This window comes from Pseudomonas sp. CFII68 (assembly GCF_000416195.1).
GTDB lineage: Bacteria > Pseudomonadota > Gammaproteobacteria > Pseudomonadales > Pseudomonadaceae > Aquipseudomonas > Aquipseudomonas kilonensis.
Genome location: NZ_ATLN01000082.1, coordinates 1 through 55,441 on the forward strand (window position 1 = coordinate 1; position 55,441 = coordinate 55,441).

The following is a 55,441-nucleotide window of genomic DNA, read 5'->3' on the forward strand; positions in this document are numbered from 1 at the left end:
AGAAACTGGCCGTCCTGGCGCACGGTGCGCGGGTGCATGTCTTCGATCTTCGCCAGCGCGCCGAGGTTATCCGGCTGGGTGCGGGCCAGGGGCCACAGCGAATGCTCGCGGATGATGCGATTGCGCGGCAGGTCACGGGCCCGCGCCTCGTGTTCGCGCCAGGCGCACAGCTCGCGCAGCACGGCCAATTGGGCGCGGGACAGTTTCCAGGCGAGCTTGGCCTCGCGATAGACCTCGTACGGGTCGACTTCGCGACGCAGGTTGGCCACCAGTTCGGCGCCGTCCTCCAGGACCCAGCGGTATTTTTCATCGGAAAGCTTCGGGCGCAGCAGTACGAAAACTTCTGCCAGGTGCACGGCATCCTCTGCCGCGTAGCTGATCTGTGTCTCGGACAGGGGCCGTTGCAGCCAGTCGGAACGAGTCTCGCCCTTGGGCAACTCGATACCCAGCACTTCCTGCACCAGCCGCGAATAGCCCATGGAGAAACCCAGGTTCAGGTAGGCGGCGGCCAGTTGAGTATCGAACAGCGGCGCAGGCAGGCTGCCAGTCAGGCGCAACAGCACTTCAAGGTCTTCGCTGCAGGCGTGCAACACCTTGAGCACCGCCGGGTTTTCCAGCAGTGCGGCCAAGGGTTGCCAATTGTCGATGGTCAAGGGGTCGATCAGGTAGGCACGCTTGCCGTCGCCGATCTGCAATAAACCAGCAATAGGGTAAAAGGTGTCGACCCGCATGAATTCGGTGTCGAGGGCGACGAATGGCAACTGCTGCCACTCGGCGCAAAACTGACCGAGGCTATCGTTGTCGCGAATCCAGTGAATATCGATGGCCACACGGCTCTCCCTTGAAGAATGGCGCGCAGTATATATCGCCGCCGGCGATTGCGAGCATCCATAGAGCAGTAGCCTAAGAGAAATCGCCCACGAAAAAGCAAGAATAGTCCTACATCAGGACTTAACCGGTCTTACGTAATACATAAACACGCGTCAGCGCAAAACCGGGCAGGAAATCCTGATACCACAGCATGCTGAAACCGGCCTGGCGAAACTCGGCTTCGACATCGGCCTTGTCGGCCAGGCTTCGTTGCGGCGCCTGGCCGATCTTGAGGCGTCCTTCGATTTGCACCGAAACGATCACCGTGTCGCGACTGACCCGATGGAACTCACGCAACAACGCCAGGCGATGCTCGCTGGCGCTGACGTGGCGAAACAGTTGCAAACAGAAAATACAATCCACCGCGTTCGCCGACAGCCCAATCGTGAACGCCGAACTCGGGAAAGTCTTGACCCGTTGGAGCCACGCGCCGCCATGGTGGGTGAGCGCATGTTCGAGCATGTCCGGCGACGGGTCCGCCGCCAGGATCACCCGGTTCGCATGCTCGGCCAGCACCGGCCAGAACCGCCCCGCCCCACAGGCCACATCCAGCACCAACCCGGGCTCACCCGCCACCTTCAGGGCGTGGCGCACCATTTGCTCGTCGCGCCAGAACGCCAGGCGCAAGCGTCGAGGCGCCGGCCGGCAGCAGACCTGCGCATGTTCCTGATCATGCTGCCTGGCGAACTCAAGCTCGACGGCGGATGGGGGTAGCCCGGACATACCAACGGCTCTTGGTAAAGATGGGATGACAGGTTAACCAACCTCGCGTGAAAAAAAGGTCCACGCCATCACTCCCGCGCCAGGACACCGTCAATCACCGCGCCGCGACAGTTGGCGAACAAGTCCAGGTCCCGGTTGTAGACGTGGCTGTTGACTTCCAGCAGCCCGAGCATCGAGTGAAACAGGTTGTCCTGGCTCAAGGGCTTTTCCCGGCTCAGTTGCAGGCAATGGGTGTCAACCGAGAAAGACTTCTGATAGCTGTCGGAAAACCAGGCCAGCATCGCCACGTGTTTCTGTTGCTCCGGGGCGAGCATGTAGGGCGTGCCATGGAGAAACAGGTTGTATTCGCCCAGGGACTCGCCATGGTCCGACAGATACAGCATGGCCGTGTCGACCTTGTCCTGGTTGGCCCGCAGCAGATCGATCAGGGTCGACAGCACATGATCGGTGTACACCAGCGTGTTGTCGTAGCCGTTGACGATGCTCTCGCGGCTGCAATTGTTCAACGCGTTGCTTTCGCACACCGGGGTGAAATGCTCGTATTCCTTGGGATAGCGCTTGAAGTATTCCGGCCCGTGGCTGCCCATCTGGTGCAGCACCAGCACGGTGTCCTTGTCGAGCGTGTCGATGAAATGCTGCAGCCCCTGGAGCAGGATCTCGTCGCGGCACTCACTGTTGGCACACAGGGCCGGATCCTTGAGATTGCTGACATCCTGCAGCGTGACCCGATCACAGGTGCCCTTGCAGCCGGACTGGTTGTCCCGCCAGATCACCTCCAGCCCGGCGCGCTTGAGCACATCCAGCAAACCCTCTTCATTCCTGGCCATGCTGGCGTCGTAGTTCTTGCGCCCCATGTTGGAAAACATGCAGGGCACCGACACGGCGGTTTCAGTGCCGCAGGAATGCACGTCGGTGAAGGCGATCAGGCCGGCCTCTTTGTCCAGTGTCGGCGTGGTATCGCGGTTATAGCCGAGGATGCCGAAGTTCTCGGCCCGGGCACTCTCGCCCACCACCAGCACGGTCAGGGATTTGCGGCCGTGGGTTTGCCAGGCGGGGTTGCGACTCGCGTCCTCGCCCAGAGTGATAAACGGCTGCTTGGCCGACGCGACCTGCTCACGCAAGTAGCCGAGCGACGCACCGATGTAGTTGCTCGGCACGACCATCAAGCGCAACTCGTGGTGGTTGCGAAACAATGAAGACAGGCCTTGGTAGTTGGCCAAGGCGGCCATGCCAATCACTGCCGCCGAGGCCACGCCGACCAGCAACTTACTTAATAATTCTTTGGGCCAGCGACGGTAGTTGATCGGTGTCTTGAACAATAACCAGCAAGGCAAGACACCCAACAACCCAATATAAACAAATAACTTCAGCGACAACAGATCACGAACTTCCGTGGCATTGGTTTCAGCAAAGTTGCGCAACATGCCAGCGTCGATCAATACGCCGTATTGAGCCATGAAATACGCCACGCCAGCGCTGATCAGGAACAACAGCATCAGCACAGGCTTGAGCAGCGAACGGAAAGCCACGAGCGTCAACACCAGGTTGAACGCGCAGAAGATCATCAGGCCAAACACCACGCACATCAGTAGACCCTGAGCGTCAGCCGTGGTGATCGCCAGCAAGTGTTGCCAGAGCACGATGTTGAAGCCCACTAATAAAAAGGCACTGGCGGCCAGCGTCACCCACTCGGGGCGCACGGCTTTAATAGTCAGCATGATGATTGACGGTTTCCTGAAAGTTGCTTTTTAAAAAAGAAGGGCCGCAGGAAACGTGTGAAAAAATCGTTCCCTACGGCAACACAAACTTTAGGTAGCCCACCATCAATTTTTCGTGAAAAAGTTGCCACTAAATAATTATTTAAAAAACCCGCCGCCAGCCGGTTTCAAGCTTGATTCAGATACCAGCGCCAATCCTGCTCCCCGACTTCCCCCATGAATTGACGGTACTCGGCGCGCTTGACCGCCAGATAAACGCCAAGAAACTCATCGCCAAACGCTTCTCGCGCCCAGGCCGATGCCTCAAGGGCACGCAGGGTGGTGAGCCAGTCAGTGGGCAGCAACTCGGTCGCCTGGGCGTAGCCGTTGCCTTCGACAGGTTTCCCGGGATTGCACTGTTCACGGATACCGCGATGAATGCCGGCCAATATCGCCGCCGCCGCCAGGTAAGGGTTGGCATCAGCGCCGCAGATACGATGCTCGATGTGGCGCGAGAACGCCGGACCGCCGGGCACCCTCAGGCTCACGGTACGGTTGTCCACGCCCCAGGTCGCCGCCAGCGGTGCGTAGCTGTTGCTTTGGAATCGCCGGTAGGAGTTGGCGTTCGGACAAAACATCAACAGCGAATCGAGCAAGGTGTCGAGCATCCCACCCACTGCCTGGCGCAACAGCGGCGTGCCGTCGGCGGCTTCACTGGCAAACAGGTTGTGGCCATCGCGGTCCGCCAGGCTGACATGCATGTGCATGCCAGAGCCCGCCAAGTGATCGAACGGCTTGGCCATGAAGCACGCCTGCATGCCGTGCTTGTGGGCCACACCCTTGACCAGGCGCTTGTAGCGCACCGCTTCATCCATGGCTTGCAAGGCATCGCTGCGGTGTTCAAGGGTGATCTCCACTTGCCCCGGTGCGTATTCGGAAATGGCGGTCCGGGCCGGAATGCCTTGCAGCTTGCACGCAGCGTACAAGTCGGCCAGGAACGGCTCGATCTGCTCCAGCTCGCGCAAACCGTAGACCTGGGTGGCACGCGGTCTCCCACCGTCGGCGTCCCGCGCCGGCTGTGGCCGGCCATGGCTGTCGCGTTGCGCGTCCAGCAGATAGAACTCCAGCTCCGCCGCCATCACCGGGTAATAACCGTCGGCCTGCAAGGCCTCGATCACCTGGCTGAGCAGATAACGTGGATCGGCGATGGTCGCCGGCATGCCCTCCTGGGGATGCATGCTGACCTGCACGGCGGCCGTGGGCATCAATCGCCACGGCATGCGCTGCAAGCTGCCGCTGAGGGGATAGGCACGGCAATCGATGTCACCGACGTCCCACACCAGTCCGGAATTTTCCACATCATCGCCATTGACGGTCAGCCCGAGAATTGTACTGGGCAGTGGCCGACCACTTTCGAAGACCGCCAGCAGCTCGTCCCGATGCAACAACTTGCCCCGGGGCACACCGTTATTGTCGAGGATGAACAGTTCGAACAGTTCGATATCGGGGTTCTGGGCAAGGAACGCCTCGGCGTGTTGCACGGGTGCGAAAGAAATCTTGGCAAGGTTCATGAGAAGGCTCGTATTTCCATGTCGGACGGGCGACAAGGCGCCGTCAGTCTGTGCTCGCCATTGCGCGAGCACCGTGAGTGATCAACAGGTAATACGAATATCTGGAGGACGGGCGTGACGGCAATGCCAGAGCGCCCAGAAGGCCAGCTCGGAGGGCAACGCACTGAGGGTTGGGGCCATGGCAGGCGTGAACCTGCCGACCGGATCGACCGCGGCAGATGAAGGGTATTGGAATGCCAGGGGCCAACCGTCCATGAGCGCATCACAGGAAACACATCGGGCAAGCGTCCCACGACCCCCTGGGAGGTTAAACCTGGATTTGATGGAGCTTGGATCGCAGCGAACTAAACATAGATAAACCAAACAGTCGTTGATCGACACGTCGTGTTCCCTACATTATCTGTCCCGTTCCCGACCACGAAAGCGCCTGCCTGGCATTCTCTTGGCACGTTCGTTCCGTTAGGATCGTCAGCCTGGTTTGCGCAAAATCCGCGCAAGGAGCACAGCGAGAGACAGAACGGATGCTGAACAGTAACTCCCTCAGAAAGCTCGACATGCAAGACCTCATGGTGTTTAGCGCCGTGTACGAGCAAAGCAGTGTCACCGGCGTGTCCGAGGCATTGTGCGTCAGTCAGTCAACCGTCAGTTATTGCCTCAAGAAACTGCGAACCTGTTTCGAAGACGAGCTATTCATCAACACCCGCACCGGCATGCGCCCCACCTATAAGGCCGAGGGCATGTACGATCACGTGCGCGCCATTTTACAAAGCATCAACCTGTGCCATGCCGGAACACCAACTTTTGATCCGACGCGGCAAGCCATTACCTTCAATATTTGCGCACCGGAATATTTCGAACAACTGATCCTGCCACAACTGCTGCGAGGCTTCGATTATGCCAATCTGCCGGTGGCGGTGAACGTGCACAAGCTCGAAGCCGACATTCCCGCCGAAGAATTACGCGACGGCAGCCTCGACCTGGTGATCTGCTTCGGCCCGAACTTCCACAGCAACCATGCCGATTTCAAATCCCGGCAGTTGCTGGAGGAGGACCTGGTTTGTGTCGTGGATAAACGGGCAACGCCACTTGAGCCGCAACTGAGCCTTCAGTCTTTCGTACGGCGCCGACACGTGTTTCCGACGCCTTGGACGTCAGCGACCAACATGGTGGACGGTTGGCTGTCGCAGCAGGCGCATCAACGCCAGATTGCCGCTCGCGCCAATAGCTACGGCGCCGCACTGAAGATGATCACCGGCACCGACTTCATCCTCACCCTGCCCCGCCGCATCCAGAAACTGCTGGCCAACGAGGCGATTTTCAATCACCACGAAGTGCCCCAGGGCCTGCCGGGGTTTACCTTGAACATGCAGTGGAGCCTGGCCGTCGATCAGGACAGTGCCAACGCCTGGCTGCGCGAACAGATCATCAAGGCCTGCACCGTCCGCGACACCTGATCGTCATTGACCGATCAAGGCCTTGGCATACGGGCCTCGATCGATGTCGAGGATTTCCACGCACAGTTGCACGCTAACGTCGGCCGGCCATGGCCCCAGTTCCTGGATCACGGCCAGCAGGTTATCGGCCAGTTGTTTCTTGATTTCCGGCGAGCGGCCGCTCAGCAAGGCCAGCTTCACGTGCACGAAGCCCCGTTCGCCCAGCCCCGTGCCCACCCGGAAAGTCTCGAGCTTCACGGCACGGCTCTTGATGTCCAGCTCGGCGGCGAATTGACCGGAGGCCACCAGCGCATTGTTCAGGCGCAACAGTGCGACATCGGCCTTCAGCTCGGGCAGGTTGGCGGTGTACTCCATGTGCAGGTGAGGCATGTGTTCGACTCCGATTCGAAAATATGACGAGGTGGTTTCAGCCGCCACAACCTTACCTCGACTTTATTCTTTGGGGCAGGTTTTGTTTCGTCGTTTCACGGGCTCAAGGTTGCGCCGAGACAACGTGCTCGCCCATGAACGCCTCCAGCCGCGATCGCAACCAGCGTTCGGCCGGGTCACTGTCGACATGGCTCAGCCAGACCATGGACAAATCCAGGGTCGGGGTCTTGAAAGGAAAGGGTTCGTTGAACAGTTGGCCCGAGGCGGCCATGGCGACGGCAGTATAGTCTGGCAGGCTGGCGATCAGGTCAGTGCCGGCCAGCAACGCCGGCAATGCGCTGTATTGCGGCACCGACAGCACGACCTGGCGCGTGCGTCCGATCTCGGCCAGCCATTCATCGGCAAACCCGGCGACGTTCGCGGTATGGGATACCAGCACATGAGGCCGGGCGCAGTACTCGTCCAGGGTCAGTGGTGTGTCCGATGCATCGGCGCGCAACACGCGGGGCTGGATGTGTCGCAACAATTTGCGCTTGGCGTTGGCCGGCAGACCGCGCGTCTGGCTGATGCCCACGGTGATGTCGCCCGATGCCAGCAGATCGGGGATGCGCCAGTAATCGACGTGCTGGACCACGAACACGATGTGCGGCGCCTCTTGCCGCAGGCTGCTCAACAGGGGCGGCAGCAGGCCGAACTCGACGTCGTCCGACAGGCCGATACGAAACGTCATGGTACTGCTGGTGGGGTCGAAATCGTGGGTCAGGCTCAAAGCCACCGACAGCGAATCGAGCGCCGGTGATAGGTGCCGGATGATTTCCTCGGCCCGGGCCGTCGGCTCCATGCGGTGGCCGACGCGAATGAACAGCGGGTCGTTGAACATCTTGCGCAAACGATTGAGAGCCGAGCTGATGGTCGGCTGGCCCAAGAACAGTTTTTCCGCCACCCGTGTCACGTTACGCTCAAGCATCAGCGTTTCGAAAACCACCATCAGGTTGATGTCGGCCTTGCGCAATTCGTTGCGGTTCATTCACTGCCCTCGATCCCTTGATTGGCTGCAGTGTAGAAACGCCAAGGGTTGCGCGTCTATGCGCAAAAAGGCTCACTTCCCGATCGCGTGTTCTCATGCCAGCAATATTCGATAACCATTGGAAACGAATTTCCCGTAGCCAAAACCTCCCACTTGGCTAGGCTGGCAGCCACATGTCCAACGCATGTCTTGACTGAATGAATCGCAGGGAGCGAACCGATGTATTTTGAAATCTATCGACAGACCCGAGGCACCCCGAGCACCGGAAAAGGCCAATGGCGCTGGCGCTTGAGAGCCGGCAACCACGAAACGATCGCCAGCGGCGAATCCTATGTGAACAAGAGTGACTGCCTTCACGTCATCGGGCTGATCAAGAATGTCCAGGGCGAAACGCCGGTAAAGGAGATCTAACAGCGCCGCGTAGGCTCTGTAGGAGCTGGCGAAGCCTGCGATCTCTTGATCTTGATCTTTCGCCTGAGATTCAAGTGTCTGGGAAAAGATCGCAGCCTCGTTGCACTCGACAGCTCCTACACAGCGTCTATGGGCGCAGCCTTGCGGGAGCAATCTCCAGCACAGGTTCAGCTTTTTTGCTGTGACGAAGGTCATCCGGCAGGTAGGGTATGCGGACAAAAGCAGGAGGCTGGTGCAATGACTCGATCAATCCATAATCGCGACTGGCTGGTACGGGCGCCCGAATCGAGGAAAATGGAACGCATCGAGGCCTATTTCAGCGGGCATGGCTACACCACCCATCGCCACGACACCTACGCCATCGGAATCACACTTTCCGGCGTGCAGAGCTTCAACTATCGCCACAGCAAACGCCACAGCCAGCCCGGCGGCACCGTCGTCCTGCACCCGGACGAGGTGCACGACGGCGAAGCCGGGACGAGCGAGGGTTTTCGCTACCGGATGCTCTACATAGAACCGTCGTTGATCCAGCAAGTGCTGGGCGGCAAGCCATTGCCCTTCATCGAAGGAGGATTATCCAGCGACCCGCGCCTCAACATCGCCACCCGTCGGCTCCTGAAAGGCCTGGATCATCCCCTCGATCCGCTGGAGGAAGAGGACGCCATCTACGATGTGGCCCAGGCACTCGACATCGCGGCCGGCAGCCGGCGTGGACGGCGGCTGATCGACTACCCGGCGGCGGAGCGTGCCCGCCTGTTCATCCATGATGCCCTCCACAAGGCGATCACACTGGACGACCTGGTGCAGGCCAGCGGCAGGGACCGATGGAGCCTGTCCCGGGATTTCCGGGCACTTTACGGCACCAGCCCCTATCGCTACATCACCCAGCGCCGCTTGAACGAAGCCCGGTGCCTGGTATTGCATGGCATGCCGTTGAGCGAAGTAGCCCTGGCCTGTGGTTTTTTCGATCAGAGCCACATGACCCGACTGCACACCCAGGCCTTCGGTATTTCACCGGCACGCTGGCTGAAAATGCTGCGCTGAAGGCAGAGGCTGCGCACGGCAAAAAGCTGCACGATCATCCAATACGCACCCAGACTCCGACAGTAAGGTACAGCTCACCACCCACCTGAGGAGCATGCCTCGATGACCCACTACGCCCCCATCAACTTCGCTCAGAAATACGCACTGTTCCACGAACAATGGGCACCGAAAGTCGTGGCCGAAATGAATGACTACCAATTCAAGATCGTCCGACTCGAAGGAGACTTTGTCTGGCACACCCACGCCGACACCGATGAAACCTTCATCGTGCTGGAGGGCGAGTTGCGTATCGACCTTCGCGACGGTGCGGTGACCATAGGGCCGGGCGAAATGTACGTGGTCAAAAAAGGTGTCGAGCACAAGCCCTGCGCCGCACACGAAGTGAAACTGCTGCTGATCGAACCACGTGGCGTCCTCAATACCGGCGAGCAAACCAATGAGCGAACAGCGGTGAATGATGTGTGGATCTGACTGAGCCAGGCTCAATCGTATTCAGCCTCCTGGTGATCGCCCAACAACCGCCGCTGACGAGGTGTTGCGGCCGCCAGGACAGCAGGGTTGAACTGCCAGTGCAGATAGGGTGAGAACTTCTGCGCGACCATCCGCCGACCGTAGTGCACCTGGAGCATGTACCGCGTACGGTCGACGGTGCGGTTGTCGTTGCCGGCGTGCCATAACTCACTGCGCAAGATCAGCACATCGCCGGCCTGGCACAGCACCGGCTGCGCGGGGCGCCCTTGCCATTGTGTTTCGCCCTTCACTGGCGCGCGGCCGGCCTTGTGGCTGCCAGGAATCACCTGCGTCGGGCTCAAGTCGGCGTCGATGTCATCCAGGTAGAACTGCGCGGTAAACACCTGCATGGGCAGGTCGAAAGCCGGGTCGTCCAACAGCGTTGGCGGCAACGCCATCGCCAGGTAGTCCAGGTGCAACGGTGCCCCTGCGAAACCGGGATGGCAGCGCCAGGCCGTTTGGCCAATGACATGGCAATCATCGCCCAGGGCCGCCTCGGCCAGATCGATCACCCCGGCCACCTCCAGGAACGGCAGCCAGAATGGATCGCGATTGAACACACATTTGTAATGATCGATGACGCCACTGTAGTCCCAATGCCGGGGCTTCAACTGGTCGATGGCATGGCGTAGGTCGGCGATCTGCCGGGCATCCAACACATCGGGCATCAGGACGAAACCGTCCTGATGCAGGGCTCGCAAATGGTCGTCAGTAGACACGACACCACCTGCTTCAGGTGCGGAAGCGGCCGGTCAGTTCTGCCAGGTTTCTCGACAGGCTGGAAAGCTGTTGGCTGGCCTGCATGCTCTGGGCAGAATTGGATGCCGCCTCGTTGGACAGATCACGGATGTCAGAAATATTGCGGGCTATTTCCTCAGTGACGCTGCTCTGTTCCTCACATGCACTGGCGATTTGCGCGGCCATGTCGTTGATCCGCTGGATCGAACCGCCGGTACCGCTGAGCACCTGATCGACGCCCGCGGCTCGTTCGACACTGTCCCGGGCCTTGCTGCTGCCCACATGCATGGCTTGTACAGCCTTGGCGACACCGCTCTGCAACCGCTCGATGCGAACCTGAATGTCCTTGGTCGAGTCCTGGGTACGGGCCGCGAGCGCCCTCACCTCATCGGCCACCACGGCAAAACCACGGCCCTGCTCACCGGCCCGCGCGGCTTCGATGGCAGCGTTCAGCGCCAACAGGTTGGTCTGTTCGGCAATGCCACGGATCACCTCGAGCACTGCGCCAATACTGGAAGTTTCCTGGGCCAATGCCTCGATCGTGCCCGAGGCGCTTTCCACTTCCTGGGCCAACTGGCGAATCGACTCGATGGTGCTGCTGACCACCTCGGCGCCGTCACGAGACTGACTGCTCGCCTGTTGCGCGGCACCCGAGGCGTTCGCCGCGTTATGCGCCACTTCATGCACCGCTGCACTCATCTGGGTGGCGGCGGTACTGACCTGATCGAGCGCCGCATGTTCGCTGCTGATCAACCGGTCATTCGTCGCGGCCATATCGGCCATGGCACGCGCTGCGGAATCGACCTCCCCGGTCACTCGTCCAACTTCGGCGATCAGGGGCTGCAACTTGTCGAGGAAACGGTTGAAAGCACTGCCGAGCTGGCCCAGCTCATCGGCCGAGCGAACCTCGAGACGGCCTTTCAGATCGCCGCCGCCCTCGGCAATTTGCTCGACGCGGTGCAGCAAACGACGCATAGGGCTCAACACCACAAGCGGCAGAGCAACAAGCACAAGGATGCAACCGAGCAAGCCGATCAGCAGAATCGCGCCCTGGTGCACGCCGACTGCCTCGCCGTTTTCAATCGCGGCGTCGCCTTCGCGATGCGACGCTGCGTCTTCCAGCTCACCCAGCTTGTCGATAGAGTCGCGCATGGTTTCGAACAGGCGCTCACTGTCACCAAAACTCAGGGCGCTAGCGCCCTGCGGATCGCCTACAGACAGCTCGAGGACCCGCCGCGACACCTGCATCCATTTCCCGAAGCTGTCATTGAACTGACTGACCAACGCCTGCGCCTCGGCACCGGGCTGCATCGCGGCATATTTCTGCACGCGGTCATAAGCCTGCTTCGCATTCTCACCATGACTGGTGCTCAGCGCTTTCAAATGCTCGTTTGCATGACCATCCAGCAGGCTGCGCTCGGCAACGAAAGCCTGATAAAGATCACGGTCGGCGTTGAGCAACAGGCTGATCGCTGGCAGGTAACGTTTGGTCAGTTGCGTGCTCGATTCAGTCACCTGACCGATACCGCGCATACCCGCCCACCCCATCAGCCCCAGCAACACAGCCAGGAATGCGATCGGAAGGGTGATTTTCCAGCGAAAGCCCAGATCGGCAAAAAACCGCAGCATGGGGTGTCACTCCTTTCATTGGGATTAACTGACCTATCGGCAGCCATGCCTTGAGCTATAGACCATTAGTCTAATTGTTACAAAGCTTTGGGTCTGGCAGGCACCGGGGTTATGCAGGTCGCGGAGTGGGTTGGGCGGGATAAAAAAGGCGGGGGGAGGCAATAGCTGCGGGGAATTTTCTGACATTTCCCGCCCACATAATTTAGAGAATTTTCTGACTCATCATCTGATTGATGATTTCTCCAGCGAGGCCCTATAGTCCAAACGTCGTTCGTAAGAGCGGCTTGGGTTTGGCGACTCGATGACAAATGGTAAGAAGGTCCTCAATCAAATGGAGTTTGGAATGAATAGATACATGGCTCTTACCAGCAATGCCGACGATCAACCCCTCTTTGTCGATACCTCAGCGCCTTTGCACACCCTGCTCGACACGGCAGGCTATAGAATTCGCGCGGTTACCCAGCTTTTAGAGAACCTCGCCATGCGAGGGGACATTCCCAGCGACTCAGTGGTCCTTCAGGACTTTGCACAGCTGTGCTGCATTCCGTTGAGGGATGGTTGCGACGTGCTCGATGTCATCGCCCGACGCTTGGATGCGGAACCTGTCTAGGGATAATACTTGTCAGCTAGAGGTAAGGTCTGTGGGAGCAAAGCTTGCTCGCGATAGCGGTAGAGTCGCCAATATCGTTGTTAGCTGGCTTACCTCAATCGCGAGCAAGCTTTGCTCCCACAGGATTTACGCCAGACTGACAGATGACGAAAACGAAAAAGCCCCTGAAATGTTCAACCATTTCAGGGGCTTAGTCATACACAATAATGGCGGAGAGATAGGGATTTGAACCCTAGGTACTGTCGCCAGTACAACGGATTTCGAATCCGTCCCGTTCGGCCACTCCGGCATCTCTCCAGTGGCGCGCATCATACCAGCACATTCGCCGGAAGCGAACCCCCGAGCGAAATTTTTTCCGTGCTATCAGATGCTTGCGTCGATTACAGCGGCACACCCAGACGCTGGGCGACTTCTTCGTAGGCTTCGATGACGTCACCGAGGCCTTGGCGGAAGCGGTCCTTGTCCATCTTCTTCTTGGTGTCCTTGTCCCAGAGGCGGCAGCCGTCAGGGCTGAACTCGTCGCCCAGGACGATGGAACCGTCGCTGAACACGCCGAATTCAAGCTTGAAGTCCACCAGCAGCAGGCCGGCGTCGTCGAACAGCTTGGTCAGTACTTCGTTGACCTTGAGGGACAATTCCTTCATGCGGACCAGTTGCTCGGCGGTGCCCCAACCGAATGCCACGACGTGGGATTCGTTGATGAACGGGTCGCCCTTGGCGTCGTCCTTCAGGAACAGCTCGAAGGTGTAAGGGTTGAGCTTCATGCCCTCTTCCACGCCCAGGCGCTTGACCAGGCTGCCGGCGGCGTAGTTACGCACGACGCATTCGACCGGGATCATGTCCAGCTTCTTGACCAGGCATTCGTTGTCGCCCAGCAGCTTGTCGAACTGGGTCGGCACGCCGGCGGCTTCGAGCTTCTGCATGATGAAGGCGTTGAACTTGTTGTTCACCATGCCCTTGCGGTCCAGCTGTTCGATGCGCTTGCCGTCGAACGCCGAGGTGTCGTTGCGAAACAGCAGGATCAAGCGGTCAGCGTCGTCGGTCTTGTAAACCGACTTGGCTTTGCCGCGGTAGAGTTCTTCACGTTTTTCCATGATGGGCTCCGCTTGCTAAGTAGTGGGCTAGGCGATATGTCGCCAGTCGAGCCCTGAATCTTGATCGGCCAGTTGCAGCCAGTCCGGGTCGCACCCGAGGGTGTCGACAAAACATTGCCGGGCCAGCTGCGGCAGGTTGTTCTTGCTGCTCAGATGGGCCAGGACCAGGTGTTGCAGGCCTTGCCAGCCCAACTCGGCCACCAGGAACGCTGCCTGGTGGTTGTTCAAATGTCCGTATTCCCCGCCTACCCGCTGCTTGAGGAAGTACGGGTAGTAACCACGCGCCAACATGTCGCGGCAGTGGTTGGACTCGATCATCAACGCATCGAGGTCCCGGTAACTGTCCATCACCCTGTTGCAATACGACCCCAGGTCGGTCAGCAGCCCAAAACGCCGCTCGCCGTCACTGAACACATATTGCGTCGGTTCCCGGGCATCGTGCGCCACGCTGACCACGCTGATATCCAGGCAACCGATGCGCAGTTGCTCGCCACCGGCCACGAAGCCGGCCGGTTCGATGGGCTTGCGCAGGCCTTCCAGTGTGCCACGGCTCAGGTACACCGGCAGATTGTAGCGCCGAGACAGCAAACCCACGCCATGCACGTGGTCGGCATGTTCGTGGGTCACAAGTATCGCGCTCAGTTGCGCCGGGTGCACACCCAGGCGCAACAGGCGCTTCTCGGTTTCCCGCAGGGAGAAACCACAATCGACCAACACATACGTGCCGGCACTGGCTACCAGCGTGCCGTTCCCTTGGCTACCGCTGCCGAGAACGGCAAAACGCATCGGATCAGCCCAGGTTGTCCTGAATCAAGCCCAACACCTTGCGGGCCACATCGGCCGGCGCCACGGTGTTGATGTTCTTCTCGACGGTGACCTGGACGTTGTCGCCGACCTTGCTCAGGCGAACCTGGTAACGCTCGGCGCGGGCTTCGACTTCTTCCTTGTCCGGCTTGCTGCCGAACAGGCCACTGAAGAAGCCAGGCTTCTCGTCTTTCCTCTCGGCCTTCTCAGCGAGGTTGATGTAGTACAGGCCCAGGCTGCGGTTGATGTCTTCAACGCGCCATTCACCCTGCTCCAGCGCACGGCCAACGCTCGACCAGGCACGGTCCAGGTCGGAGCCGACGTTGAGCACCGGGTTGCCGCTGCCGTCTTCGCTCAGGCTGACGCGGCTCGGGGTGTCGTAGTCGCGGGTAGCCAGCATCGAAACCGAGCCGCCCTGCTCTGCGGTACGGCTCATGCTGGCAAGCATGTCGTCCACCAGGGCAGCGTCCAGGCCGGTATTGACCGAACGGTTGGTGAAGGCCACGTCGGCGGTGCTGCCGGCAGGCCGCTCGGCGCTGACCACATAGACTTCACTGGTGTTGCGCTGCACGCCTGGCTCGATACGCACCCGCACGCGGGTTTCGCTGTCGGCCGCGACACCGGCGGCGCTCATGCGCTTGGCCATGGCGGCGGACAGTTCATCGGCGCGCTGCCAGGTGGTGGTGAATTCGCCAGTTTGCGGGCGCTGTTCGTCCAGGCGGAAACCGTTGTCCTGGAAGAACTGGATCGCCACAGGCCAGACTTCGGCCGGTGGATGCTGGCCCATGACCCAGCTGGAATCGCCACTCTTCTGCCGGGTGTAGTCGCTGGCATCGGCCACGGCCGACAGCGGCTGTGGACGTGGGACGATGTATTCGCCCTTGACGCTGTCGTCGGCTACGTTGCGCGGGATCGGCAGCAGCGGATCCAGGCGCTTGGCAACGCTGACGTCTTGCGGCAGTTGCATCGGTGCAGTCTGTTGCGCCTGCAGGTAATCGCTACCACGGTCGCGGAAGTAACCTTCCGGCCCCCAGATCCATCCGCAGCCGCTGGTGCTGGAGATAATCAAGGCAAGTGCGGAAAGTCCGGCCATTCGCTTCATGCGTTGTACTTCCTCAATTAAACCAGGACGCCGGACTGGCGCATGGCCTGCCGCAGCGGTTCGTGACAGGGGGTGCTCAGCCAGGTCAGTGGCAGGCGGATGCCTTCGTGCATCAGGCCCATTTCAACCAAGGCCCACTTCACCGGAATCGGGTTGGCCTCGAGGAACAGGTTCTTGTGCAACGGCATCAGTTTTTCGTTGATGGCCCGTGCGGTCTCGGCGTCGCCCTTGAGCGCGGCCTCGCACAGGTCGGCCATTTCGCGCGGAGCAACGTTGGCAGTGACGGAGATGTTGCCCTTGCCTCCCAGCAGGATCAGCTCGACCGCGGTCGGATCATCGCCGGACAGCACGATGAAGTCCTTGCCCACGCCATCGAGGATGGCCTTGGCGCGCTTCATGTCGCCAGTGGCTTCCTTGATGCCGATGATGTTCGGCACGGTGGACAGGCGGATCACGGTCTCGGCCTGCATGTCGCAGGAGGTGCGGCCGGGAACGTTATAGAGGATCTGCGGGATGTCGACGGCTTCGGCAATGTGCTTGAAGTGCTGGTACAAGCCTTCCTGGGTCGGCTTGTTGTAGTACGGAACGACCAGCAGGCAGGCGTCGGCACCGGCTTCCTTGGCGTTGCGGGTCAGTTCGACGGCTTCGCGAGTCGAGTTGGCGCCGGTCCCGGCGATGACGGGAATGCGACCGTTGACCTGCTTGACCACGGCACGGATGACTTCGATGTGCTCATTGACGTCGAGGGTTGCCGACTCGCCGGTGGTACCGACGGCGACAATGGCATGGGTGCCGTTCTCAAGGTGGAAGTCCACGAGTTTGCTGAGGCTGGCCCAGTCAAGATGCCCTTGTGCATCCATGGGTGTGACCAGTGCCACCATACTGCCCGCAATCATGAAACCGCTCCTGCCGGAAAAAGAGAGCGGTAATGGTACTGGCGCCAAGATGCTTGTACAAGCGAACTACCATTCCCCTTGGCGATGGTTTTCGCTACCCTTCAGGCTTTGATCGGTACCGACAAGCTCATACGCCGGTTTCCAGCCTCCGTTTTCGACGCCACAAGCCCCGATCCCGGGTTTGTCCTGGTGCGTTCCTGCTGTCGTGGAATGCAGCGCAACCCCGGGCACAAGGCTTGAGCCGTTCGTTTTTCCGGGCCTGGCGCTGTGTCGAGCGGCAAAGGTACCGACCGCTCATCGCTTTAGGAATGCTGCATGTCCACCCCCACAGTCCGCGAACAATTCCTTGTTATCAGTGCCCTTGGCGCCAACCCCATGGAGCTGACTAACGTCCTGTGCCGCGCCAGCCATGAAAATCGCTGCGCCGTCGTGACCTCACGCCTGACCCGTCATGGCGAATGCAGTGCCCTCGTGCTCGAGATCTCCGGCAGCTGGGACGCCCTGGCTCGCCTGGAAGGCAGCCTGCCGGTGCTGGCCAAGAAGCATGCCTTCACCGTCAACGTGGTGCGTAGCGCCGCCCTGGAGAACCGTCCCCAGGCCCTGCCCTACGTGGCCTATGTGAGCTCGGCCTACCGCCCGGACATCATCAACGAGCTGTGCCAGTTCTTCATGGACCACCACGTCGAGCTGGAAAACCTGACCTGCGACACCTACCAGGCCCCGCAGACCGGCGGCACCATGCTCAACGCCACGTTCACCGTGACCCTGCCCGCCGGCACCCAGATCAGTTGGCTGCGCGATCAGTTCCTGGACTTCGCCGATGCGATGAACCTGGATGCCCTGATCGAACCGTGGCGCCCACAAAACCCAATGTAAGGAAGCGTTCATGGCCGTTGCCGTCGACCAGCCGGTTACCGATTTCCAGGCACCCGCCACCAGCGGGCAGACCATCAGCCTCGCCGCCCTCAAGGGCAAGCAGGTGGTGATCTACTTCTACCCCAAGGACAGCACCCCGGGCTGCACCACCGAAGGCCAGGGTTTTCGCGATCAGTACGCGCAGTTCCAGGCTGCCAACACCGAAGTGTTCGGCATCTCCCGGGACAGCCTCAAGTCCCACGAGAACTTCAAATGCAAGCAGGAGTTCCCGTTCGAGCTGATCAGTGACAAGGACGAGGCCGTCTGCCAGCTGTTCGACGTGATCAAGCTGAAAAAGCTCTATGGCAAGGAATACCTGGGGGTTGATCGCAGCACATTCCTGATCGACAAGAACGGCGTGCTGCGCCAGGAATGGCGTGGTGTGAAGGTGCCGGGGCATGTGGATGCGGTGTTGGCGGCGGCTCAGGCCCTCAACAAGGGCTGAAATTTTCGCTGCCTGTCCTGGCGCTATCGCGAGCGAGCTCGCTCCCACAGGGATTTGATTAACACCACCAATCCAGTGTGGGAGCGAGCTTGCTCCGGGCGGCGTTCCGACGATGGGGCCACAAGCCCCACCCCATAAGCTACAACAACGGCGCCACCACCGGCTCCTTGCTCGGCCACGCATCCAGCACCGCCTTGAACAGCGTCGCCAGGGGTATCGCAAAGAACACCCCCCAGAACCCCCACAGCCCGCCAAACAGCAGCACCGCACAGATGATCGCCACCGGATGCAGGTTCACCGCCTCGGAGAACAGCAGCGGGACCAGCACGTTGCCGTCCAGCGTCTGGATGATCCCGTAGACCGCCATCAGGTAGATGAACTGATCGCTCCAGCCCCACTGGAACAGCGCAATCAAGGCCACCGGCACGGTCACCACCACGGTGCCAACATAAGGCACTACCACTGAGATGCCCACCAGCAGCGCCAGCAAGGCGGCGTAATTGAGTCCCAGGGCGACGAAGCCGATGTAGGTCACGCCGCCGCAGATGAAAATCTCGATGACTTTGCCGCGAATGTAGTTGGCGATCTGCCGATTCATTTCCTGGGCCACCCGGGTAATCAGCGCCCGCTCACGCGGCAGGTAGCCACGGACCCAACGCCCGATCATTTCGCGGTCCTTGAGGAAGAAAAACACCAGGATCGGCACCAGCACCAGGTAGATCATGATGTTGACCAGAAGCGGCAGGCTGGACAGCGAAAACGTCAGTGCCCACTGGCCGAACTTGCCGATCTGGCCGCGCACGACTTCAATGGCTTGCAACACCTGCTCGTCGGACACCAGGTGCGGATAACGCTCGGGCAACAGCAACAGCACGGACTGCCATTTGGCAAGCATCCCCGGCAACTCGTTGAAGAGCGTCACCAACTGGTGCCAGAGCAGCGGCACGATCACGATTATGAACACCAACAACAAGCCCATGAACAGGGCGAACACCAAGCCCACCGCCGCCGCACCCGGCAACCGCAAGCGCTCCAGGGTCGTGACCAACCCTTGCATCAGGTACGCCAGCACCATCCCCGCCAGCACCGGCGCCAGCATGCCGCCCAGGGTGAGCACGGCGGTAAAGGCCAGGAACAGCAGCACTGCCAGGACTACAGCCTCTTCATCGGAGAAGTAGCGCTGGATCCAGTCGCGTAACACTTTGAACATTAAAAATCCTTAAGAGACGCTGTCGGTTTTCAGGCCTTTTTCAGCCAGTAACGGTAGACGCCGTTATCGTCTTCTTCACGCAGCAGCGTATGACCGGCCAATCGGGCGAAGGTGCGGAAATCACGCTGGGAGCCCGCATCCGTGGCGATCACCTTGAGCACGCTGCCGCTGGCCAGGCGATTGAGTTCCAGCTTAGCCTTGAGCAACGGCAACGGACAGTTCAGGCCGCTGGCGTCCAGTTCGGCATCGTGGGCTACAGCATCAGTCATGGGTTCACTCCGCAGCAGATCGTTGAGCGGCCTAGAATATCTGGTCCCGGGCCCGGTGTCCGGCTACAGTAAGGTCTTTGTCGACTAAGGCTTCGTGCATGACATTTCTGCGCCCCACCCTGCTGACGCTCGCTTGCCTGCTTGCCTCACCGGGCTTCGCCGACGACCTGCCGTCACTTGGCGACGCCAGTTCTGCCATCGTCTCGCCAGAACAGGAGCACCAACTGGGCCGCGCCTGGTTGGCCCTGCTGCGCAGCCAGGTTTCACAGCTCAACGATCCACAGCTCAAGGACTACGTCGAATCCAGCGTCTATAAACTGGTGGAAACCAGCCAGGTCAACGACCGGCGCCTGGAGTTCATCCTGATCAACAGCCCGCAGCTCAACGCCTTCGCCGCACCAGGCGGAATCGTCGGGGTCAACGGCGGCCTGTTCCTCAATGCACAGACCGAAGGCGAATACGCCTCGGTCATGGCCCACGAACTGGCGCATTTGTCACAACGCCACTTCGCCCGCGGCGTCGAAGCCCAGCAGCGCATGCAGGTACCAATGATGGCCGCGCTGCTGGCTGGCATCGTGATTGCCGCCGCCGGTGGCGGTGACGCCGGGATCGCGGCCATCGCCGGGACCCAGGCCGCGGCCATCCAGGAACAACGGCGTTTCTCGCGCCAGAACGAACAGGAAGCCGACCGCATCGGCATCCAAAACCTGGAAAAGGCCGGCTACGACCCGCGGTCCATGCCGACCATGTTCGAGCGTCTGATGCGCCAGTACCGGTTCGACGCCAGGCCCCCGGAGTTCCTGCTGACTCACCCGGTAACCGAATCCCGGATCGCCGACACCCGCAACCGCGCCGAACAGGCCAAGCCGGGCGGTATCGAGGACAGTGTGCGCTATCAACTGATTCGCGCTCGGGTCCAGTTGACCTACGAAGAAACCCCGGGCCTGGCCGCCAAGCGCTTCCGGGCGCAGCTGGATGAGAACCCGAAGAACGACGTGGCGCGCTATGGCCTGGCAATCGCGCAGATCAAGGGCGGCCAGTTGAACGAAGCACGGGAAAACCTCAAGCCGTTGCTGGCCAAATCGCCCAACGAGATCATCTACAACCTCGCCCAGGTGGACCTGGACATCACCAACAACAAACTGGCCGACGCTCAATCGCGCGTCGAGCGGATGCTGAGCCAGTACCCGGGCAACTATCCGCTCAACCAGGTACGCGTCGACCTGCTGCTCAAGCAGAACCGCCCCGCCGATGCCGAGAAGGCCCTGGAATCCTTGCTCAAGACCCGCCCGGACGATCCGGACGTCTGGTACATGGTGGCCGAGACCCGCGGGCTGTCGGGCAATATCATCGGCCTGCATCAGGCTCGTGCCGAGTACTTCGCACTGGTAGGCGACTACCGTCAGGCCATCCAGCAACTGGACTTCGCCAAACGGCGCGCCGGCACCAACTTCCCCCTGTCGTCACGCATCGATGCCCGGCAGCGGGAGCTCATGGAGCAGGAACGCATGGTCAAGGACATGATGGGCTGAGCATTCGCCAGGCAAAAAAAACGCCTCTTTCGAGGCGTTTTTTTTCAGCGGCTAACCGATCATTCGGCCAGCTTGAAGGTGATGAAGCTCGCACGCCCCTGACGCAGGACGCGCATCGACACCGAACGATTCTTCGGCAACGCCTTGGCGATGTCGGTGAACTCCTTGGCGGAACCGATGGCCTGGTTGTTCAGGTGGGTGATGATGTCGCCCGGCTGAAGGCCGATCAGCGCGGCAGGCCCCTCCTGTACCTCCTTGATCACCACGCCGCCCTGAAGCTCCAGGGTGCGCTTCTGCTCTTCGGTCAGCTCGGCCACCGCCACGCCCAGACGGTTGCTGCTGCGCTCGACGCCAGACTTGGGCAGCGAATCCAGCTCCTTGCCTTCTTCAGGAATGGCGCCGACGGTCAATTCGACGTTCTTGCGCTTGCCTTCGCGAATCACTTCCAGATTGGCCTTGGCGCCAGCCTTGAGGGCACCCACCAAGTGTGGCAAGTCGGCGGACATGACGATCGGCTGACCGTTCATGCTCAGGATCACGTCACCCACTTGCAGGCCGCCCTTAGCAGCCGGGCCACCGTCCTGGATTTGCGCCACCAACGCACCGGCGGGTTTATCCAGCCCGAACGACTCGGCCAGGTCCTTGTTCACTTCCTGAATGACCACGCCCAACCAGCCACGGCTGACCTTGCCTTCGCTTTTCAGTTGGTTGGACACGTCCATGGCAACGTCGATCGGAATCGCGAAGGACACGCCCATGAAGCCGCCCGAACGGGTATAGATCTGGGAGTTGATGCCGACGACTTCACCCGCGAGGTTGAACAGCGGGCCTCCGGAGTTACCCGGGTTGATCGGCACGTCGGTCTGGATGAACGGCACGTAGTTTTCGTTCGGCAGGCTGCGACCGATGGCGCTCACAATACCCTGGGTCACGGTGTGGTCGAAGCCGAACGGCGAACCGATGGCCACGACCCATTGGCCGGCTTTCAGGTCCTGGGATTTGCCCAGCTTGAGCACGGGCAGGTCCTTGCCTTCGATTTTCAACAGCGCCACGTCGGAACGTGGATCGGTTCCGACCAGCTTGGCCTTGAGCTCGCTGCGATCGGCCAGGCGCACCAGGATTTCGTCGGCATCGGCGATTACATGGTTGTTGGTCAGGATGTAGCCGTCAGGCGAAATGATGAAGCCCGAGCCCAGGGATTGCGCTTCGCGCTGGCGACCGCCGCCAGGGGACCGTGGTTGTTGCGGCATGCCGCGCTCGAAGAACTCCCGCAGCATCGGCGGCAGACCTTCCAGGTCTGGCATCTGCTGGTCCGATACACGGCGGTCCGGCAGTTTCTGGGTGGTGCTGATGTTCACCACGGCGGGCGAAGCCTGCTCGACCAGTTGCGTGAAATCAGGCAATTCGACCGCCACGGCAGGAACGGCCTGGCCGAGCACAAGCACGGTGGCAAAGATGGAGAGATAGGTTTTCAAGCGTGGTATCGACATACGGCTCCCGTTACGACGAGCATGGTTAAGCGATATGGAGCAAGGAATACCAGGGAAAGATACGCCGGTATTTTTGTTCCGGGAACAGACAAGGCCAGGGCCGTGCGGCTCTGACCTATAGAAAAAAAGCTGGGTTTTTGCAAATGAAAATGCTGACAGGAAGTTTCGGCACTTCGATCAAGCCCTGGCGTCATCAGCCTCTCGCACAATCGAACCACCCATGCAGTCAGCAGGCTATTGAGTCGCCGTGACGTCGGAGCGCATGGAAAGCGCAATCCGTTCCGCCGTACCAATAGGAATCTCACCGACCACCGTGACCATCATTTCGCCCTGGGGCGTCGTGAGCCTGCGCGAGACGGCAGCCGTCGGGCCGAGCTGAGTACGAGTATCGGTGGCGTTGGCACCGTTCAACGGCTCCAGGAACACCGAAAAGCGCGCCAGGCCATCGTCGTACATCAAGCTGTTGACCTGGACCTGGGTGTCCGGGTCCTTGCGTGCAGCGCTGCTGGTCAGCTCGAAACCCGGTGGAAGCCAATCCGAGTGCCAGGCGGTTTTCGCCGCGACGGCCTTGCCAGGATCCTGGGCGACAGCCTTGCATTCGGCGCTGGCTTGCAGCTCACCATCGGTCGGCGCGGCGACGTTCAAGCGAGTGAACTGGAAACGCTCGAGTAGCTGGCCCTTGTCATTGAGCAGCAGGGACTTGAGCGGCAGGCCGGTCTCTTTGTCCAGGTGCAGCTCGAAGCCATAGCGATGCTGGTCCTTGGGCGTCAACGCAACAATGACCGCTTGACGCCCGGCCACGCGCGACTTGCCAATGACGGCCAGGTCATACCAATTCTTGAGTTTTTGCGGATCGAGTGCACGTGAGGTGCCGTCAGGTGTATTGCCCAGCCCCGCGATCAAGGAGCCACTGACGCATTGAGTATGCCCATCAATGCGCAGGACTTCCTGTGCCGAGCCGTCGAGCTGGAGTAACCGCTCGCGGACTTTGCCATCCTGGACGCGATGCCAGATGTTATGGGTAGAAAAACTACCGTTGCGCTCGTAAACGAAAGTGCCCTGGAAGCTCTGCTGTTGCTCGGCTTGACTCAGGCGGTTCAGCCAGTCCTGAGCCTCATCGGCATGGGCTGGAATCGCACACCAGCCACCAAGCAGAAGCGTGAATAGAGGTATGGCGCGCAATGGCTTTCCTTATTAACGGTTTTCCAGGCTGGCTGCACGGGCGTAAGGCAGCGCGCTTTCAGTACCTTTCAGGGCTGCTTGTTGAGCATGCTGACGCAGGTAGTTGGGCAGACGCTGATCATGCCAGCCAGGTTGGCCTTGCAGAACACCGTTGACCATCGGGCCTGCGGTTTCCGAGCCTTCGCTGTAACCGGCCAGTACCGCTGGGCCCTTGACCTGTGGAGCGGCCAGGCCAGGCTGGTTGGACTGCTGCGCCATCTGCACGCCGGCAATCTCATCCTGGTTGTACAGGCGCACACCGGCCAGTACGGCCACGGTGACCGAAGCGGCTACTGCCAGGCGACCCAAGCTGCGCCATGGTCCGCGAGAAGCTTTTGCCGGTACGGCTTCGTCAGCCAAGGCAGCAGAAACGGCCGCAGCGATGTCCAGGCGTGGAAGCAACAAGTCCTTGTGCATCACAGCCCGGGCGATCTGGTAACGAGCCCAGGTCTCACGGGTTTCAACATCGTCGAAGGCATTCAATACCCGACGCAATTCCAGTTCGTCCGCTTCGTTGTCCATAACTGCGGACAGCGATTCCTGCAGGGCTTCACGACTCATGGCGTTCCTCTCTTGGCTGTCGCCGCTGTCTCTAGTTTTCCTGCAACAAAGGTTGCAGGGCTTTATCAATGGCCTCCCGGGCGCGGAAGATCCGGGAGCGCACGGTGCCTACAGGACATTGCATGACGCTCGCAATGTCTTCGTAACTCAGACCGTCGAACTCACGTAAAGTTAAAGCCGTACGCAAATCTTCGGGCAGTTGCTGGATGGTTCGATGGACAGTGCCTTCAATCTCATCCCGCAGCAACGCACGTTCCGGTGATTCGAGATCCTTGAGGCCATGATCGCCATCATAGAACTCGGCATCTTCAGAACTTACATCGCTATCCGGCGGCCGACGGCCGCGTGAAACCAGATAGTTTTTCGCCGTGTTGATGGCGATGCGGTAAAGCCACGTATAAAACGCACTATCCCCGCGAAAATTACCAAGTGCGCGGTAGGCCTTGATGAAGGCTTCCTGAGCGACATCCTGCGCTTCATGGGTGTCGTGCACGAAACGCACGATCAACCCGAGAATTTTGTGCTGGTATTTCAGCACTAGCAGATCGAAAGCTCGCTTGTCGCCGCGTTGGACGCGCTCGACCAGCTGCTGATCCTCTTCCTGGGTTAGCATGAACACTCCTCGATAAGCTCGAAGGAGGCTTGCATTACTAACTGACCGGGCTTGCAAACATAGACTCGGGCTTTTCGCAAAAGTTCTCCCCCTTTCAAGCAAGTTTCCGGCGCGCTCTGATCTCGGCACGCACGAAAAACGCAGCAGGAGATTCCCCGGCTGCGCGAATAATCTGTCACCGGGCCCGTTGGCAGCGATTCCAATCGAAATCCTGCACCAACCCGATGCTGCTCCCTTTTGCAGACAACCGTCTATTGAACGTAGGCGCTTGGCAAAAGTTCCCTCTATTTATAGTGCTATGCACTGAATATCAGGCAACCGTGACGAGATAAACTGCGTTCTGTCCTCGAAACGGTAGCCTTGTCGACCTTGAACCAAAACCAGCGATCCGACGAAGCGTGTCGCTTTTCTGTCACGCTGGTTTCACATTGCCATGAATGCCCGGCTATTGTGCCGATCCCCCCCTCTATATACTAGTGGGCTGCGTGGCTGCCTGACCCGTTGAAGCGGTGTCTTGCGCCAACCCCGACCCGGGTCGCCTTGAGCGGAAACCATTCGAATGAGCCAACAGTTTCAACACGATGTTCTGGTAATCGGCAGCGGAGCCGCCGGATTGAGCCTTGCACTGACCTTGCCTGAGCATTTGCGCATTGCAGTCCTGAGCAAGGGCGACCTGGCCAACGGTTCGACCTTCTGGGCCCAGGGCGGCGTCGCAGCCGTGCTGGACGATACCGACACTATTGAATCCCATGTCGACGACACCCTTAATGCCGGCGGTGGCCTTTGCAATCCGCAAGCGGTGCGTTTCACCGTGGAACACAGCAGGGAAGCCATCCAGTGGCTGATCGACCAGGGTGTGCCGTTTACCCGTGACGAACAATCGGGCACCGAAGACGGCGGTTTCGAGTTCCACCTGACCCGCGAAGGCGGTCACAGCCATCGGCGCATCATCCACGCGGCCGACGCCACCGGTGCGGCGATCTTCAAGACCCTGCTCGCCCAAGCGCGACAGCGGCCGAACATCGAATTGCTGGAGCAGCGCGTCGCGGTCGACCTGATCACCGAAAAACGCCTGGGCCTGGACGGCGATCGCTGCCTCGGCGCCTACGTGCTCAATCGCGGCACCGGCGAAGTCGACACCTACGGCGCGCGCTTCGTCATCCTGGCGTCCGGCGGCGCAGCGAAAGTCTACCTTTATACCAGCAACCCCGACGGCGCCTGCGGCGATGGTATCGCCATGGCCTGGCGTTCGGGTTGCCGGGTGGCGAACCTGGAGTTCAACCAGTTCCACCCCACCTGCCTCTATCACCCGCTGGCCAAGAGCTTCCTGATCACCGAAGCCCTGCGTGGCGAAGGTGCACACTTGAAGCTGCCCAACGGCGAGCGCTTCATGCAGCGCTTCGATCCGCGCGCCGAACTGGCACCGCGCGACATCGTCGCCCGGGCCATCGACCATGAAATGAAGCGCCTGGGCATCGATTGCGTTTACCTGGACATCAGCCACAAGCCCGAAGCGTTCATCAAGAGCCACTTCCCGACGGTGTACGAGCGCTGCCTGGAGTTTTCCATCGACATCACCAAGCAGCCGATCCCGGTGGTGCCGGCCGCGCATTACACCTGCGGTGGTGTGATGGTCGACCAACAAGGCCGCACCGACGTGCCTGGGTTGTATGCCATCGGCGAAACCAGCTTCACCGGCCTGCACGGCGCCAACCGCATGGCCAGCAACTCGCTGCTGGAATGTTTCGTCTACGCCCGCTCTGCGGCGGCAGACATCCTGGCGCAATTGCCGCAGATCGCCATTCCAGCCGCCCTGCCCTCATGGGACGCCAGCCAGGTCACCGATTCGGATGAAGACGTAATCATCGCGCACAACTGGGACGAACTGCGGCGATTCATGTGGGACTACGTGGGCATCGTGCGCACCAACAAGCGCCTGCAACGGGCACAACATCGGGTGCGCTTGCTGCTGGATGAAATCGACGAGTTCTACAGCAACTATAAAGTCAGCCGCGACCTGATCGAGCTGCGCAACCTGGCCCAGGTGGCCGAACTGATGATTCGCTCGGCCATGGAACGCAAGGAAAGTCGGGGGCTGCATTACACGCTGGACTACCCGAACCTGCTGCCCGAGGCTCTGGACACTATCCTGGTGCCGCCCACCTACGCCGACTGAACCTGAGCCGCACCCGCAGGCGCCGATGGACATCCGGCGCCAGCGCATCGCGGGGCACGCACAGCGAGCGGACGCGCCGTTCACCCGACACGCGAAAACGCAGCACGATGATCATCGGCAGCGCCAGGCTATCGGGGCGCAGTTGCACAGCCCGCCAGCCATCGGCCCGGCTCCAGAGTTGCCAGCCAGCGGCATTACGCCGCAACCCGCAGAAGGCCCGGCGATGGGTCAGCAGTAAATGCCGGGGGATCACCCAAGCGCCATGGGCCAGGCACACTATGACGCCAAGCGCTGCGCACCAGGACGGCACGGACAACAGGAACAACGAACCCAGGGCAAACACCTGGGCCAGCAGATAGGCCGCCAGCAGTTGCCCGGAGGCCTGCCAGCGGCATTCGAAGCGATTACTTGGGTTGGACACGGTCCAGGATCATCCGGACCATGCGCTGCAACTCAGGGTCTTCGGATTCGCTGCGCTCCATGAACCAGCCGAACATGTCCTGATCCTCGCATTCGAGCAGGCGGACATAGCACGCACGGTCCACTTCATTGAGATGGGGATAAACCTCTTTGACGAATGGCACCAGCAACACGTCCAGCTCAAGCATGCCGCGGCGGCTGTGCCAGTAGAGGCGATTCAGTTCAACATCTTCGACCATGGAGCGCTCCTCAAATAGAGCGCAAGTATACAGGCCCCGCCGCAGTGGAACAGACAGCTTTGGTCGGCCACCACCGATCCTTTGTGAACTACCCATTTCAAGGGCGCCCCCTTATGATGTCTACCAGACTTTTTACCCTGCGATGACCCATGGCTGATTCCGCTTTTTTCTGCACCCTGTCCCACGAAGGCGTCCTCGCGGTCCGCGGCGTGGATGCCAGCAAATTCCTGCAAGGCCAATTGACCTGCAACCTCGACTACCTGAGCGACAGCCGGGCCAGCCTCGGCGCCCGCTGCACCCAGAAAGGCCGGATGCAATCGAGCTTTCGCATCCTGCTCGAAGGCGACGGCGTGTTGATGGCCATGGCCACCGAGTTGCTCGAACCGCAACTGGCCGACCTGAAAAAATACGCCGTGTTCTCCAAATCCAAGCTCACCGACGAAAGCGCGGCCTGGGTTCGCTTCGGCTTGGAAAACGCCGACAAGGCGCTGGCCGGCCTGGGCCTCGAACTGCCGAGCGACACCGACAGCGTGGCACGCCATGAAACCTTGATCGCCCTCCGCGTATCGCCCGGTCGCGCCGAATTGTGGGCACCCGCCGAACAGGCACAGACGCTGCGAACCCGCCTGGGCGCAGAATTGGCCGAGACAGACCTGAACCCCTGGCTGCTGGGCCAGATCCGCGCCGGGATCGGCCAGGTCATGCCGGCCACCCGCGAACTGTTCATCCCACAGATGCTCAACCTGCAAGCCGTCGGCGGCGTCAGTTTCAAGAAAGGCTGCTACACCGGCCAGGAAATCGTCGCCCGCATGCAATACCTGGGCAAGCTCAAGCGACGCCTGTACCGCTTGCAGCTGGACGCCAGCGAACTACCGGAACCCGGCACGGCGCTGTTCTCCCCCACGCATGGCAGTTCCATCGGCGAAGTGGTGATGGCTGCCCGCGGCGAAGGAAACATCGAACTGCTGGCGGTATTGCAGGCCGAAGCAGCAGAAGACGACAATTTGCACCTCGGCACCTTGGAAGGCCCACGTCTTCAACAGTTGGACCTGCCTTACGAACTGGATCGCGATCGAGAAATCCAGCGCTGATCGCAGCATTTGCCGCAATACCCTAGAGAACCGAAATGAGCGATTTGGCGGATAAGGTCCAACGGGATTTGGTACAGGCCATCGACAACGATGACTTGGTTCTGCCGACATTACCGGAAGTGGCCCTGCAGATTCGCCGGGCCGCCGAAGACCCGGAAATCAGCGTCAGCAACCTGAGCAAAGTGATCGGCCGCGACACGGCTCTCTCTGCACGCCTGATAAAAGTGGTCAACAGCCCGCTGCTGCGCGCCACCCAGGAAGTCACCGACCTGCACACGGCCATCACTCGATTGGGCGTCAACTACAGCAGCAACCTGGCCATCGGCCTGGTCATGGAACAGATTTTCCACGCCCGCTCCGAGGTGGTGGAACTGAAGATGCGCGAAGTCTGGCGCAAGAGCCTGGAGATCGCCGGCGTCAGCTATGCGCTGTGTCGCGGTTACACCCAACTCAAGCCCGACCAGGCCGCGCTGGGTGGGCTGGTGCACCAGATCGGCGTGCTGCCGATCCTGACGTATGCACAAGATAATAATGAATTGCTCTCGGACCCGGTCAGCCTGAACCACGTCATCGAAACGATTCACCCGGTGCTGGGGGACAAGCTACTCAGCGTCTGGGAGTTTCCGGAGCGGTTGGTGAAACTGCCGGGGTTGTATCTGGATTTCACCCGGGACTCCCAGCAAATCGATTATGTCGATCTGGTGCAGGTCGCTGCGCTGTATTGCTACAAGGACACCGAGCATCCCCTGAGCAAGATTGACGTGTTCGGCGTTCCAGCCTTCAAGAAACTGGGCATCGACCTGGAGAACCAGGCCCGCTGCGCGGATATCGAAGAAGCGCGGGCGATGTTCTATTAAACAGGTCGGACACCTATGAACTCGTAGTCAGGCCTGAATCTGTGACCTGTGGCAACAGGATTTGTGGGAGCAAAGCTTGCTCGCGAAACAGGCGCCTCGTATAAAGACCGTGTCGCCATCATCGCGGGCAAGCCTTGCTCCCACAGGATCAGTCTGCGCCTGGGATAAAACTCACCCGCACCTTCAACCCGCTCTCCTGCCCATCGTGCAAGGTGATCTGCGCCAGGTGGGCACGGCAGATTTCGCCGACGATCGCCAATCCCAGCCCCGAACCGGCCACTTGCTGGTTGCGTCGATAAAACCGCTCGAACACCCGATCCCGCTCGTGCAGCGGAATGCCAGGGCCATCGTCCTCGACCTCCAGCACGGCCGGCGCAGAAACCCGCAGGATCACATTGCCGCCCGATGGGGTATGGGCCAGGGCGTTGTCCACCAGATTGCTCAACAGCTCGTTCAACAAGGTTGGCTCACCTCGAAGCCACACCGGCTCGTCAGCTTCCAGGGCCAGCGCCACCCCTCGGGCATGAGCCAGCGGGGCCATGGCCATGCCCAATTCGCGGGCCAACTGGCTGAGATCAAGCAACTGCGCGCCGCCTTCGGCAATGGCCCGGGCGCCATTTTCCACACGCGCCAGGGACAGCAACTGATTGGCCAGGTGAGTCAATCGATCGGTCCCCTGGGCCGCGGTTTCCAGGGTTTCACGCCAGGTCGCCGGTTCGCTGGCGCGCAAGCCCAGTTCCAAGCGAGCCTTGAGCGCGGCCAAGGGCGTACGCAGCTCATGGGCGGCATCGGCGATGAACTGCGCCTGACGCTCGAATTGCCCGCGCAGGCGCTCGGTGAAATGATTGAGGGCCCGCACCAGCGGCCATAATTCGTGTTGCACTTCCACCAACGGCAACGGCCGCAGATCGTCCGGCTGACGCTCCTCCACCGCGGTGCGCAAGCGCTCCAGCGGGCGCAGCGCCGCGCTGACCGCAAACCACACCAACAGCAGCGCACCCACGGCCAGCATGCCCAGGCGCAACAGCGTGTCGGCCATCAGCCCGCGAGCCATGCTGACCCGCGCCTCTTCAGTCTCCGCCACGCGAATTTCCGCCATGCCGTTCATGTTCGGCTCGCTCACGGCCTTGAGCAGGCTCACCACCCGCACGTTCTGGCCCTGATAGCGAGCGTTGTAAAAGCGCGCCAGGGCGGGGTAATCGTCCGTGCGCGGCGTGCCGGGCGGCGGGCCAGGGAGGTTTTCGTAGCCGGAAATCAGCTTCTTGTCGATGTCATTGACCTGGTAATAAATGCGCCCGGCGCTGTCGTAGGCGAAGGTGTCCAGGGCCACGTAGGGCACATCTGCGCTGAGACTGCCGTCGCGCTGGGACAGGCCTGCGGCGATGGTCCGAGCCGAGGCCAGCAGGGTCCGATCATAGGCAGTGTCCGCCGCTTCGCGACCATTCCAATAGGCGCTCAAGCCGCTGGCGAGCATCAATACCACCAGCAGCAGTGCGAGGTTGCGAAGCAGCCGCCAGCGCAGGCTGTCGGGCTTATGCATTGCGGTTTTCCAGCAGGTAGCCCAAGCCGCGGAACGTCACGATCGCCACCGCATGGCCGTCGAGTTTCTTGCGCAGGCGATGGACGTAGATTTCGATGGCGTCGGGGCTGGCCTCTTCGTCCAGGCCGAACACCTGGGCCGCCAGTTGTTCCTTGCTCATCACCCGCCCTGGCCGGGCAATCAACGCCTCCAGCACGGCTTGCTCGCGGGATGTCAGGGTCAGCAGTTCGTCGTCGAGGGTAAAACGACGGGTGTCCAGGTCATAGACCAGCCCGCCACAACGTTGCTGGCGTTCGCCGCCCAGTACGCTGCGGCGCAACAGCGCCTTGACCCGGGCCTCCAGCTCAGTGAGTTCGAATGGCTTGGCCAGGTAATCGTCGGCACCGAGGTTCAGGCCATGGACGCGGTCCTTGACGTCGCTGCGCGCGGTCAGCATCAGTACCGGCAAGGTCTTGCCACGCGCCCGCAGGCGCGCCAGCACCTCGAAGCCGTCCATGCGCGGCAGCCCGACATCCAGGACCGCCACGGCGTACTCCTCGCTGCTCAAGGCCAGGTCGGCCGCGACGCCGTCGTGCAACACGTCCACGGTCAAACCGGTGCTCTTGAGCGCCTGGGCAACGCTTTCGGCGAGCTGAAGATGGTCTTCGACGAGCAGGACACGCATGGGTTAATCCTCGATTCAGGGATGGCCGACGCCATTCTTTGGCGCGGAGTTTACAGCCGCATCTGCCACTGTGAAGCCAAAAAACACGCTGAAAGCTTTTGAAAGGTTAGCGAAAGGTTGAGCCGTTAGAGTCCTCCCACGGACAGTTTCGACTGCCGTCGCGACGCACATCGCGAACGAAAAACGCCTCGAAGCGTTTTCGCCAAATAAGAACAATAAAGCGGAGTACCACCATGCTGTCCATGCAGCCCCAGGCCTTCACGCCCGCCCCTCTCTCCCGTCCCAACCAGACTACCCTTGTCTGTGCCGCCGCCTGGGCCGATTTGCATCGACGACAAGGTGCATGCGCGCAACGCGACCTGCCGCTTCTTTGAAAACGCTGCGCAGGTCCGCTACAGCTTCAAGCCTGTAATGTCCAATCTACAACACACAACAACAACTCCTGTGGAGACGATAATGAACCTATCACTGCGTAAAGTAGCCCTGGCCGCCGGATGCCTGATGTTCGCCGGGCAGTTGCTCGCCGAGCCCAAGCGCCCCGAATGCATCGCCCCGGCGTCCCCCGGCGGCGGTTTCGACCTGACGTGCAAGCTGGTACAAAGCGCGCTGGTCAACCAGAAGCTGCTGACCAAGCCGATGCGCGTCACCTACATGCCCGGCGGTGTCGGCGCGGTGGCCTACAACGCAGTGGTCGCCCAGCGCCCGGCCGACGCCGGCACGCTGGTGGCCTGGTCCAGCGGTTCGCTACTGAACCTGGCCCAGGGCAAGTTCGGTCGTTTCGATGAAAGCGCGGTGCGCTGGCTGGCGGCCGTCGGCACCAGCTATGGCGCCATCGCCGTGAAAAGCGACTCGCCCTACAAGAACCTCGACGACCTGGTCCAGGCCCTGAAGAAAGACCCGGGCTCGGTGGTGATCGGTTCCGGCGGCACCGTCGGTAGCCAGGACTGGATGCAGACCGCCCTCATCGCCAAGGCCGCCGGCATCAACCCTCGCGACCTGCGTTACGTAGCCCTCGAAGGCGGCGGCGAAATCGCCACCGCACTGCTCGGTGGACACATCCAGGTCGGCAGTACGGATATTTCCGACTCCATGCCGCACATCCAGAGCGGCGACATGCGCCTGCTCGCCGTGTTTGCCGAGAAGCGCATCGACGAGCCGGAAATGAAAGACATTCCGACCGCCAAGGAACAAGGCTACGACATCGTCTGGCCAGTGGTCCGCGGCTTCTACCTCGGGCCGAAGGTCAGCGACGAAGACTACGCCTGGTGGAAAGACGCTTTCGACAAACTGCTGGCTTCCGAAGAGTTCGCCAAGCTGCGCGACCAGCGCGAGCTGTTCCCGTTTGCCATGACCGGCCCGGAACTGGACACCTACGTGAAGAAGCAAGTGGCTGATTACAAGGTGCTGGCCAAAGAGTTCGGCCTGATCCAGTAACCGTCTCTGTTCTCGCGGCGGCGCTGGCACTGTCCGCGCCGCCCAGGAGTTAGTCATGCTCACCATCCAACGTATTTTTGCCGCGGTGCTGCTGCTGGTCTGTATCGGCCTGACGCTGATGGCTTGGCCCTATCAGGCCGCCTTTTCCTACGAACCGGTCGGTCCCCGCGCCTTTCCCTTGCTGATGCTCGGGCTGATGGGGCTGGCATTGCTGTACATGCTGTTTCGCCCTACGCCCATCGTGCACAGCGACGAAGACCCGCACCTGGACCGCGAAACCTTGCAGAAGATCGGCATCTGCGTGGCGCTGCTGCTGGTCTTCGCCGGGACCTTCGAACCCCTGGGCTTCATCGTCGCCAGCATCCTGATCGGCGTGCCGATGGCGCGCCTTTACGGCGGTCGCTGGGTGCCGAGCGTGGTGATCATCAGCCTGATGGCCATCGGTCTTTATCTGTTGTTCGACAAGCTGATGGACGTGCCGCTGCCCCTGGGCCTGCTCGACGTCCTGGAGAATTGATATGGATACCCTGAATTATCTCGGCCAGGGTTTTGGCGTTGCACTGACCCCCTACAACCTCGTCACAGCACTGACCGGCACCCTGATCGGCACCGTGGTCGGCCTGCTGCCGGGCCTGGGCCCGATCAACGGCGTGGCGCTGCTGATCCCGATTGCCTTTGCCCTGGGGCTGCCACCGGAATCGGCGCTGATCCTGTTGGCGGCGGTGTACCTGGGGTGCGAATACGGCGGACGCATCAGCTCGATCCTGCTCAACATCCCGGGTGAAGCCTCCACCGTGATGACCACCCTCGACGGCTACCCGATGGCCCGCCAAGGTCTGGCCGGTGTGGCGTTGTCGCTGTCGGCGTGGAGTTCGTTCATCGGCGCGTTCATCGCCACCTGCGGCATGGTGTTGTTTGCACCGTTGCTGGCCAAATGGGCGATTGCCTTCGGGCCGGCGGAGTATTTCGTCCTGATGGTGTTTGCCATTGTCTGCCTCGGCGGCATGGCCGGTGATCGACCGCTCAAGACATTCATTGCGGCGCTGATCGGCCTGTTTCTGTCCAGTGTCGGGATCGATGCCAACAGCGGCGTCTACCGTTTCACCGGTGACAACATCCACCTGACCGATGGCATTCAGTTTGTCGTGCTGGTGCTGGGCTTGTTCTCCATCAGTGAAATCCTGTTGCTGCTGGAGAAAACCCATCGCGGACAGGAAGCGGTGGAAGCCACCGGGCGGATGATGTTCAACGTCAAGGAAGCGGCCTCGGTGTTCTGGGTGAACATCCGCTGCGGTGTGCTGGGTTTCATCATGGGCGTATTGCCTGGCGCGGGCGCAACCCTGGCCAGTGCCGTGGCCTATATGACTGAAAAACGCATCGCCGGCACCAGTGGCACGTTCGGCCAAGGCGACAAGCGTGGCCTCGCGGCACCGGAAACCGCCATCGGCGGCGCAGCCTGCGGCGCACTCGTGCCGATGCTGACCCTCGGCGTTCCCGGCTCGGGTACCACGGCGGTGATGATCGGCGCGCTGTCGCTGTACAACATCACCCCGGGTCCATTGCTGTTCCAGCAGCAGCCAGACATCGTCTGGGGCCTGATCGCGTCGTTGTTCGTCGCCAACATCATGCTGGTGATCCTCAACATCCCGATGATCCGCGTCTTCACCCGGATCCTGGCCGTGCCGAACTGGGCGCTGGTGCCGGTCATCGCGATCATCACCGGGATCGGTGTCTATGCGGTGCATGCCACCACGTTCGACCTGTTCCTGATGATCGGTATCGGCATCTTCGGTTACATCCTGCGCAAGTTGGATTTCCCGTTGTCGCCGGTGCTGCTGGGCTTCATCCTCGGTGGCCTGATGGAGCAGAACCTGCGTCGTGCGCTGTCGATTTCCAACGGTGCACTGGAGATCCTCTGGTCGAGCCCGATCACCTTCGGCTGCTGGGTGCTGACGGCGATCATGCTGTTCATGCCATTGCTGCGGATCTGGCGTCGCCGCGCCGCACAACGTCGCGCCCTGGCCAATGTCTGAAGCGACCTTCAGACAATGGTGGGGAACACCGCTGGTCGGTCTGGCCGGCGGTTACCTGGCCAGCCTGATCGGCTGGCCCTTGCCCTGGATGGTCGGCTCGTTGCTGGCGATCATCCTGGTGCGCTGTCTCACGCCGTGGCAATTGATGGAAATCCCCGGCGGCCGTAAAGGCGGCCAATGGGTGGTGGGCATCGGCATCGGCCTGCACTTCACCCCGGTGGTGATAGAGCAGGTCCTGAGCCACTTCGGCCTGATCTTCTTCGGTGCGCTGATCACCAGCGTGTCCAGCGTAGTGAGTGTCTGGCTGATGCGGCGCACCGGCGAGGACCGCGCTACAGCTTTCTTCTCGAGCATGCCGGGCGGTTCCGGCGAAATGGTCAACCTCGGCGCCCGCAACGGCGCGGACCTCAGCCGTGTTGCGGCGGGCCAGAGCCTGCGGGTGCTGGTGGTGGTGCTGTGCGTGCCGGCGGCCTTCAAGTACCTGTTGGGCGAAGGCGCCCCGGTACAACACGCCACGACGGTGGACTGGCTGTGGCTGGCGATGCTGTTCCCGGCGGGCGCCCTGCTCGCCTGGGTCTGGGAGCGCTTGCGCCAACCCAATCCCTGGTTGTTCGGGCCATTGCTGGTCAGTGCGGCGGTGAGCGTCGGTTGGGACCTGCACATCGGCCTGCCCAATGGTGCCAGCCAGGTCGGCCAATGGTTGATCGGCAGCGGATTGGGTTGTCATTTCAACCGGCAGTTCTTTCGTCGGGCGCCGTCGTTCATGGGGCGCACCCTGGTCGGCACGGTGTTGACGATGCTGATCGCCACTCTCGCGGCGCTGGGCCTGAGCACCCTGACCCAGCTGGACCTGCGTTCACTGACCCTCGGCATGATGCCCGGCGGCATCGCGGAAATGAGCCTGACGGCCGAGACGTTGCAACTGTCGGTGCCATTGGTGACGGCGTTGCAGGTGATGCGATTGCTGTTTGTGCTGTTTCTGGCGGAGCCGTTATTCAGGTATTGGATGCGCAGGCCGGGTTCGGTCTGATGCCTTCATCGCGAGCAAGGAATTGCAGCTCACGCTGATCAATGTGGGAGCGGGCTTGCTCGCGAAGGTGCCGGCACATTCACCATTGATGCAAGCTGATCCGCCGCTTTCGCGAGCAAGCCCGCTCCCACAGGGGGTTGTGGCGAGCCCTATTTTTGTGCCCCCCCACAAACCCTATGTGGGAGCGAGCCTGCTCGCGAAGGGGCCGTCCGATTAGCGCATCAAACCGGCGGCAATCGCCAATCGATAGGCGCCTCGCCATGTTGCTCGAGGAATTTGTTGGTCCGGCCAAAATGCCCGCAGCCCAAGAAACCACGATAAGCCGACAACGGCGACGGGTGGACCGAGGTCAACACCAAATGCTTGGTGGCGTCGATCAGCTTCTGCTTGCCCTGGGCATGGGCGCCCCACAGCAGGAAGACCAGGTTCGGCTGGTGTTCGCTGACCACTTCGATGACCCGGTCGGTGAAATGCTGCCAGCCCTTGCCCGCATGAGCATTGGCGTTGGCGCGCTCCACGGTCATGGTGGTGTTGAGCAGCAACACGCCCTGGTCGGCCCAGCTTTGCAGGTAGCCGTGATTTGGAATGTCGATGTTCAAATCGCGCTTCAATTCCTTGAAGATGTTCACCAGCGAGGGGGGTGCCGGCACGCCCGGTTGTACCGAGAAGCACAAACCATGGGCCTGGCCAGGGCCGTGGTACGGGTCCTGGCCGAGGATCACCACCTTGACCTTATCCAGCGGCGTGGAATTGAGGGCGTTGAAAATCAGCGGAGCCGGTGGGTAAATCTCCTTGCCGGCGGCGTATTCACTGCGCAGGAATTCGCGCAACTCTGCCATGTAGGGCTGGTCGAACTCGGCACGCAGTGCCTGCTTCCAGCTCGGTTCGAGTTTGATACGGTCGTCGGCAGTCATGGTTGCATCCGGTAAAAACAATGGGCGCACCCTAGGAAAGCCTACATGGCTTGTCAATTGATCTGACGCAGAACCGGCACTTTCCTACGCAGCGGTCATACTGATCATTCCAATTTCTGATCGAGGTCACGATGAATCTGCACTTCGAAGAGCTCACCGGCATCGACGGGGCCCGTATTGGCATCGCCACCCTGGACGCCGAAAAATCCCTGAACGCCCTGTCCCTGCCGATGATCAACGCCTTGCGTGATCGTCTCGATGCCTGGGCCCGGGAGCCGCAAGTTGTTTGTGTGTTATTGCGCGGCAATGGCGCCAAGGCATTTTGCGCTGGCGGTGAAGTACGCAGCCTGGTGGAAGCCTGCCGTGCCCATCCCGGCGAAGTGCCGCCGCTGGCTGCACAATTCTTCGCGGCGGAATACCGCTTGGACTTCAACCTGCACACCTACCCCAAACCCCTGCTGTGTTGGGGCCATGGTTATGTACTGGGCGGCGGCATGGGGCTGCTGCAAGGCGCCAGTACCCGCATCGTCACACCAAGCAGTCGCCTGGCAATGCCGGAGATCAGCATCGGCCTGTACCCGGACGTCGGCGCCAGTTGGTTCTTGTCGCGCCTGCCCGGCAAGCTCGGGCTGTTTCTCGGCCTGACCGGCGCCCACATGAATGCCCGGGACGCCATCGACCTGGACCTGGCCGACCGCTTTTTGCTGGATGAACAACAGGACGACCTGATCGAGGGCCTGCTGCAACTCAATTGGCAGGAACAAACCGAGATGCAGCTCAACAGCCTGCTCAAGGCTTTGCAGCAGGAAGCGGTCGGCAAAATGCCCGAAGCCCAATGGCTGCCACGCCGGCAGAAAATCGATGAATGGCTGGATGTCAGCGACGTGCGTTGCGCCTGGAAAGCCCTCAGCCTGCTGGTGGACCACCCGGACACCCTGATCGCCCGCGCCGCCAAGACCATGACCGAAGGCTCGCCGTTGACCGCTTGTCTGGTCTGGGAGCAGATCACCCGGGCCCGGCATTTGTCCTTGGCCGGTGTGTTCCGGATGGAATACACCTTGAGCCTCAACTGCTGCCGCCATCCGGAATTCAGCGAAGGCGTACGCGCGCGCCTGATCGACAAGGACCACAAGCCCCGCTGGCACTGGCCGGACATCAACCATGTGCCCGAAGCGGCGGTCGAGGCGCACTTTCACAAAGCGTGGGAAGGTCGGCATCCGTTGGCGGACTTGTCCAACGAATAAAGAACCTGATTGACACCCTGTGGGAATGACATTCTGTGAGAGTGACATCTGTGAGAGTGACATCTGTGGGAGTGACATCTGTGGGAGTGACATCTGTGGGAGCAAAGCTTGCTCGCGATAGCGGTATGCCAGTCACCGGGCGGCTGACTGATCCCCTGTCATCGCGAGCAAGCTTTGCTCCCACAAGTGTTATCCCACAGGGTTTATTGCAGGCACAAAAAAAGCGGCGCTCAATGCGCCGCTTCTTGTTGCCCAAAGATCAGCGGTGGTTGCGTCGTCCATCGTGATCGCCGCGTCCACGATCATAATCACCGCGTCCCCGATGATCACGCCCGCCTCGATCCCGTCGGTCATCATTCCAGCCACCCCGGTTATGGCCGTCCCAGCCCCCACGGTGTGGATAAGGTCGGTACGCCGCTCGCGGCGGCGAGTAGTGGCGTGGGCCATGTTGGTAGTAACGCGGTGCCGAGTAGTAGCGCGGCGCCGGTTGGTAATACCGCGGGGCGTAATAGCCACGCGGTGCCGAATAATAACTCCCGCCACCGTAATAGACCGGCGCCGGTGAGGTGTAGACCTCGGAACGGTAGTAGCTCGAGTCTCCGTCGTAATAAGGCACGCAGGCCGAAAGAGTCAAACCGAGAAACGCAATGAGCAGCAGTCGTCGATACATGGCGGCCTCCTGGACCGCGGATGGGCCACATCAGCGACGCTGATGGGCGGCAGTCAACGTTGTGTGACTGACACCTACTCAGACAGCCAAATCGGAATCTGGTGCGCCCTGGCAACAACTCGAAACATGTCGCTCGTCGCCCTCTTCCAGTGCGCGACAGCACCACAAGCAAGCACAAATCCGCTTTTAATCCCCCCTCCCCAACACCTGCCCTCTCTGGCCCGGGCCTTTGCGCGAATTGGCACGGCTCTCGCTTTAACAAACTCCGTGCAGGAGTCATCACAGGTTCGCGGCACCACAATTTGCAATGGCTGACTAGGGTTCCGGCTCGCTTCTGGCGAGTGGCTGGTCCGAGAGTTGGCGACCTCCAGTTGAGGTTACACGGCGGGACAAAAGCCCGGGAGACAAGCCACCGTTCGCGGTGCCGCGTTGCTCCTGTCCGCCCTTGATCAACTGGAGAACCACCATGCTCAAGCTTCGTCTGTCCGCCCTGCTCCTCGCCGCCCTCTCGGCCCTCGCGAGCTTCTCATCCGCCGCCGCCCAAAAAGACCACTTCAGCGTCTGCTGGACCATTTACGCCGGTTGGATGCCCTGGGAATACGCCGGTAGCCAAGGCATCGTCGATAAATGGGCGAAAAAATACGGCATCCAGATCGATGTCGTGCAACTCAACGATTACGTCGAATCCATCAATCAGTACACCGCCGGTCAGTTCGACGGCTGCACCATGACCAACATGGACGCCCTGACCATTCCCGCCGCTGGTGGCGTGGACAGCACCGCACTGATCATCAGCGATTTCTCCAACGGCAACGACGGCATCGTCCTCAAGGGCGAGGGCAAGAAAGTCGCCGATCTCAAGGGCATGGACGTCAATCTGGTGGAACTGTCGGTGTCCCACTACCTGCTGGCCCGTGCCCTGGATTCGGTTGGTCTCGCCGAGAAAGACTTGAAAGTCGTCAACACCTCCGACGCTGATATCTCTGCCGCCTTCAACACCGACCAGGTCAAGGCCGTCACCACCTGGAACCCAATGCTCTCGGACATCAAGGCCCAGCCAGGTGTGAGCGAAGTGTTCAATTCCAGCCAGGTTCCCGGCGAAATCATGGACATGATGGTGGTCAACACCCAGACCCTCCAGGACAACCCCGCCCTGGGCAAAGCGTTGACCGGCGCCTGGTTCGAAGTGGTGGCGCTGATGAATGCGAAAAACGCCGCCAGCCAGACGGCGCTGGAACACATGGCCAAAGCGTCAGGCACCGACCTCAAAGGTTTCCAGGCGCAACTGGACACCACCAAGCTGTTCGCCACACCCAAGGAAGCCCTGAGTTTCGCCACCAGCGAACAACTGCCCGCCACCATGGGCAAGGTAGCCGAGTTCTCGTTCCAGCACGGCTTGTTGGGCGAAGGCGCCAAGAGCACCGACGCGGTCGGCATGGCGTTCGCCAATGGCGTGACCCGCGGCGACAAGGCCAACCTCAAGCTGCGCTTTGACCCGACCTACGTACAGCTGGCCGCCGACGCCAAGCTGTAAACCGGAGGACCTGGCATGCGCCTGATCAACCGCTACCCGGATCGTCCCAGCCGCTTGTTGCTGGTGATCCTGCCATTCGCGCTGGTGTTGTTCGCCTACTTCATGGGCTCGGCCGAACGGTTGACGGACAACCCCAACGACAAGCTCCTGCCCAGCGCCGTGCAAATGGTCGATGCGGTGAAACGCCTGGCCTTCACAGCCGATGCCCGCAGCGGCGACTACCTGCTCTGGCAAGACACCGCGTCGAGCTTGCGTCGGTTGGCCATCGGCCTGGGCATCAGCGCCCTGGCCGGGCTGTGCCTGGGCATTGCCGCCGGTACGTTGCCACTGTTTGGCGCACCGCTGTCACCGTTGCTCACCGTGGTGTCGATGGTGCCGCCACTGGCCATCCTGCCGATCCTGTTCATCGTCTTCGGCCTGGGCGAACTGTCGAAAGTGATGCTGATCGTGATTGGCATCTCACCGTGCCTGGCGCGCGACCTGGAACAGCGCGCCCGGGAAATTCCGCCCGAGCTGCTGATCAAGGCCCAGACCCTCGGTGCGTCGACCTGGACCCTGATGCTGCGGGTGGTGCTGCCGCAACTGCTGCCGCGCCTGTTGATTTCCCTGCGGCTGATGCTCGGTTCGGCCTGGCTGTTCCTGATCGCCGCTGAAGCCATCGCTTCCACCGATGGGCTGGGTTATCGGATTTTCCTGGTGCGACGTTACCTGGCGATGGACGTGATCTTGCCGTATGTGGTGTGGATCACCCTGCTCGCCTGGCTGATGGACTGGGGCCTCAAGCAGCTGACTCGCCGAGCGTTCCCTTGGTACGAGGGGGCGAAGGCATGAGCTTCATTACGGTGAACAACGTCTGGCAACAGTATGCCGATCAGGTGGTACTGGAGCGTTTGAACCTGAGCGTCTCTGAGGGTGAGTTCTGCACCCTGGTGGGCGCATCGGGTTGCGGCAAGTCGACCTTCCTGCGCTTGCTGCTGGGCCAGGAACGCGCCAGCCGCGGACAGATTCTCCTGGACGGCGAACCCTTGGCCGGCGAGCCGGATGCCAGCCGGGGCGTGGTGTTCCAGCGTTATTCGGTGTTCCCGCACCTGAGCGTGCTGGACAACGTGGCTCTGGGCCTGGAGCTGCCGCGCTCGCCGCTGCTGGGCCGCCTGTTCGGCAGCGCCAAGCGCCAGGCCCGCGAAGACGCCGCACAACTGCTGGACAAGGTCGGCCTGGGCCATGCGCTGGATAAGTACCCGGCGCAACTGTCCGGAGGCATGCAACAGCGGCTGGCGATCGCCCAGGCACTGATCATGAAGCCGCGTGTCCTGCTGCTGGACGAGCCCTTCGGCGCCCTCGACCCGGGCATTCGCAAAGACATGCACGCCCTGTTGCTGGAGCTGTGGCGCGAAACCCGGCTGACGGTGTTCATGGTCACCCACGACCTGTCCGAAGGTTTCAGCCTCGGCACACGCCTGCTGGTGTTCGACAAGGTCCGCACCGACCCGCACGCCCCCGGCGCCTATGGCGCACGCATTACCTACGACATTCCATTGAACAGCGACCGCCGCACCGCCCGTGCCGCCGTCGACGCCCTGCCCGCCGAACTGGCCGGCACGTTGCGTATCGCTTGAAAGGAGTTTTTACCATGACCGACTCGACCCAATTGTTTACACCCTTCGCCGAAGAACTGCTGCCCGGCGGCGGCCACCGTTCCTTCGTGCTCAAGCGCGGCCAACTGCTGCGCCTGACCGACCTGCGCGGCGCGGCCAACGTGAGCCTGACGCTGCTCAATGCCAACGAAAAAACCGAACGCCTGAACCTGCCCGACAGCCTCAAATGCCAACACACCGCCAAGCTCACCACCGGCCATTGCCTCTACTCCGACATGGGCCGGGTGCTGGCGGCCATCACCGCCGACACCTGCGGCTGGAGCGATAGCCTCGGCGGTGTGCTTTGCGCCGAGGAAGTCGCTGAAAAATACGGTCAGGGCCGCTACCAAGAACTGCGCAACGGCTTCTTTCGCAACGGCACCGACAACCTGCTGGTGGAGCTGGGCAAATGGGGGCTGGGCCTGTCCGACCTGCTGATGACCCTCAACCTGTTCAGCCGGGTCGATGTCGATGAGGCCGGCGGCTTTCACTTCGTTGAAGGCAACTCCCAGGCCGGCGACTACATCGAGCTGTACGCGCCGATGGACACCCTGGTGGTGCTGACCGCGCTGCAGCACCCGATGGACCCGAATCCGCAATACGCCCCACAACCGCTCAAGCTCAGTTGGATGAACGCTGACGCCAGCGTCGCCGAGCACTGTCGCCATTCGCGCCCGGAAAACCAGCGCGGCTTCATCAACACCGACCGCCTGTTCGCCTGAGGATCGCTGCCATGTCACTTGCCATCGCTACCGCACACAAGCAACCCGATACTGCCGTCTACCGCGCCACGATTCCCGCCGGAGAACCCTGGCTGATGGAGGTCAAGGCCGGCCAGACCCTGCGCATCCTCGACCTGGAAGGCAACCAGGCGGTCGATACGCTGTTCTACAGCCTGGCCAACCCCAAGGAGCGCTACGACGTGCAGCGCACCCTGCGCCGGCAGAACAGCGTTTACCTGAGCACCGGCAGCGTGCTGTATTCCAACCTCGGCCACCCGATGCTGACCATCGTCGAAGACACTTGCGGACGCCACGACACCCTCGGCGGCGCCTGCGCCCAGGAAAGCAACACCGTGCGCTACGCCCTGGAAAAACGCTACATGCACAGCTGCCGCGACAACTACCTGCGGGCCTGCGCCCACGACGGTCGGCTGGGCAAGGGCGACATCGGGCCGAACATCAACTTCTTCATGAACGTGCCCGTCACCGCCGATGGCGGCCTGACCTTCGAAGACGGGATCTCGGCACCAGGGAAATACGTCGACCTGCGGGCCGAGATGGACGTGATCGTCCTGATCTCCAACTGCCCGCAACTGAACAACCCATGCAACGCCTACAACCCCACGCCTGCGGAGCTCTTGATATGGAACTGAAACTCACCCGCCTGCGCCGCTGGTTGTTTGTGTTGTGCCAGAGCCGGTCGGGGCAGTGCATCAAATAAACACAGATTTTATGAACACCACCCATCCCCTGTGGGAGCGAGCCTGCTCGCGATAGCGGTCTGTCAGTCACATTGATGCTGGATGTACCACCGCTATCGCGAGCAGGCTCGCTCCAACAAGGGGGGCAGTGGTGTTTGGAGGTTTGTCGCCAGGGACGACCCCGGCGGCCATCGAAAACTGCGGGACGGCCCGCATCCCAGTTCAGGCAGCACGCATGCCTGAGGGGGCAATGCCATGTTCGAAAAAATCCTGATCGCCAACCGTGGCGCCATCGCCTGCCGCATCCTGCGGACCTTGCGTGAGCTGAAGGTCGAAGGCGTCGCAGTGTATTCCCAGGCCGACGCGGCCAGCTTGCATATCCTCCAGGCCGATGAAGCCCACTGCCTGGGCGAAGGCGCGGCGGCCGGTACTTACCTGGCGGTGGACAAGCTTTTGGCGATTGCCAAAAGCAGCGGCGCGACCGCGATCCATCCCGGCTACGGCTTTCTCTCGGAAAACGCCGCCTTCGCGCAAGCCTGCGAAGCTGCCGGTATCGCCTTCATCGGTCCGACGCCAGAACAACTGCGTGTGTTCGGCCTCAAGCACACCGCCCGCGACCTGGCGCGCCGGCACGGTGTGCCACTGCTCGAAGGCACCGAACTGCTCGACAGCCTCGACGCCGCGCTCTTGGCAGGCACCCAGCTCGGCTATCCGGTGATGCTCAAAAGTACCGCGGGCGGTGGCGGTATCGGCATGCGTGTGTGTCGCAGTGCCGCCGACCTGAGCGAATCCTTCGAAGCGGTCAAGCGCCTGGGCCAGAACAACTTCAGCGACGCCGGGGTGTTCATCGAAAAGTACATCGAACGCGCGCGGCATCTGGAAGTGCAGGTGTTCGGCGATGGCCAGGGCCAGGTGATCGCCCTGGGCGTGCGCGACTGCTCGGTGCAACGGCGCAACCAGAAAGTCCTCGAGGAAACCCCGGCGCCGAACCTGCCCGAGGGCATGGCCGACGAACTCTGCGCAGCGGCGATCCAACTGGCCCAAGCCGTGAACTACCGCAGCGCTGGCACCGTGGAGTTCGTGTTCGACAGCGACGCCGGGCGCTTCTATTTCCTGGAAGTGAACACCCGCCTGCAAGTGGAACACGGCGTCACCGAGCAGGTGTGGGGCGTGGACCTGGTGCGCTGGATGGTGCAACTGGCGGCCGGTGATTTACCGCCACTGAGCGAGCTCGGCCAAGGCTTGAAAGCCGAGGGCCACGCGATCCAGGCGCGCTTGTATGCCGAGGACCCAGGTCGGGATTTCCAGCCAAGCCCGGGGCTGCTGACCGCCGTGAAATTTCCCCAGGCCGATGGCAAACAGTTGCGCATCGACACCTGGGTCGAGGCCGGTTGCCAGATCCCGCCCTACTTCGACCCGATGATCGCCAAGGTCATTCGCTGGGCGCCGACCCGCGAGCAGGCACGCCTGGGCTTGCATCAAGCACTGGACGAAAGCCTGCTGTATGGCGTCGAAACCAACCGCCACTACCTGCAACAGATTCTCCTCGACACACCGTTTGCCAGCGGCCAGCCCTGGACCCGCTGCCTGGAAGCGCTGGTCTATCGCGCCAACACCGTTGAAGTGCTCAGCCCCGGCACCCAGACCAGCGTCCAGGACTATCCCGGCCGCCTCGGTTATTGGGCGGTGGGGGTGCCGCCGTCGGGGCCGATGGACAGCCGTTCGTTGCGCCTGGGCAATCGCCTGCTCGGCAACGAAGAAGGTGCGGCAGCCTTGGAAATCACCATGAACGGGCCGCTGCTGCGTTTCAACTGCGCTGCCCGGGTGGCGGTAACTGGTGCGGTGATTGCCCTCACGCTCAACGGCGAAGCGGTGCCGATGAACACCCCGTTGTCGATTGCTGCCGGCGCCACCCTCGCGATTGGCAACATCTCTGGCGCCGGGGCGCGCAGCTACCTGTGCCTGCAAGGCGGCGTGCACGTGCCGGATTACCTGGGCAGTAAAAGCACCTTCACCCTCGGCCAGTTTGGCGGCCACGGCGGACGAGCGCTGTGTACCGGCGACGTGTTGCACCTGGCGCCGCTGGACGAACACACGACGCTGCCGCCAACGAGCGCGCCGATCCTGGAACTGCCAAGCGTGCGGCAGATCCGCGTGATCTACGGCCCGCACGGCGCGCCCGAATATTTCACCGAACGCTACATCCAGACCTTCTTCGACACGGCCTGGGAAGTGCACTTCAACTCCAGCCGCACCGGCGTGCGCCTGATCGGCCCGAAACCCGAATGGGTCCGCGCCGACGGCGGCGAGGCCGGGCTGCATCCTTCCAATATCCATGACAACCCTTACGCCATTGGCGCCGTGGACTTCACCGGCGACATGCCCGTCATCCTCGGCCCCGACGGCCCGAGCCTGGGCGGCTTCGTCTGCCCGGTGACGGTGATCGAAGCGGACCTGTGGCAGTTGGGGCAACTCAAGGCGGGGGACAAGGTGCGGTTCGTGCCGGTGGATATCTCCACCGCCCGATCTCTCGCCTTGAAATGGGATCAATGTGGGAGCGGGCTTGCTCGCGAAAACGGTCTGTCAGATACATCAATGTTGACTGTGCCATTGCTTTCGCGAGCAAGCCCGCTCCCACAGGGGCTGGGGTCGCCTGTGGTGTTGGATATCGGCCAGGACGATACGCGCCTGGTGGCAAGGCTATCGGGCGACACCCACCTGCTGCTGGAAATCGGCGCCCCCGAACTGGACCTGGTGTTGCGCTTTCGCGCCCATGCCTTGATGCAGGCGTTGGAACACAAACACCTGCCCGGCGTGATCGACCTGACGCCGGGCATTCGCTCGCTGCAAGTGCACTACCAACCCGAGCAAATGCCCCTGGCCGATCTGCTGAGCATCGTCGCCGGTGAGTGGGACGCGGTGTGCGCCGCGCAGGACCTGCAAGTGCCGTCGCGCATCGTCCACCTGCCGCTGTCCTGGGATGATCCGGCCTGTCAGTTGGCCATCGAGAAATACATGACCACGGTGCGCAAGGACGCGCCCTGGTGCCCGAGCAACCTGGAGTTCATCCGGCGCATCAACGACCTGCCCAACCTCGATGAAGTGCAACGCACGGTGTTCGACGCCAGCTATCTGGTGATGGGCCTGGGGGACGTCTACCTCGGTGCGCCGGTCGCCACGCCGCTCGACCCGCGCCATCGATTGGTGACCACCAAATACAACCCGGCCCGCACCTGGACCGCAGAAAACTCGGTGGGCATCGGCGGCGCCTATATGTGCGTGTACGGCATGGAAGGTCCTGGCGGCTATCAGTTCGTCGGGCGTACGTTGCAGATGTGGAACCGTTATCGGGACGTCGCCGCCTTCGACGGCAAGCCGTGGCTGCTGCGGTTCTTCGACCAGATCCGCTTCTACCCGGTCAGCGCCGATGAACTACTGCGCATCCGCCGCGAGTTCCCCCTGGGCCGCTTCGACCTGGAGATCGAGCACAGCCAGCTCAACCTCGCCGACTACCAGCGTTTCCTGGTGCAGGAAGCCGACGGCATCGCCGCGTTCCGCCAACAGCAACAAGGCGCCTTCGACGCCGAGCGCGAGCGTTGGATCGCCAGTGGCCAGGCGCACTTCGACAGTGAAGAAGCGGCCATCGCGCCGAGCGAAGATTCGCAACTGACTGACGGTCAACTGAGTGTCGACAGCCACATCGCCGGCAACCTCTGGCAGGTGCAGGTAGACGTTGGCGCACGGGTCGCCGCCGGTGATGTGCTGGTTATTCTGGAGTCGATGAAAATGGAAATCCCGCTGCTTGCGCCCTCGGCCGGCGTGGTGCGCGAGGTGCGCGTCCAGCCAGGTTCTGCAGTGCGCGCCGGACAACGCGTCGTGGTGCTGGACCGTGACTGAACTCAATCAAAGGATTAACACCATGAACTTCTCTCTTCGCTTGGACGACCTGCGCAACACCTACCGCAGCGGCGAACTGACGCCACGCCAATTGCTGTTGGGCCTGCGGGAAAAAGCCGCGGCGCTGGACCCGGACTATCACCTGTTCATCCACCTGCTGACGGCAGAGGAGCTGGAACCCTACCTGACCGCATTGGAAAGCCGCGACCTGGAGAGCCTGCCGCTGTACGGCGTGCCGTTTGCCATCAAGGACAACATCGACCTGGCCGGCATTCCGACCACCGCCGCCTGCCCGGCGTTTGCCTACGTGCCAGACCGTTCGGCGACCATTGTCGAGCAGTTGCTGGCACTGGGCGCGATCCCTCTGGGCAAGACCAACCTCGACCAATTCGCCACCGGGCTCAATGGCACTCGCTCGCCCTACGGCGCCTGCCGCAACAGCGTGTTGCCCGACTATCCTGCCGGCGGTTCGAGCGCCGGCTCGTCGCTGGCCGTGGCCCTGGGCGTGGCGAGTTTTGCCTTGGGCACCGACACCGCCGGCTCCGGGCGGGTGCCCGCAGCGTTGAACAACCTGGTGGGCTTGAAGGCCACCTTGGGGTTGATCTCCACGGCCGGCGTGGTCCCGGCCTGTCGCACGCTGGACTGCGTCACCACCTTCACGGCGACGGCCAAGGAAGCCAGCCAGCTCTTGGCACTGACGGCCCGTCCAGACCCTCGTGACGACTACAGCCGCCACAACCCGCAGTGGAACGACGGCGCCGCGTTCGGCGCGCCCCGGCGCTTTCGTTTCGGTGTGCCGCGCCAACGGGACCTGGCATTTTTCGGCTGCCAGGAAGGTCCGCAGCTGTTTCAGGAAGCCATCGAGCGACTCGAACGCCTGGGCGGCGAAGCCGTGGAACTGGACCTGTCGCCGTTCCTGGAAGCGGCGCGGCTGCTGTATGAAGGCCCCTGGGTGGCCGAACGCTACAGCGTTGCCGGCCCCTTGATGGAACGTGAGCCGGAGGCCGTACTGCCGGTCATCCGCGCCGTCCTGGCGAAAGCGCCTACGGTGGATGGCGTACAAACCTTCCGCGCCCGCTACCGTTTGCAAGCGCTCAAAGCCCAATGCGACCGGGCCATGGATACGCTCGATTGCGTCCTCACCCCGACCATCGGCCGCCCGGTGACCCTCGCCGAACTGGCCGCCGAACCGGTGCTGCGCAATTCGGAGCTGGGTTACTACACCAATTTCATGAACCTGCTGGACTACGCCGCCGTCGCCGTACCCAGTGCGTTCATGGGCAACGGCTTGCCCTGGGGCGTGACGTTGTTCGGTCGAGCCTTCACCGACCAATACCTCTTGAGCGTGGCCGATGCCTTGCAGCGTCAACAGGACAAGGCCTTGCCAGCGCCCGCCAACCCGGCGCGCCACGACCGGGCGCGGCTGGTGGTGTGTGGCGCACACCTGGATGGGTTGGCGCTGAACGGGCAACTCAAGCAACGCGGGGCGCGTCTGATCGAGGCCACCCAAAGCTCAGCGAATTACCGCCTCTACGCCTTGGCCGGTGGCCCGCCCTTGCGTCCCGGCATGCTTCGGGTCAGCGAGGGCGGCGTGGCGATCGAGGTGGAGGTCTGGGAACTGCCGAGCAGCGAACTGGGTTCATTCCTGACCGGCATTCCCGCACCGTTGGGGCTGGGCAAGGTGCAACTGGCCGATGGTCGCTGGGAAAGCGGGTTCATCTGCGAGTCGTATGGCCTGGAAGGCGCACGGGACATCAGTCACCTGGGGGGATGGCGGGCTTATCTGCGTAGCCTGGAATAAGGCCGAACCTGTGGTGAGGGAGCCTGTTCCCTCACCATGGTCCTACAAACCTGCAAATCCGAATGTCTTTTCCCACAAGGCCACTAAACTGACTTCATTGGGTCTGCGCCAAGGGAAACGCCATGTCGCTCCGTTCGCCGTTGTATTCCCAGCGCAAGCCGCTCCTGGCCGTGGTGGCGCTGCTCGGTACTGGTTTCCTGATCATTGCATTGCTGGGCTATTACGCTGCCCAGGCCTCGCTACGCGATAACATCCTCAAGACGCTGTATCTGAACCTGCTGATCGGCATGCTCGTGACGCTGGCGGTCCTGGCAATCCTTTATCGGTTGATCAACAGCTACCAACAACGCATCGACGCCCAGGCCACCCTCGACAGCCTGACCGAATTACCCAATCGCCGTGGTTTCGACCTGCTGGCCGTGCAAGCCCTGCATGAAGCCCAGCGCGAGCCCAAACCGTTGACTGCGCTGCTGGTGGAACTGGACGATTTCAAGCGGTTGGACACCACCCATGGTCATATCGCCACCGATCAACTGCTGACCGGGTTCGCCCGCGACCTGACACAAAGCCTGCGGCATTCGGACATCGTGTGTCGCTGGAGCACGGAAGCCTTTGTCGTCCTGCTCAAGGACACCGACGGACAGACCGGTCTGAAGATCGCAGAGAAAATTCGTCAGCACATCGAAAAGCAGCGCTATTTCTGCAGTGGAAAACAATTGCTGGTCACCGTCAGCCTCGGCCTCACCACCTTGCAGGACGAAGACACCTTGCACAGCCTGCTGTCGCGGACCGATCATGCGCTGCAACGCGCCCGACAGACCGGGTGCAACCGAACCTGCGTGGAAATGCCTCACTCCAGTTATGAATAAACCCGACCTTTGCCCGGCCTGCGGCGGTGCCAACGATTGCACCCTGGCCGACCCACGAACTGCCGACCGCGCCTGCTGGTGTTACGGCGTGAGCATCGACCCGGCCGTGCTCGAGGCATTGCCAGCCGAGCTGCGTGATCAGTCCTGCCTGTGCCCACGCTGCGCCCAGGTCGAAGCCCAGTTGCGCGCCAAGCCCCAGCCGATCGCGTAAGATGCCCGCCCTCCGTTGCCTTGCCTGAACTGCCCATGCGCGTCGACCGTTTCCTCAGTAATCTGCCGCGATTCAATCGCCAACAAGTGCGTCTGTTGCTGGTGGAACGCCGGGTGCGGATCGACGGCCAGACCGTCAGCGATCCCCATGCACAAGTCCGTGAATTCAGCCGTGTAGAAGTCGACGACGAAGTGCTGCAAACGGGCCGACCGGCGCGCTACTTCATGCTGCACAAGCCGCCCGGCTGTGTCAGTGCGACTCGCGACCCGCAACACCCCACCGTCCTCGACTGGCTGGACGAACCGGACAAGGACGACCTGCACATCGCCGGGCGCCTGGATTTCAACACCACCGGGCTGATGCTGATCACCAATGACGGCGCCTGGTCACGGCGCCTGACCCAACCGCAGACCAAACTGCCCAAGGTCTACTACGTCGAAACCGAGCAAATCATCACGGCCGAATACGCCGACACCTTCGCCCGGGGCCTGTACTTTGCCTTCGAAGACCTCACCACCCAACCAGCAGAGCTGACGCTGCTGGGGCCGAGATCGGCGCGCTTGAGCATCGTTGAAGGGCGCTATCACCAGGTCAAGCGCATGTTCGGCCACTTCAACAACAAGGTGCTGCGCCTGCACCGCGAGCGCATGGGCCCGCTGACGTTGGACGCCCATCTCGAGCCGGGCCAGTACCGCGCCTTGAGCCTTGAAGAAGTCCATCTCATCTGAACCTGCTACCGCTGGGCAGAAGTGTCGAACAATTTTCCGATAGGTACTTGCGCAACGGTCGTCCCCCTGCTTGAATCAGGTCGTCGGCCGAAATGTGACCGATGAGTCACAACATACTTCCAAGAAACTTTTTGCCGGCTGGAACCCTCAGGTTCCGCCTTGTCCCGCCGGCGAACTGCCCGCCTATAACAACACCCGTCGACCGTTTTTTTGGATCGACATGGGCTTTATCTTTCAGGCGTATGCCTACCTGTCACATTGCCCGTGCAATCTCATTGCGCGCATACCCGCTTGCCAGGAGTCTTATGACATGAGGCCAGAAATCGCTGTGCTGGATATACAGGGTCAGTATCGGGTTTACACGGAGTTCTATCGCGCAGACGCCGCACAAAAGACCATCATTCTGGTCAACGGCTCAATGGCCACCACCGCGTCGTTTGCACAGACCGCCAAAAACCTCTACCCGCAATTCAATGTTGTGCTGTACGACCAACCCTACGCGGGCAAGTCAAAAGCTCACAACCGACATGAGCAAATGCTGACGAAAGAGATCGAGGGCCAGATTCTCCTGGAACTGATCGACCACTTCGCCGCCGAGCACGTGCTGTCGTTTTCCTGGGGCGGCGCCGCTACGCTGACCGCCTTGGCGCAACGGCCACGGCGCATCGAAAAAGCGGTGATCAGTTCGTTCTCGCCGGTGCTCAATGCGCCGATGCGCGACTACCTGGAACGCGGTGTGGATTACCTCGGCAGCCTGGACGGCGACCGTGTCGGGCACTTGGTCAACAGCACCATCGGCAAGCATTTGCCGCCGCTGTTCAAGCGCTTCAACTATCGCCATGTCAGCAGTTTGGCCGAGCATGAGTACGGGCAGATGCATTTCCACATCAGCGATGTGCTCCACAGCGACCAGCTGTGCTACGTCAACGCCGCGAAAAAGATCAACGTACCGGTGTTGTTCCTGAACGGCGAATGGGACGAATACACTGCGGCCGACGACGCCAGGCTCTTTGCCGATCACGTGCAGCACAGCAGCTTCAGCACGCTGCAAGCCACCGGGCACTTCCTGGACATGGAACACAAAGCCGCCTGCCGCGACAGCCGTAACGCCTTGCTGGGTTTCCTCACACCGGAACACCACGAAAGCCGACCGCGCTATAGCTACGTACAGGGCTACCATGCACTGGCCATCTGAAACCGAGTCCTGGCGAGCAAGCCCCGTCCTGCGCCTTCAGCAACGGGGTTTGCCCGCCAACGACCGCTCTGGTTTGAGGCTCGCGTAGACGACTGACCGCACGCTGTGTGAAGAAAAACTTCAAATCCGTGCCCACATCTGGTACAAAGTCAGCCGCTCTGAGCGGGTGTCGTATAATGGCATTACTCCAGCTTCCCAAGCTGATAACGAGGGTTCGATTCCCTTCACCCGCTCCAATCGAATTCTGGTCCTGCGTCGTATGTTTTTTTGGCGAGGGATTAAAAAACCGGCTCTTGGTGGCCGGTTTTTTTTGGTCTGGAGTTTTGTGGGATTTGCGCCCCTGAGGTTCACACCGAGTACCTATGAAGGAGAGCAAGGATGTACCTGATTGACTCATATCTGCCTACGTATCAGTTCAGTGAATTGCATACCGTGGACATCCCCGTAGACCCTTCCCATGCCATGGCGGCAATCCTCGCCCACCGCCCCGAAGACGACCGTTTTTTTCGGTATGCAATCAAGCTTCGCGAAATCCCCATGCGCCTGCTGGGTCGATCTCGGCACCCAGAGGCTGATCAACGCGCTTCATTCGGCATGGATAATTTCACGTTGCTTCAACGCAACGGCGACGTAGAGGTCGCTTACGGGCTCGCCGGCAAGCTGTGGAAAGCCGACTACGGCCAAGTCGTTGTCGCGGATGCCGAAGCGTTCGAGCTATTCAATGAGCCGGGGAATGTGAAGCTGGTCATAAGCTTCACCTGCCAGTTGCTGCGACCGGGCTTGACGAGGGTCACCACGCAGACACGGGTGCATTGCCTCGACGCGGATGCGTTGCGAAGTTTTACGTCGTATTGGTATTTGATTCGGCCGGTCAGCGGGCTTATTCGTCGGCGCATGCTGAAGGCTATTGTTAGGCGTTGCGCAGCAGGCGCTTTGAAGAAGAGTGAGCATGAATGAGCGCTCATGGAGATAACTTCATCAGACCTTCGCCATAGGAAAAGTGCTAGGCAGGTGGTCAAGCCTCTTGGATCCGCTTACAGCAAAGTAGAAGCGATAGCGCTGAACACGTAGGGGGTAGGGCACCGATGATTTGAGATGAGTGGCAAAGAATCAAACATGCCTTGCGACAAAAGCGACGACGGCCAACAGAGTCAGGGCGAACGCAGCACCGATGCTGAACGGCAGCAACGTAACGCGGATATAGCGACAGCGTTTCGCCCATCAGCTCGCGCAAGACGAACCACGAGTTCGACGAGACTTGGAACAGAGCCTAATGAACCTTGGGCTGATTTGACGGCAACATCTCAGTTTGCCTGAGCAGAAGCCCGCGCAGCTTTGATAGCCTCTGCTTTCTGCACGACATCCCGTTGGGAGGCGTTAGCCTTGCCAATGATGCCCATCAAAATCTCTTTTCTAGTCTCGGCGGGGGTGTTGGTGAAAAACTCAGTCAAAGCGCTGGTTTTCTTGATCTTTTCTGTACTCATTGATTTCAAACCTCTGCTAACAGCTCAACGAGCTGAGCCTGATCATAGATCTGGGGAATCAGAGCGTCAATCGTATCCCCAGCCACATCAAGCTCAACCTGTTGACCGTCGTCGCCATCAAAGTCCTTGATAAGCAAATCGATGTGGATCTGGCTACCGTAGATGCGCTTCAACTCAATGACATTGCACCGTGCGGCAACAAACTGTCTGGCGAACTCCTGCAGCGGAATGTTCCTGCCCTCTGTAACTTCCCGAGCCTGCACGAACTGCCAGGCGAGTTCTGGCCTCTGGTAGACATACATAATCTGGGCTTTCCTGCCACTTCCCAAGACGCGGTCGATATTCCGCTTCGCTACCCCAAGGTTGGCCATCGTCCCATCCAGAATGAACGAAAGCCGTCTCTTGAACGCGCGGTCCAACACCTTTTCCAGAATCTTCGTAACCGCACGCTGAAAAAGGTATGAATTGCTTCCGTCGTAGCCGGGAATCAGACTTCGAAAATCATCAGGATCGATACGAAGAACACGTTTGGAGTAAAGGCTAAGATTTCTCTCGTCCAAATCGTCAGCCATAGCCTTGGCTATTTCCGTCTTGCCAGCCCCAGGCGACCCCGCCATGAACACCGTGAATGGTACCTCCTCACTGAGGTACACAGCGGCGTCCGCAATATGCCGAGCCAAAGAGGCTCGATTCACTCTAGCGAATTCAAGGGCTGCGTGCTCGATAGCAGATTCTTCTGGCGTCATACCGACATCGACCTGTTTTACTTGATCCAAACTTAGAACGTTGATCGTTACCCATACGGACGAAGGCAACGACGATCAGTGTCTCGTTGAACATCGTCACATAAAGTATCCTCTGGCTCTCACGAATATTTGTAGGGAAATTCCGAGCGTTGCGTAAGGAGCACGCTAACTACGCTTTTTAGGCGGTGTGCCGACTTGTTGGGTTTGTCTTCCGTGGTTACCCTTCTAGACGTCGCTGCAAATCAGGCGATCGGGCTTGGAAACCCGTGAGTCAAGCAACCGCGCTTCACGGGAGCTAGACAATGTGTACCTCACAGCAAATCAAATCACTTTCAAACCAGCCAAAGCTCAGGCCTCGAACCTACTGTTTCTCGATCGACGGGGGCAGGCCATGAACGAAGACACTGGGCTAAAAACCATCGGCTACACCCCCTTCAACTATTCCGCTGATCGAGCGCTGTTCCGTGTCAACGGCGGCGTACCCATCCAAGAGGCATTGGAACGGGCGTCAGATCTTTTGCATCTCGCTCACCGGCTTGCCGAAGACGCGGCGTTTGAAAAGAGCACCGACCGCTACGCCTGGGCTGCGCACTTTTTGTTGGAGATGAGCAAGGCGGTGATTGATGACGTTGTGAAGGTCATTACGCCAAGGCCGGAAGTTGAAGTTAGAAAAAAAGCCGAGAAACAATAGATAGACCGTACGGTTAAGAATGGGAGCCGCGAAACTCCCACCTAACGACAAAACAAAAAGCCCCGGTGTTTTTCACAGCGGGGCTTTTTGTATCTTGGGCGCCGACTTGTG

The 55,441-nt window shown here is 60.9% G+C and carries 54 protein-coding genes, 2 tRNA genes, 2 pseudogenes and 1 riboswitch; of the genes and pseudogenes, 30 read left to right on the plus strand and 28 right to left on the minus strand.

Annotated features, from left to right (window positions below; genetic code table 11):
- From rnd to CFII68_RS14320, 4 genes are all read right to left on the minus strand, one after another.
- A partial coding sequence (gene rnd, locus CFII68_RS14335) for a ribonuclease D (protein ID WP_018606811.1) occupies nucleotides 1–830 on the minus strand: 830 nt, incomplete at its 3' end.
- 121 nt (nucleotides 831–951) lie between these two features.
- Nucleotides 952–1,593, minus strand: a complete 642-nt coding sequence (locus CFII68_RS14330; RefSeq protein ID WP_018606812.1) for a class I SAM-dependent methyltransferase — start codon at nucleotides 1,591–1,593, stop codon at nucleotides 952–954.
- A gap of 68 nt (nucleotides 1,594–1,661) precedes the next feature.
- Nucleotides 1,662–3,311: a phosphoethanolamine transferase gene (locus tag CFII68_RS14325; RefSeq protein ID WP_018606814.1), complete on the minus strand. Its 1,650-nt coding sequence runs from the start codon at nucleotides 3,309–3,311 to the stop codon at nucleotides 1,662–1,664.
- 167 nt (nucleotides 3,312–3,478) lie between these two features.
- Nucleotides 3,479–4,846, minus strand: coding sequence for a glutamine synthetase family protein (locus CFII68_RS14320; protein ID WP_177325045.1), 1,368 nt, complete (start codon nucleotides 4,844–4,846; stop codon nucleotides 3,479–3,481).
- A 536-nt stretch (nucleotides 4,847–5,382) separates the two neighbouring features.
- Between CFII68_RS14320 and CFII68_RS14315 the strand changes: the two genes are divergently transcribed.
- Nucleotides 5,383–6,315 carry a LysR family transcriptional regulator gene (locus tag CFII68_RS14315; protein ID WP_018606817.1) on the plus strand — a complete coding sequence of 311 codons (933 nt, stop codon included), beginning with the start codon at nucleotides 5,383–5,385 and terminating at the stop codon, nucleotides 6,313–6,315.
- Nucleotides 6,316–6,318: 3 nt separating this feature from the next.
- Here the strand turns inward: CFII68_RS14315 and CFII68_RS14310 are convergent, their stop codons facing one another.
- The gene (locus CFII68_RS14310) at nucleotides 6,319–6,684 is read right to left on the minus strand and encodes a 5-carboxymethyl-2-hydroxymuconate Delta-isomerase (protein WP_018606819.1); all 366 of its coding nucleotides are present in this window, start codon (nucleotides 6,682–6,684) and stop codon (nucleotides 6,319–6,321) included.
- 103 nt (nucleotides 6,685–6,787) lie between these two features.
- Entirely contained in the window at nucleotides 6,788–7,711 is a 924-nt protein-coding gene (locus tag CFII68_RS14305) for a LysR family transcriptional regulator (RefSeq protein WP_018606821.1), read from the minus strand.
- 219 nt (nucleotides 7,712–7,930) lie between these two features.
- Between CFII68_RS14305 and CFII68_RS14300 the strand changes: the two genes are divergently transcribed.
- The 3 genes from CFII68_RS14300 (at nucleotide 7,931) to CFII68_RS14290 (ending at nucleotide 9,637) form a co-directional block, all read left to right on the plus strand.
- Complete coding sequence (locus tag CFII68_RS14300) at nucleotides 7,931–8,122, plus strand: DUF1508 domain-containing protein (protein WP_014337049.1); 192 nt, start codon at nucleotides 7,931–7,933, stop codon at nucleotides 8,120–8,122.
- Nucleotides 8,123–8,359: 237 nt separating this feature from the next.
- Nucleotides 8,360–9,166: an AraC family transcriptional regulator gene (locus CFII68_RS14295; protein WP_033062629.1), complete on the plus strand. Its 807-nt coding sequence runs from the start codon at nucleotides 8,360–8,362 to the stop codon at nucleotides 9,164–9,166.
- Between the two features lie 102 nt (nucleotides 9,167–9,268).
- Nucleotides 9,269–9,637, plus strand: a complete 369-nt coding sequence (locus CFII68_RS14290) for a cupin domain-containing protein (RefSeq protein ID WP_018606825.1) — start codon at nucleotides 9,269–9,271, stop codon at nucleotides 9,635–9,637.
- A gap of 11 nt (nucleotides 9,638–9,648) precedes the next feature.
- Here CFII68_RS14290 and CFII68_RS14285 read toward each other — a convergent pair whose 3' ends face one another.
- From CFII68_RS14285 to CFII68_RS28205, 3 genes and pseudogenes are all read right to left on the minus strand, one after another.
- On the minus strand, nucleotides 9,649–10,395 hold the full coding sequence (locus CFII68_RS14285; RefSeq protein ID WP_018606827.1) for a phytanoyl-CoA dioxygenase family protein: 747 nt from the start codon (nucleotides 10,393–10,395) through the stop codon (nucleotides 9,649–9,651).
- A gap of 13 nt (nucleotides 10,396–10,408) precedes the next feature.
- Nucleotides 10,409–11,197, minus strand: coding sequence for a methyl-accepting chemotaxis protein (locus CFII68_RS28200; protein WP_371103545.1), 789 nt, complete (start codon nucleotides 11,195–11,197; stop codon nucleotides 10,409–10,411).
- A 69-nt stretch (nucleotides 11,198–11,266) separates the two neighbouring features.
- A pseudogene (locus CFII68_RS28205) lies at nucleotides 11,267–12,043 on the minus strand (MCP four helix bundle domain-containing protein); the annotation flags it as partial.
- A gap of 343 nt (nucleotides 12,044–12,386) precedes the next feature.
- Between CFII68_RS28205 and CFII68_RS14275 the strand changes: the two are divergent.
- Nucleotides 12,387–12,653: a hypothetical protein gene (locus tag CFII68_RS14275; protein ID WP_018606831.1), complete on the plus strand. Its 267-nt coding sequence runs from the start codon at nucleotides 12,387–12,389 to the stop codon at nucleotides 12,651–12,653.
- A 207-nt stretch (nucleotides 12,654–12,860) separates the two neighbouring features.
- Here the strand turns inward: CFII68_RS14275 and CFII68_RS14270 are convergent.
- From CFII68_RS14270 to dapA, 5 genes are all read right to left on the minus strand, one after another.
- A tRNA-Ser gene (locus CFII68_RS14270) sits at nucleotides 12,861–12,950 on the minus strand.
- 83 nt (nucleotides 12,951–13,033) lie between these two features.
- Nucleotides 13,034–13,747, minus strand: a complete 714-nt coding sequence (gene purC, locus CFII68_RS14265; protein WP_018606833.1) for a phosphoribosylaminoimidazolesuccinocarboxamide synthase — start codon at nucleotides 13,745–13,747, stop codon at nucleotides 13,034–13,036.
- A gap of 27 nt (nucleotides 13,748–13,774) precedes the next feature.
- Nucleotides 13,775–14,533 (minus strand): MBL fold metallo-hydrolase, encoded by a 759-nt coding sequence (locus CFII68_RS14260; RefSeq protein WP_018606836.1) that lies wholly within the window; start codon nucleotides 14,531–14,533, stop codon nucleotides 13,775–13,777.
- Between the two features lie 4 nt (nucleotides 14,534–14,537).
- On the minus strand, nucleotides 14,538–15,653 hold the full coding sequence (gene bamC, locus CFII68_RS14255; protein ID WP_018606839.1) for an outer membrane protein assembly factor BamC: 1,116 nt from the start codon (nucleotides 15,651–15,653) through the stop codon (nucleotides 14,538–14,540).
- A gap of 17 nt (nucleotides 15,654–15,670) precedes the next feature.
- Nucleotides 15,671–16,549 (minus strand): 4-hydroxy-tetrahydrodipicolinate synthase, encoded by an 879-nt coding sequence (gene dapA / locus CFII68_RS14250; RefSeq protein ID WP_018606842.1) that lies wholly within the window; start codon nucleotides 16,547–16,549, stop codon nucleotides 15,671–15,673.
- Nucleotides 16,550–16,864: 315 nt separating this feature from the next.
- Here dapA and CFII68_RS14245 point away from each other — a divergent pair, with 315 nt between their 5' ends.
- Together CFII68_RS14245 and CFII68_RS14240 are read left to right on the plus strand one after the other, a co-directional pair.
- A complete protein-coding gene (locus CFII68_RS14245; protein WP_003184325.1) occupies nucleotides 16,865–17,425 on the plus strand; it encodes a glycine cleavage system protein R in 561 nt (186 codons plus the stop codon).
- Between the two features lie 10 nt (nucleotides 17,426–17,435).
- The gene (locus CFII68_RS14240) at nucleotides 17,436–17,909 is read left to right on the plus strand and encodes a peroxiredoxin (RefSeq protein WP_018606850.1); all 474 of its coding nucleotides are present in this window, start codon (nucleotides 17,436–17,438) and stop codon (nucleotides 17,907–17,909) included.
- 139 nt (nucleotides 17,910–18,048) lie between these two features.
- Here CFII68_RS14240 and CFII68_RS14235 read toward each other — a convergent pair whose 3' ends face one another.
- Nucleotides 18,049–19,119 carry an AI-2E family transporter gene (locus tag CFII68_RS14235; RefSeq protein WP_018606852.1) on the minus strand — a complete coding sequence of 357 codons (1,071 nt, stop codon included), beginning with the start codon at nucleotides 19,117–19,119 and terminating at the stop codon, nucleotides 18,049–18,051.
- A gap of 29 nt (nucleotides 19,120–19,148) precedes the next feature.
- Nucleotides 19,149–19,388, minus strand: a complete 240-nt coding sequence (locus CFII68_RS14230; protein ID WP_014337032.1) for a sulfurtransferase TusA family protein — start codon at nucleotides 19,386–19,388, stop codon at nucleotides 19,149–19,151.
- A 98-nt stretch (nucleotides 19,389–19,486) separates the two neighbouring features.
- Here CFII68_RS14230 and CFII68_RS14225 point away from each other — a divergent pair, with 98 nt between their 5' ends.
- Nucleotides 19,487–20,920, plus strand: a complete 1,434-nt coding sequence (locus tag CFII68_RS14225) for a M48 family metalloprotease (protein ID WP_018606854.1) — start codon at nucleotides 19,487–19,489, stop codon at nucleotides 20,918–20,920.
- 59 nt (nucleotides 20,921–20,979) lie between these two features.
- Here CFII68_RS14225 and CFII68_RS14220 read toward each other — a convergent pair whose 3' ends face one another.
- From CFII68_RS14220 to rpoE, 4 genes are all read right to left on the minus strand, one after another.
- A complete protein-coding gene (locus CFII68_RS14220; RefSeq protein WP_018606856.1) occupies nucleotides 20,980–22,410 on the minus strand; it encodes a DegQ family serine endoprotease in 1,431 nt (476 codons plus the stop codon).
- Between the two features lie 234 nt (nucleotides 22,411–22,644).
- Nucleotides 22,645–23,592, minus strand: a complete 948-nt coding sequence (locus CFII68_RS14215; protein WP_018606859.1) for a MucB/RseB C-terminal domain-containing protein — start codon at nucleotides 23,590–23,592, stop codon at nucleotides 22,645–22,647.
- Nucleotides 23,593–23,604: 12 nt separating this feature from the next.
- Nucleotides 23,605–24,192, minus strand: a complete 588-nt coding sequence (locus tag CFII68_RS14210; protein WP_014337028.1) for a sigma-E factor negative regulatory protein — start codon at nucleotides 24,190–24,192, stop codon at nucleotides 23,605–23,607.
- A gap of 31 nt (nucleotides 24,193–24,223) precedes the next feature.
- Nucleotides 24,224–24,805: an RNA polymerase sigma factor RpoE gene (gene rpoE / locus CFII68_RS14205; RefSeq protein ID WP_003172477.1), complete on the minus strand. Its 582-nt coding sequence runs from the start codon at nucleotides 24,803–24,805 to the stop codon at nucleotides 24,224–24,226.
- 559 nt (nucleotides 24,806–25,364) lie between these two features.
- Between rpoE and nadB the strand changes: the two genes are divergently transcribed.
- On the plus strand, nucleotides 25,365–26,981 hold the full coding sequence (nadB, locus tag CFII68_RS14200; protein WP_018606914.1) for an L-aspartate oxidase: 1,617 nt from the start codon (nucleotides 25,365–25,367) through the stop codon (nucleotides 26,979–26,981).
- Here nadB and CFII68_RS14195 read toward each other — a convergent pair.
- Both CFII68_RS14195 and CFII68_RS14190 read right to left on the minus strand, forming a co-directional pair.
- Nucleotides 26,950–27,402 carry a protein YgfX gene (locus CFII68_RS14195; protein WP_018606915.1) on the minus strand — a complete coding sequence of 151 codons (453 nt, stop codon included), beginning with the start codon at nucleotides 27,400–27,402 and terminating at the stop codon, nucleotides 26,950–26,952. The genes nadB and CFII68_RS14195 overlap by 32 nt on opposite strands.
- Nucleotides 27,386–27,640, minus strand: coding sequence for a succinate dehydrogenase assembly factor 2 (locus tag CFII68_RS14190; RefSeq protein WP_003184348.1), 255 nt, complete (start codon nucleotides 27,638–27,640; stop codon nucleotides 27,386–27,388). Before CFII68_RS14190 ends, CFII68_RS14195 begins: the two co-directional genes overlap by 17 nt.
- Nucleotides 27,641–27,789: 149 nt before the next feature.
- Between CFII68_RS14190 and CFII68_RS14185 the strand changes: the two genes are divergently transcribed.
- Together CFII68_RS14185 and CFII68_RS14180 are read left to right on the plus strand one after the other, a co-directional pair.
- Nucleotides 27,790–28,731 (plus strand): folate-binding protein YgfZ, encoded by a 942-nt coding sequence (locus CFII68_RS14185; RefSeq protein WP_018606919.1) that lies wholly within the window; start codon nucleotides 27,790–27,792, stop codon nucleotides 28,729–28,731.
- Nucleotides 28,732–28,766: 35 nt separating this feature from the next.
- Nucleotides 28,767–29,588, plus strand: coding sequence for an HDOD domain-containing protein (locus CFII68_RS14180; protein ID WP_018606921.1), 822 nt, complete (start codon nucleotides 28,767–28,769; stop codon nucleotides 29,586–29,588).
- Between the two features lie 148 nt (nucleotides 29,589–29,736).
- Here CFII68_RS14180 and CFII68_RS14175 read toward each other — a convergent pair whose 3' ends face one another.
- Entirely contained in the window at nucleotides 29,737–31,128 is a 1,392-nt protein-coding gene (locus CFII68_RS14175) for a sensor histidine kinase (RefSeq protein WP_018606923.1), read from the minus strand.
- On the minus strand, nucleotides 31,121–31,792 hold the full coding sequence (locus CFII68_RS14170) for a response regulator (protein ID WP_003198779.1): 672 nt from the start codon (nucleotides 31,790–31,792) through the stop codon (nucleotides 31,121–31,123). The genes CFII68_RS14175 and CFII68_RS14170 overlap by 8 nt, the downstream gene beginning before the upstream one ends.
- Nucleotides 31,793–32,248: 456 nt before the next feature.
- Between CFII68_RS14170 and CFII68_RS14165 the strand changes: the two genes are divergently transcribed.
- The 4 genes from CFII68_RS14165 to CFII68_RS14150 are packed head-to-tail and all read left to right on the plus strand — an operon-like array spanning nucleotide 32,249 to nucleotide 36,289.
- Nucleotides 32,249–33,226: a tripartite tricarboxylate transporter substrate binding protein gene (locus CFII68_RS14165; RefSeq protein WP_018606926.1), complete on the plus strand. Its 978-nt coding sequence runs from the start codon at nucleotides 32,249–32,251 to the stop codon at nucleotides 33,224–33,226.
- Between the two features lie 55 nt (nucleotides 33,227–33,281).
- Nucleotides 33,282–33,743 carry a tripartite tricarboxylate transporter TctB family protein gene (locus tag CFII68_RS14160; protein WP_018606928.1) on the plus strand — a complete coding sequence of 154 codons (462 nt, stop codon included), beginning with the start codon at nucleotides 33,282–33,284 and terminating at the stop codon, nucleotides 33,741–33,743.
- 1 nt (nucleotide 33,744) lies between these two features.
- The gene (locus CFII68_RS14155) at nucleotides 33,745–35,259 is read left to right on the plus strand and encodes a tripartite tricarboxylate transporter permease (protein WP_018606929.1); all 1,515 of its coding nucleotides are present in this window, start codon (nucleotides 33,745–33,747) and stop codon (nucleotides 35,257–35,259) included.
- Nucleotides 35,252–36,289, plus strand: a complete 1,038-nt coding sequence (locus CFII68_RS14150; RefSeq protein WP_018606931.1) for an AbrB family transcriptional regulator — start codon at nucleotides 35,252–35,254, stop codon at nucleotides 36,287–36,289. Before CFII68_RS14155 ends, CFII68_RS14150 begins: the two co-directional genes overlap by 8 nt.
- 221 nt (nucleotides 36,290–36,510) lie before the next feature.
- Here the strand turns inward: CFII68_RS14150 and ung are convergent, their stop codons facing one another.
- The gene (gene ung / locus CFII68_RS14145; RefSeq protein WP_018606932.1) at nucleotides 36,511–37,203 is read right to left on the minus strand and encodes a uracil-DNA glycosylase; all 693 of its coding nucleotides are present in this window, start codon (nucleotides 37,201–37,203) and stop codon (nucleotides 36,511–36,513) included.
- A gap of 131 nt (nucleotides 37,204–37,334) precedes the next feature.
- On the opposite strand from ung, the gene CFII68_RS14140 reads away from it, so the two are divergent.
- Nucleotides 37,335–38,447, plus strand: coding sequence for an enoyl-CoA hydratase/isomerase family protein (locus CFII68_RS14140; RefSeq protein WP_018606934.1), 1,113 nt, complete (start codon nucleotides 37,335–37,337; stop codon nucleotides 38,445–38,447).
- 259 nt (nucleotides 38,448–38,706) lie between these two features.
- Here the strand turns inward: CFII68_RS14140 and CFII68_RS26765 are convergent, their stop codons facing one another.
- On the minus strand, nucleotides 38,707–39,117 hold the full coding sequence (locus tag CFII68_RS26765) for a hypothetical protein (protein WP_024616103.1): 411 nt from the start codon (nucleotides 39,115–39,117) through the stop codon (nucleotides 38,707–38,709).
- 304 nt (nucleotides 39,118–39,421) lie between these two features.
- A riboswitch (guanidine-I (ykkC/yxkD leader) is annotated at nucleotides 39,422–39,523 on the plus strand.
- A 60-nt stretch (nucleotides 39,524–39,583) separates the two neighbouring features.
- On the opposite strand from CFII68_RS26765, the gene CFII68_RS14135 reads away from it, so the two are divergent.
- The 13 genes and pseudogenes from CFII68_RS14135 to CFII68_RS14075 all read left to right on the plus strand — a co-directional run bounded on the left by CFII68_RS14135 (nucleotide 39,584) and on the right by CFII68_RS14075 (nucleotide 53,366).
- Nucleotides 39,584–40,651 carry a putative urea ABC transporter substrate-binding protein gene (locus CFII68_RS14135; protein WP_018606937.1) on the plus strand — a complete coding sequence of 356 codons (1,068 nt, stop codon included), beginning with the start codon at nucleotides 39,584–39,586 and terminating at the stop codon, nucleotides 40,649–40,651.
- A 15-nt stretch (nucleotides 40,652–40,666) separates the two neighbouring features.
- Nucleotides 40,667–41,482, plus strand: a complete 816-nt coding sequence (locus CFII68_RS14130) for an ABC transporter permease (RefSeq protein ID WP_018606939.1) — start codon at nucleotides 40,667–40,669, stop codon at nucleotides 41,480–41,482.
- Nucleotides 41,479–42,267 (plus strand): ABC transporter ATP-binding protein, encoded by a 789-nt coding sequence (locus CFII68_RS14125; RefSeq protein ID WP_018606940.1) that lies wholly within the window; start codon nucleotides 41,479–41,481, stop codon nucleotides 42,265–42,267. The genes CFII68_RS14130 and CFII68_RS14125 overlap by 4 nt, the downstream gene beginning before the upstream one ends.
- A gap of 14 nt (nucleotides 42,268–42,281) precedes the next feature.
- Nucleotides 42,282–43,007, plus strand: coding sequence for an urea amidolyase associated protein UAAP1 (locus CFII68_RS14120; RefSeq protein WP_018606942.1), 726 nt, complete (start codon nucleotides 42,282–42,284; stop codon nucleotides 43,005–43,007).
- 11 nt (nucleotides 43,008–43,018) lie between these two features.
- On the plus strand, nucleotides 43,019–43,660 hold the full coding sequence (locus CFII68_RS14115) for an urea amidolyase associated protein UAAP2 (RefSeq protein WP_018606945.1): 642 nt from the start codon (nucleotides 43,019–43,021) through the stop codon (nucleotides 43,658–43,660).
- A 303-nt stretch (nucleotides 43,661–43,963) separates the two neighbouring features.
- Nucleotides 43,964–47,605 (plus strand): urea carboxylase, encoded by a 3,642-nt coding sequence (gene uca / locus CFII68_RS14110; RefSeq protein WP_018606947.1) that lies wholly within the window; start codon nucleotides 43,964–43,966, stop codon nucleotides 47,603–47,605.
- A gap of 22 nt (nucleotides 47,606–47,627) precedes the next feature.
- The gene (gene atzF / locus CFII68_RS14105; RefSeq protein ID WP_018606950.1) at nucleotides 47,628–49,406 is read left to right on the plus strand and encodes an allophanate hydrolase; all 1,779 of its coding nucleotides are present in this window, start codon (nucleotides 47,628–47,630) and stop codon (nucleotides 49,404–49,406) included.
- Between the two features lie 251 nt (nucleotides 49,407–49,657).
- A pseudogene (locus tag CFII68_RS14100) lies at nucleotides 49,658–50,275 on the plus strand (GGDEF domain-containing protein); the annotation flags it as partial.
- The gene (locus CFII68_RS14095; protein ID WP_018606955.1) at nucleotides 50,268–50,486 is read left to right on the plus strand and encodes a cysteine-rich CWC family protein; all 219 of its coding nucleotides are present in this window, start codon (nucleotides 50,268–50,270) and stop codon (nucleotides 50,484–50,486) included. The pseudogene CFII68_RS14100 and the gene CFII68_RS14095, both read left to right, overlap by 8 nt.
- Before the next feature lie 35 nt (nucleotides 50,487–50,521).
- Entirely contained in the window at nucleotides 50,522–51,214 is a 693-nt protein-coding gene (locus CFII68_RS14090) for a pseudouridine synthase (protein WP_018606956.1), read from the plus strand.
- A gap of 310 nt (nucleotides 51,215–51,524) precedes the next feature.
- Entirely contained in the window at nucleotides 51,525–52,409 is an 885-nt protein-coding gene (locus CFII68_RS14085) for an alpha/beta fold hydrolase (protein WP_018606957.1), read from the plus strand.
- A gap of 162 nt (nucleotides 52,410–52,571) precedes the next feature.
- Nucleotides 52,572–52,645: transfer RNA gene (locus tag CFII68_RS14080), tRNA-Gly, on the plus strand.
- Nucleotides 52,646–52,787: 142 nt separating this feature from the next.
- Nucleotides 52,788–53,366: a hypothetical protein gene (locus CFII68_RS14075; RefSeq protein WP_018606958.1), complete on the plus strand. Its 579-nt coding sequence runs from the start codon at nucleotides 52,788–52,790 to the stop codon at nucleotides 53,364–53,366.
- Between the two features lie 347 nt (nucleotides 53,367–53,713).
- Here CFII68_RS14075 and CFII68_RS14070 read toward each other — a convergent pair whose 3' ends face one another.
- A complete protein-coding gene (locus tag CFII68_RS14070; RefSeq protein WP_018606959.1) occupies nucleotides 53,714–53,893 on the minus strand; it encodes a hypothetical protein in 180 nt (59 codons plus the stop codon).
- A 5-nt stretch (nucleotides 53,894–53,898) separates the two neighbouring features.
- Nucleotides 53,899–54,639 (minus strand): zeta toxin family protein, encoded by a 741-nt coding sequence (locus CFII68_RS14065; protein WP_018606960.1) that lies wholly within the window; start codon nucleotides 54,637–54,639, stop codon nucleotides 53,899–53,901.
- Nucleotides 54,640–55,030: 391 nt separating this feature from the next.
- Between CFII68_RS14065 and CFII68_RS0125980 the strand changes: the two genes are divergently transcribed.
- Nucleotides 55,031–55,330 carry a DUF3077 domain-containing protein gene (locus CFII68_RS0125980; RefSeq protein ID WP_033062634.1) on the plus strand — a complete coding sequence of 100 codons (300 nt, stop codon included), beginning with the start codon at nucleotides 55,031–55,033 and terminating at the stop codon, nucleotides 55,328–55,330.
- Nucleotides 55,331–55,441: the final 111 nt, after the last annotated feature.

Bases quoted from the DNA above. Each gene is read 5' to 3' on its own strand.
- CFII68_RS14330 (WP_018606812.1), bottom strand. From the start codon at position 1,593: ATGTCCGGGCTACCCCCATCCGCCGTCGAGCTTGAGTTCGCCAGGCAG.
- CFII68_RS14325 (WP_018606814.1), bottom strand. From the start codon at position 3,311: ATGCTGACTATTAAAGCCGTGCGCCCCGAGTGGGTGACGCTGGCCGCC.
- CFII68_RS14315 (WP_018606817.1), top strand. From the start codon at position 5,383: ATGCTGAACAGTAACTCCCTCAGAAAGCTCGACATGCAAGACCTCATG.
- CFII68_RS14310 (WP_018606819.1), bottom strand. From the start codon at position 6,684: ATGCCTCACCTGCACATGGAGTACACCGCCAACCTGCCCGAGCTGAAG.
- CFII68_RS14305 (WP_018606821.1), bottom strand. From the start codon at position 7,711: ATGAACCGCAACGAATTGCGCAAGGCCGACATCAACCTGATGGTGGTT.
- CFII68_RS14300 (WP_014337049.1), top strand. From the start codon at position 7,931: ATGTATTTTGAAATCTATCGACAGACCCGAGGCACCCCGAGCACCGGA.
- CFII68_RS14295 (WP_033062629.1), top strand. From the start codon at position 8,360: ATGACTCGATCAATCCATAATCGCGACTGGCTGGTACGGGCGCCCGAA.
- CFII68_RS14290 (WP_018606825.1), top strand. From the start codon at position 9,269: ATGACCCACTACGCCCCCATCAACTTCGCTCAGAAATACGCACTGTTC.
- CFII68_RS28200 (WP_371103545.1), bottom strand. From the start codon at position 11,197: ATGGCCGATATGGCCGCGACGAATGACCGGTTGATCAGCAGCGAACAT.
- CFII68_RS14275 (WP_018606831.1), top strand. From the start codon at position 12,387: ATGAATAGATACATGGCTCTTACCAGCAATGCCGACGATCAACCCCTC.
- purC (WP_018606833.1), bottom strand. From the start codon at position 13,747: ATGGAAAAACGTGAAGAACTCTACCGCGGCAAAGCCAAGTCGGTTTAC.
- CFII68_RS14260 (WP_018606836.1), bottom strand. From the start codon at position 14,533: ATGCGTTTTGCCGTTCTCGGCAGCGGTAGCCAAGGGAACGGCACGCTG.
- bamC (WP_018606839.1), bottom strand. From the start codon at position 15,653: ATGAAGCGAATGGCCGGACTTTCCGCACTTGCCTTGATTATCTCCAGC.
- dapA (WP_018606842.1), bottom strand. From the start codon at position 16,549: ATGATTGCGGGCAGTATGGTGGCACTGGTCACACCCATGGATGCACAA.
- CFII68_RS14245 (WP_003184325.1), top strand. From the start codon at position 16,865: ATGTCCACCCCCACAGTCCGCGAACAATTCCTTGTTATCAGTGCCCTT.
- CFII68_RS14240 (WP_018606850.1), top strand. From the start codon at position 17,436: ATGGCCGTTGCCGTCGACCAGCCGGTTACCGATTTCCAGGCACCCGCC.
- CFII68_RS14235 (WP_018606852.1), bottom strand. From the start codon at position 19,119: ATGTTCAAAGTGTTACGCGACTGGATCCAGCGCTACTTCTCCGATGAA.
- CFII68_RS14230 (WP_014337032.1), bottom strand. From the start codon at position 19,388: ATGACTGATGCTGTAGCCCACGATGCCGAACTGGACGCCAGCGGCCTG.
- CFII68_RS14225 (WP_018606854.1), top strand. From the start codon at position 19,487: ATGACATTTCTGCGCCCCACCCTGCTGACGCTCGCTTGCCTGCTTGCC.
- CFII68_RS14220 (WP_018606856.1), bottom strand. From the start codon at position 22,410: ATGTCGATACCACGCTTGAAAACCTATCTCTCCATCTTTGCCACCGTG.
- CFII68_RS14210 (WP_014337028.1), bottom strand. From the start codon at position 24,192: ATGAGTCGTGAAGCCCTGCAGGAATCGCTGTCCGCAGTTATGGACAAC.
- rpoE (WP_003172477.1), bottom strand. From the start codon at position 24,805: ATGCTAACCCAGGAAGAGGATCAGCAGCTGGTCGAGCGCGTCCAACGC.
- nadB (WP_018606914.1), top strand. From the start codon at position 25,365: ATGAGCCAACAGTTTCAACACGATGTTCTGGTAATCGGCAGCGGAGCC.
- CFII68_RS14190 (WP_003184348.1), bottom strand. From the start codon at position 27,640: ATGGTCGAAGATGTTGAACTGAATCGCCTCTACTGGCACAGCCGCCGC.
- CFII68_RS14185 (WP_018606919.1), top strand. From the start codon at position 27,790: ATGGCTGATTCCGCTTTTTTCTGCACCCTGTCCCACGAAGGCGTCCTC.
- CFII68_RS14180 (WP_018606921.1), top strand. From the start codon at position 28,767: ATGAGCGATTTGGCGGATAAGGTCCAACGGGATTTGGTACAGGCCATC.
- CFII68_RS14175 (WP_018606923.1), bottom strand. From the start codon at position 31,128: ATGCATAAGCCCGACAGCCTGCGCTGGCGGCTGCTTCGCAACCTCGCA.
- CFII68_RS14170 (WP_003198779.1), bottom strand. From the start codon at position 31,792: ATGCGTGTCCTGCTCGTCGAAGACCATCTTCAGCTCGCCGAAAGCGTT.
- CFII68_RS14165 (WP_018606926.1), top strand. From the start codon at position 32,249: ATGAACCTATCACTGCGTAAAGTAGCCCTGGCCGCCGGATGCCTGATG.
- CFII68_RS14160 (WP_018606928.1), top strand. From the start codon at position 33,282: ATGCTCACCATCCAACGTATTTTTGCCGCGGTGCTGCTGCTGGTCTGT.
- CFII68_RS14155 (WP_018606929.1), top strand. From the start codon at position 33,745: ATGGATACCCTGAATTATCTCGGCCAGGGTTTTGGCGTTGCACTGACC.
- CFII68_RS14150 (WP_018606931.1), top strand. From the start codon at position 35,252: ATGTCTGAAGCGACCTTCAGACAATGGTGGGGAACACCGCTGGTCGGT.
- ung (WP_018606932.1), bottom strand. From the start codon at position 37,203: ATGACTGCCGACGACCGTATCAAACTCGAACCGAGCTGGAAGCAGGCA.
- CFII68_RS14140 (WP_018606934.1), top strand. From the start codon at position 37,335: ATGAATCTGCACTTCGAAGAGCTCACCGGCATCGACGGGGCCCGTATT.
- CFII68_RS26765 (WP_024616103.1), bottom strand. From the start codon at position 39,117: ATGTATCGACGACTGCTGCTCATTGCGTTTCTCGGTTTGACTCTTTCG.
- CFII68_RS14135 (WP_018606937.1), top strand. From the start codon at position 39,584: ATGCTCAAGCTTCGTCTGTCCGCCCTGCTCCTCGCCGCCCTCTCGGCC.
- CFII68_RS14130 (WP_018606939.1), top strand. From the start codon at position 40,667: ATGCGCCTGATCAACCGCTACCCGGATCGTCCCAGCCGCTTGTTGCTG.
- CFII68_RS14125 (WP_018606940.1), top strand. From the start codon at position 41,479: ATGAGCTTCATTACGGTGAACAACGTCTGGCAACAGTATGCCGATCAG.
- CFII68_RS14120 (WP_018606942.1), top strand. From the start codon at position 42,282: ATGACCGACTCGACCCAATTGTTTACACCCTTCGCCGAAGAACTGCTG.
- CFII68_RS14115 (WP_018606945.1), top strand. From the start codon at position 43,019: ATGTCACTTGCCATCGCTACCGCACACAAGCAACCCGATACTGCCGTC.
- uca (WP_018606947.1), top strand. From the start codon at position 43,964: ATGTTCGAAAAAATCCTGATCGCCAACCGTGGCGCCATCGCCTGCCGC.
- atzF (WP_018606950.1), top strand. From the start codon at position 47,628: ATGAACTTCTCTCTTCGCTTGGACGACCTGCGCAACACCTACCGCAGC.
- CFII68_RS14095 (WP_018606955.1), top strand. From the start codon at position 50,268: ATGAATAAACCCGACCTTTGCCCGGCCTGCGGCGGTGCCAACGATTGC.
- CFII68_RS14090 (WP_018606956.1), top strand. From the start codon at position 50,522: ATGCGCGTCGACCGTTTCCTCAGTAATCTGCCGCGATTCAATCGCCAA.
- CFII68_RS14085 (WP_018606957.1), top strand. From the start codon at position 51,525: ATGAGGCCAGAAATCGCTGTGCTGGATATACAGGGTCAGTATCGGGTT.
- CFII68_RS14075 (WP_018606958.1), top strand. From the start codon at position 52,788: ATGTACCTGATTGACTCATATCTGCCTACGTATCAGTTCAGTGAATTG.
- CFII68_RS14070 (WP_018606959.1), bottom strand. From the start codon at position 53,893: ATGAGTACAGAAAAGATCAAGAAAACCAGCGCTTTGACTGAGTTTTTC.
- CFII68_RS14065 (WP_018606960.1), bottom strand. From the start codon at position 54,639: ATGACGCCAGAAGAATCTGCTATCGAGCACGCAGCCCTTGAATTCGCT.
- CFII68_RS0125980 (WP_033062634.1), top strand. From the start codon at position 55,031: ATGAACGAAGACACTGGGCTAAAAACCATCGGCTACACCCCCTTCAAC.